The sequence below is a fragment of the Cobetia sp. UCD-24C genome (assembly GCF_001306765.1).
Lineage (GTDB): Bacteria > Pseudomonadota > Gammaproteobacteria > Pseudomonadales > Halomonadaceae > Cobetia > Cobetia amphilecti.
The window spans coordinates 1-57,671 of record NZ_LJTD01000004.1; the positions used below are offsets into that span (position 1 = coordinate 1).

Annotated in this window: 45 protein-coding genes and 1 pseudogene (1 of these 46 running past the window's edge); 22 read left to right on the forward strand and 24 right to left on the reverse strand. The window is 57.2% G+C overall.

Features of this window, described 5'->3' with window-relative positions; genetic code table 11:
* The 3 genes and pseudogenes from AOG28_RS06560 to AOG28_RS06570 all read left to right on the forward strand — a co-directional run.
* A pseudogene (locus tag AOG28_RS06560) lies at positions 1–583 on the forward strand (ArnT family glycosyltransferase); the annotation flags it as partial.
* Between the two features lie 113 nt (positions 584–696).
* Positions 697–2,481, forward strand: coding sequence for an ArnT family glycosyltransferase (locus AOG28_RS06565; protein WP_054555767.1), 1,785 nt, complete (start codon positions 697–699; stop codon positions 2,479–2,481).
* A gap of 2 nt (positions 2,482–2,483) precedes the next feature.
* Positions 2,484–3,650 carry an NAD-dependent epimerase/dehydratase family protein gene (locus tag AOG28_RS06570; RefSeq protein ID WP_082388557.1) on the forward strand — a complete coding sequence of 389 codons (1,167 nt, stop codon included), beginning with the start codon at positions 2,484–2,486 and terminating at the stop codon, positions 3,648–3,650.
* Positions 3,651–3,765: 115 nt separating this feature from the next.
* Here AOG28_RS06570 and AOG28_RS06575 read toward each other — a convergent pair whose 3' ends face one another.
* Both AOG28_RS06575 and AOG28_RS06580 read right to left on the reverse strand, forming a co-directional pair.
* Positions 3,766–4,929, reverse strand: a complete 1,164-nt coding sequence (locus tag AOG28_RS06575; RefSeq protein ID WP_054555768.1) for an oxidoreductase — start codon at positions 4,927–4,929, stop codon at positions 3,766–3,768.
* Between the two features lie 398 nt (positions 4,930–5,327).
* Positions 5,328–5,825 carry a hypothetical protein gene (locus AOG28_RS06580; RefSeq protein WP_054555769.1) on the reverse strand — a complete coding sequence of 166 codons (498 nt, stop codon included), beginning with the start codon at positions 5,823–5,825 and terminating at the stop codon, positions 5,328–5,330.
* Positions 5,826–6,246: 421 nt separating this feature from the next.
* Between AOG28_RS06580 and AOG28_RS06585 the strand changes: the two genes are divergently transcribed.
* On the forward strand, positions 6,247–6,678 hold the full coding sequence (locus AOG28_RS06585; RefSeq protein WP_043335071.1) for an OsmC family protein: 432 nt from the start codon (positions 6,247–6,249) through the stop codon (positions 6,676–6,678).
* A 178-nt stretch (positions 6,679–6,856) separates the two neighbouring features.
* On the opposite strand, the gene AOG28_RS06590 is transcribed toward AOG28_RS06585, so the two are convergent.
* From AOG28_RS06590 to AOG28_RS06600, 3 genes are read right to left on the reverse strand one after another with little or no spacing between them, the layout of a single operon-like run.
* Complete coding sequence (locus AOG28_RS06590) at positions 6,857–7,933, reverse strand: YihY/virulence factor BrkB family protein (protein WP_082388421.1); 1,077 nt, start codon at positions 7,931–7,933, stop codon at positions 6,857–6,859.
* A gap of 47 nt (positions 7,934–7,980) precedes the next feature.
* A complete protein-coding gene (gene rarD / locus AOG28_RS06595) occupies positions 7,981–8,931 on the reverse strand; it encodes an EamA family transporter RarD (protein WP_054555770.1) in 951 nt (316 codons plus the stop codon).
* Entirely contained in the window at positions 8,928–9,305 is a 378-nt protein-coding gene (locus tag AOG28_RS06600) for a DUF1904 family protein (RefSeq protein WP_054555771.1), read from the reverse strand. Before AOG28_RS06600 ends, rarD begins: the two co-directional genes overlap by 4 nt.
* A gap of 330 nt (positions 9,306–9,635) precedes the next feature.
* On the opposite strand from AOG28_RS06600, the gene AOG28_RS06605 reads away from it, so the two are divergent.
* The 6 genes from AOG28_RS06605 (at position 9,636) to AOG28_RS06630 (ending at position 16,838) form a co-directional block, all read left to right on the forward strand.
* Positions 9,636–10,550 carry a nitrilase family protein gene (locus tag AOG28_RS06605; RefSeq protein WP_052384749.1) on the forward strand — a complete coding sequence of 305 codons (915 nt, stop codon included), beginning with the start codon at positions 9,636–9,638 and terminating at the stop codon, positions 10,548–10,550.
* On the forward strand, positions 10,550–11,251 hold the full coding sequence (locus AOG28_RS06610) for a pseudouridine synthase (protein ID WP_054555772.1): 702 nt from the start codon (positions 10,550–10,552) through the stop codon (positions 11,249–11,251). The genes AOG28_RS06605 and AOG28_RS06610 overlap by 1 nt, the downstream gene beginning before the upstream one ends.
* Positions 11,252–11,544: 293 nt before the next feature.
* The gene (locus AOG28_RS06615; RefSeq protein WP_235506968.1) at positions 11,545–12,552 is read left to right on the forward strand and encodes an ABC transporter substrate-binding protein; all 1,008 of its coding nucleotides are present in this window, start codon (positions 11,545–11,547) and stop codon (positions 12,550–12,552) included.
* A 315-nt stretch (positions 12,553–12,867) separates the two neighbouring features.
* Positions 12,868–14,190, forward strand: coding sequence for a dicarboxylate/amino acid:cation symporter (locus AOG28_RS06620; RefSeq protein WP_082388423.1), 1,323 nt, complete (start codon positions 12,868–12,870; stop codon positions 14,188–14,190).
* Positions 14,191–14,281: 91 nt separating this feature from the next.
* Entirely contained in the window at positions 14,282–15,787 is a 1,506-nt protein-coding gene (locus AOG28_RS06625; protein ID WP_054555773.1) for an aspartate/glutamate racemase family protein, read from the forward strand.
* Positions 15,788–15,923: 136 nt separating this feature from the next.
* Positions 15,924–16,838, forward strand: coding sequence for a LysR substrate-binding domain-containing protein (locus AOG28_RS06630; protein ID WP_054555774.1), 915 nt, complete (start codon positions 15,924–15,926; stop codon positions 16,836–16,838).
* 271 nt (positions 16,839–17,109) lie between these two features.
* On the opposite strand, the gene AOG28_RS06635 is transcribed toward AOG28_RS06630, so the two are convergent.
* Positions 17,110–17,463 carry a hypothetical protein gene (locus tag AOG28_RS06635; RefSeq protein ID WP_235506969.1) on the reverse strand — a complete coding sequence of 118 codons (354 nt, stop codon included), beginning with the start codon at positions 17,461–17,463 and terminating at the stop codon, positions 17,110–17,112.
* A gap of 686 nt (positions 17,464–18,149) precedes the next feature.
* Between AOG28_RS06635 and AOG28_RS06640 the strand changes: the two genes are divergently transcribed.
* The 3 genes from AOG28_RS06640 to AOG28_RS17665 all read left to right on the forward strand — a co-directional run bounded on the left by AOG28_RS06640 (position 18,150) and on the right by AOG28_RS17665 (position 21,919).
* On the forward strand, positions 18,150–18,929 hold the full coding sequence (locus tag AOG28_RS06640) for a site-specific integrase (RefSeq protein WP_235506970.1): 780 nt from the start codon (positions 18,150–18,152) through the stop codon (positions 18,927–18,929).
* A 271-nt stretch (positions 18,930–19,200) separates the two neighbouring features.
* Entirely contained in the window at positions 19,201–20,088 is an 888-nt protein-coding gene (locus AOG28_RS06645) for a hypothetical protein (protein ID WP_054555775.1), read from the forward strand.
* A 745-nt stretch (positions 20,089–20,833) separates the two neighbouring features.
* Positions 20,834–21,919 (forward strand): protein kinase domain-containing protein, encoded by a 1,086-nt coding sequence (locus AOG28_RS17665; protein WP_082388424.1) that lies wholly within the window; start codon positions 20,834–20,836, stop codon positions 21,917–21,919.
* 283 nt (positions 21,920–22,202) lie between these two features.
* On the opposite strand, the gene AOG28_RS06650 is transcribed toward AOG28_RS17665, so the two are convergent.
* From AOG28_RS06650 to hsdR, 6 genes are all read right to left on the reverse strand, one after another.
* A protein-coding gene (locus AOG28_RS06650) for an IS3 family transposase (protein WP_235507001.1) occupies positions 22,203–23,719 on the reverse strand; the annotation gives its coding sequence in 2 pieces (ribosomal slippage) (positions 22,203–23,282 and positions 23,285–23,719; 1,515 coding nt in all).
* Positions 23,720–23,954: 235 nt separating this feature from the next.
* Positions 23,955–25,064: an endonuclease NucS gene (locus tag AOG28_RS06660; protein WP_054555777.1), complete on the reverse strand. Its 1,110-nt coding sequence runs from the start codon at positions 25,062–25,064 to the stop codon at positions 23,955–23,957.
* A 137-nt stretch (positions 25,065–25,201) separates the two neighbouring features.
* A complete protein-coding gene (locus AOG28_RS06665; RefSeq protein ID WP_054555778.1) occupies positions 25,202–26,176 on the reverse strand; it encodes an Abi family protein in 975 nt (324 codons plus the stop codon).
* Positions 26,176–27,972 carry a restriction endonuclease subunit S gene (locus AOG28_RS06670; RefSeq protein ID WP_054555779.1) on the reverse strand — a complete coding sequence of 599 codons (1,797 nt, stop codon included), beginning with the start codon at positions 27,970–27,972 and terminating at the stop codon, positions 26,176–26,178. Before AOG28_RS06670 ends, AOG28_RS06665 begins: the two co-directional genes overlap by 1 nt.
* Positions 27,969–29,474, reverse strand: coding sequence for a type I restriction-modification system subunit M (locus AOG28_RS06675; protein ID WP_054555780.1), 1,506 nt, complete (start codon positions 29,472–29,474; stop codon positions 27,969–27,971). Before AOG28_RS06675 ends, AOG28_RS06670 begins: the two co-directional genes overlap by 4 nt.
* A gap of 79 nt (positions 29,475–29,553) precedes the next feature.
* Positions 29,554–31,992, reverse strand: coding sequence for an EcoAI/FtnUII family type I restriction enzme subunit R (gene hsdR / locus AOG28_RS06680; RefSeq protein WP_054555781.1), 2,439 nt, complete (start codon positions 31,990–31,992; stop codon positions 29,554–29,556).
* A 54-nt stretch (positions 31,993–32,046) separates the two neighbouring features.
* Here hsdR and AOG28_RS06685 point away from each other — a divergent pair, with 54 nt between their 5' ends.
* Complete coding sequence (locus tag AOG28_RS06685; protein ID WP_054555782.1) at positions 32,047–32,430, forward strand: hypothetical protein; 384 nt, start codon at positions 32,047–32,049, stop codon at positions 32,428–32,430.
* 205 nt (positions 32,431–32,635) lie between these two features.
* Here the strand turns inward: AOG28_RS06685 and AOG28_RS18135 are convergent, their stop codons facing one another.
* Positions 32,636–34,588, reverse strand: coding sequence for a hypothetical protein (locus tag AOG28_RS18135; RefSeq protein ID WP_152965351.1), 1,953 nt, complete (start codon positions 34,586–34,588; stop codon positions 32,636–32,638).
* Between the two features lie 127 nt (positions 34,589–34,715).
* A complete protein-coding gene (locus AOG28_RS18140) occupies positions 34,716–35,873 on the reverse strand; it encodes a hypothetical protein (RefSeq protein ID WP_152965352.1) in 1,158 nt (385 codons plus the stop codon).
* 615 nt (positions 35,874–36,488) lie between these two features.
* Here AOG28_RS18140 and AOG28_RS06690 point away from each other — a divergent pair.
* A complete protein-coding gene (locus tag AOG28_RS06690) occupies positions 36,489–38,036 on the forward strand; it encodes a nuclease-related domain-containing protein (RefSeq protein ID WP_054555783.1) in 1,548 nt (515 codons plus the stop codon).
* 386 nt (positions 38,037–38,422) lie between these two features.
* Here AOG28_RS06690 and AOG28_RS06695 read toward each other — a convergent pair whose 3' ends face one another.
* The 4 genes from AOG28_RS06695 to AOG28_RS06710 form a co-directional block, all read right to left on the reverse strand.
* A complete protein-coding gene (locus AOG28_RS06695; protein WP_054555784.1) occupies positions 38,423–38,959 on the reverse strand; it encodes a flavin reductase family protein in 537 nt (178 codons plus the stop codon).
* A 288-nt stretch (positions 38,960–39,247) separates the two neighbouring features.
* On the reverse strand, positions 39,248–40,282 hold the full coding sequence (locus AOG28_RS06700; RefSeq protein ID WP_054555785.1) for a methionine synthase: 1,035 nt from the start codon (positions 40,280–40,282) through the stop codon (positions 39,248–39,250).
* Positions 40,283–40,379: 97 nt separating this feature from the next.
* Positions 40,380–41,369 (reverse strand): DUF1852 domain-containing protein, encoded by a 990-nt coding sequence (locus tag AOG28_RS06705; protein ID WP_054555786.1) that lies wholly within the window; start codon positions 41,367–41,369, stop codon positions 40,380–40,382.
* Positions 41,370–41,909: 540 nt separating this feature from the next.
* Entirely contained in the window at positions 41,910–43,961 is a 2,052-nt protein-coding gene (locus tag AOG28_RS06710; RefSeq protein WP_054556093.1) for a sigma-54-dependent Fis family transcriptional regulator, read from the reverse strand.
* Between the two features lie 427 nt (positions 43,962–44,388).
* Between AOG28_RS06710 and AOG28_RS06715 the strand changes: the two genes are divergently transcribed.
* Positions 44,389–46,185, forward strand: a complete 1,797-nt coding sequence (locus tag AOG28_RS06715; protein WP_054555787.1) for an NAD(P)/FAD-dependent oxidoreductase — start codon at positions 44,389–44,391, stop codon at positions 46,183–46,185.
* A gap of 84 nt (positions 46,186–46,269) precedes the next feature.
* The gene (locus tag AOG28_RS06720) at positions 46,270–47,046 is read left to right on the forward strand and encodes an SDR family NAD(P)-dependent oxidoreductase (RefSeq protein ID WP_054555788.1); all 777 of its coding nucleotides are present in this window, start codon (positions 46,270–46,272) and stop codon (positions 47,044–47,046) included.
* Between the two features lie 266 nt (positions 47,047–47,312).
* Here the strand turns inward: AOG28_RS06720 and AOG28_RS06725 are convergent, their stop codons facing one another.
* The gene (locus tag AOG28_RS06725) at positions 47,313–48,353 is read right to left on the reverse strand and encodes an SDR family oxidoreductase (protein ID WP_054555789.1); all 1,041 of its coding nucleotides are present in this window, start codon (positions 48,351–48,353) and stop codon (positions 47,313–47,315) included.
* Between the two features lie 128 nt (positions 48,354–48,481).
* Between AOG28_RS06725 and AOG28_RS06730 the strand changes: the two genes are divergently transcribed.
* Positions 48,482–49,414, forward strand: coding sequence for a LysR family transcriptional regulator (locus AOG28_RS06730; protein ID WP_054555790.1), 933 nt, complete (start codon positions 48,482–48,484; stop codon positions 49,412–49,414).
* A 293-nt stretch (positions 49,415–49,707) separates the two neighbouring features.
* Here AOG28_RS06730 and AOG28_RS06735 read toward each other — a convergent pair whose 3' ends face one another.
* Positions 49,708–50,166, reverse strand: coding sequence for an META domain-containing protein (locus tag AOG28_RS06735; protein ID WP_054555791.1), 459 nt, complete (start codon positions 50,164–50,166; stop codon positions 49,708–49,710).
* A gap of 224 nt (positions 50,167–50,390) precedes the next feature.
* Here AOG28_RS06735 and AOG28_RS06740 point away from each other — a divergent pair, with 224 nt between their 5' ends.
* The 3 genes from AOG28_RS06740 to AOG28_RS06750 all read left to right on the forward strand — a co-directional run bounded on the left by AOG28_RS06740 (position 50,391) and on the right by AOG28_RS06750 (position 53,278).
* Positions 50,391–51,386, forward strand: a complete 996-nt coding sequence (locus AOG28_RS06740) for an ion transporter (RefSeq protein WP_054555792.1) — start codon at positions 50,391–50,393, stop codon at positions 51,384–51,386.
* A 144-nt stretch (positions 51,387–51,530) separates the two neighbouring features.
* Complete coding sequence (gene egtB / locus AOG28_RS06745) at positions 51,531–52,850, forward strand: ergothioneine biosynthesis protein EgtB (protein WP_054555793.1); 1,320 nt, start codon at positions 51,531–51,533, stop codon at positions 52,848–52,850.
* A gap of 77 nt (positions 52,851–52,927) precedes the next feature.
* Positions 52,928–53,278: a DUF427 domain-containing protein gene (locus AOG28_RS06750; protein WP_054555794.1), complete on the forward strand. Its 351-nt coding sequence runs from the start codon at positions 52,928–52,930 to the stop codon at positions 53,276–53,278.
* Between the two features lie 158 nt (positions 53,279–53,436).
* Here AOG28_RS06750 and gltS read toward each other — a convergent pair whose 3' ends face one another.
* From gltS to AOG28_RS18915, 3 genes are all read right to left on the reverse strand, one after another.
* Positions 53,437–54,642 (reverse strand): sodium/glutamate symporter, encoded by a 1,206-nt coding sequence (gltS, locus tag AOG28_RS06755; protein WP_054555795.1) that lies wholly within the window; start codon positions 54,640–54,642, stop codon positions 53,437–53,439.
* A gap of 81 nt (positions 54,643–54,723) precedes the next feature.
* On the reverse strand, positions 54,724–55,677 hold the full coding sequence (hutG, locus tag AOG28_RS06760) for a formimidoylglutamase (protein WP_235506971.1): 954 nt from the start codon (positions 55,675–55,677) through the stop codon (positions 54,724–54,726).
* Entirely contained in the window at positions 55,674–56,396 is a 723-nt protein-coding gene (locus AOG28_RS18915; RefSeq protein ID WP_082388425.1) for an IclR family transcriptional regulator, read from the reverse strand. The genes hutG and AOG28_RS18915 overlap by 4 nt, the downstream gene beginning before the upstream one ends.
* Positions 56,397–56,834: 438 nt before the next feature.
* Between AOG28_RS18915 and AOG28_RS06765 the strand changes: the two genes are divergently transcribed.
* Positions 56,835–57,602 (forward strand): nuclease-related domain-containing protein, encoded by a 768-nt coding sequence (locus AOG28_RS06765; protein ID WP_235506972.1) that lies wholly within the window; start codon positions 56,835–56,837, stop codon positions 57,600–57,602.
* 59 nt (positions 57,603–57,661) lie between these two features.
* On the opposite strand, the gene AOG28_RS06770 is transcribed toward AOG28_RS06765, so the two are convergent.
* Positions 57,662–57,671, reverse strand: partial view of a type II toxin-antitoxin system HipA family toxin gene (locus AOG28_RS06770; protein ID WP_054555798.1) — the 3' end only. It continues 1,283 nt past the right edge of the window; 10 of the gene's 1,293 nt are visible here — the last part of the coding sequence; its start codon lies beyond the right edge, outside the window; its stop codon occupies positions 57,662–57,664.

Below are 57,671 nucleotides of genomic sequence, written 5' to 3' on the forward strand. Positions count from 1 at the left end.
GGTGCCGTGGGGGTGGTGGGGGCTGCTGGGTGTCAGTGGTATCGCGCTCTGTACCTGGCTGAAACCACGGAACGGCTTGTTGGCCTTGGGGATTTGGCTCGTGGTGTTCTGGAGTCTGTGGGGCACCTGGGGGGCACGATTGATGGACCCGGTTCGCAATCCTGCCGTACTGATGGCGCAGGTTGCCGAGAAGAGCGATTACCAGGCATTGGCCATTCCCGATTTTCGTGAGCAATACATCCTGCAGGCGCGTCAGCCATTGTGGCACTTCGGTTACAAGACGCCGGAGGAAGACCAATTCTCGCGCCTCTATGCATGGCTGAAGGAGGCCCCGCAGAACCGCTGGGCCTTGTTGACACCCCGCAAGCTCAAGCGGCATGCCTGTCTGGATGGCGCACAGGCCATCACATTGAATGAGCCGGATGAGCAATGGGTACTGCTACCTGGCAGCGCGGCCGTGAAATGTCAGGGCAATCCCGATGCTGCGCCGATGTATCTGGCACCGACCGCGGTCTCGAATGAAGCGGCACAGCTGATCGGACTTCCCCAGCGACATACTCTGATGCCGGAGGTTCAGCCATGAAGTATCAGAAGCAACTTTCATGTGCGATATCCCTGGTGGGAAGGGGCTCCCATTCGTTGATCAACCTGAATGCCAGCGAGCGAATATGTTGGACGCTATGGGGAGTGTTGCTGATGTCAGCAGCGCTGGCACGACCCTACCTGCCCATCGATGAAACTCGCTATGTCTCGGTGGCATGGGAGATGTGGCATGCCGGCAGCGGGTTCGTCTCGACCATGAACGGGGCGGCCTACGCTGACAAGCCGGTACTGTTGTTCTGGTTGATTCACGCCGGATGGGTGGTCTTCGGAGTCAATGATGTCTGGCCAAGATTGGTGATGCCGCTGGTCAGTCTGCTGGGTATCTGGCAGATAGGGCGTGTCGCCCGCACCCTGTGGCCGGCCACTGGCCTGGCCGATGCCGAACGGCAGAGACATGAGCTTTGGGTACGCATGGTGCGTTGGATGCTCGCCGGTTGTCTGATGTGGGTGCTCTATAGCCAGGCCTTGATGTTCGATGTGCTGTTGACGACGTGTCTACTGGGCGCGTTGCGTCCCTGGTGTACACCACAGGGAGCGCAGCCGTTCAGCCTGAGCGTCGTGCTCGAGAGTGGTGTGTGGCTGGGGTTGGCCTTGCTGGCCAAAGGGCCGGTCGCACTCTTGTGGTTTCTGTTGGTGGTCGGCTCGCGCCCCTGGTGGACGCAAGCACAAGCCCGCGAGGTGTGGGTCTGTGAGTGGCGCGGTTGGGTGTTGAGCCTGCTGCTGAGCATCGCGGTGTTGTGCATCTGGTTGCTTCCCGCCGTCATCACTGGCCTTCCCGACTATGTCGAGGATCTGCTTTGGGGCCAGACGGCAAACCGCGTCGTCTCCGCGCAGGATCATGCTCGACCGCCATGGTGGTATCTACCGTGGCTGGCGGTGTTGATCTTCCCGCTCAGCCTGCGCCCGCGATTGCTGATCGAGGGATTTCTGGCCTCGGTTGCTCGGCGGCCAACGTCAGAGCAACCCTTGCTGAAGCTGGGACGCTTCTGGGCACTGGGCGGGCTGCTGGTCTTTTCACTTATCTCCGGCAAGCAAGTGCATTATCTGATGCCGTTACTGGTACCGGTGAGTCTGCTGCTGGCCTGGGCTGCTCTGCGCCAGCCTCCGGCTCGCTCATCGCTGAAACTGCTGGCAATGATCAGCGGTGGCCTGGGACTGACAAGCCTGGCGTTGGCGGTCATCGTCATGCCCGCAGGCTGGCTGACTGATGCCTCATTTCTGCCGACCAACGCAGCGCTGGTGGCTTCGGGCAACGCAAGCCTTGCGTGTCTCATGGCGGGAGCTAGCTTGCTGGCCTTGATGGTATGGCTATGGCCTTCCGTGGATGAGGCGAGACGCTCCATCACGGCTCAAACACCTGCCGCTGAGTCACTGGGCAATAGCGCGCTGAATGCTCAGCGGCGACTGGCGCTGGGCAGCGTGTTGCTGGTGACCTGCTTGCTGGCCCTGACATTGCGTCCGTTATGGCCGCGCCTGGATCAGGCTGCCCTGGCTCAATGGGTTCAGCACCATCAACAGGAGGGCCAGGAGGTGGCCGTCGTTGGCTGGGACTATCAGGCAACCTGGCAATTTCTGGGGCGACTGACCCAACCGCTGAAGCAGTTGAAGCGCGATTCGAGTCAGCTGAATTCCTGGCAGACAGCGCATTCCGATGGCTGGCTGATAATCGAGGCTGACAAATGTCTGCGTCTACCCGGCACGCGAGGCCCTCTGGCCGGCATGCGTGATTGGTGTCAGGCGGCAGTAGACGATGGAGCCAATGCCACGCCGGTCTTTCATCAGGGACGCCACCGATTATTGGCGGTACCCGCAGCGGCATTGGGCGGCCCCTCATCAGCACCAACGGCGTTGGTCATGACCGCTCAGGAGAAACGATGAGCATGAAGATACTGGTAACTGGGGCTGCAGGTTTCATTGGTGCTGCTCTGTGTGAGCGACTCTTGAAGGAAGGCCTGCAGGTCGTCGGTCTCGACAATCTCAACCCCTACTATCCGTTGGCGCTGAAGCAGCACCGCCTGACACGTCTCGAAGCACTTGCCGGGCAGTGCGTTACTGCCCCCGGGAATGCACGCCGGCTGGGCAGCTTTCGCTTCGTCAAGCTGGATCTTGTCGAACGTGAGGCGCTTCGCACATTGATGCAGGAAGAGGAGTTTGATGTCGTCGTCAATCTGGCAGCCCAGGCTGGGGTGCGCCACTCCATCACTCAGCCTTTTGATTATGTCGACAGCAACCTGGTCGGCTTCGTCAATCTTCTTGAGGCTTGTCGTGACACGGCCCCGAGCCATTTGCTCTATGCTTCCAGCAGTTCCGTTTACGGGGATGATACCCGTCAGCCTCTGCAGGAATCCCAGGCGGGTGTACGCCCGCTCTCGCTGTACGCTGCCACGAAGCGCTCAAATGAATTGATGGCTTACAGCTACGCGCATCTCTATGGTTTGCCGGTGACAGGGCTACGCTTCTTTACCGTTTATGGCGCCCGCGGGCGCCCGGACATGGCGCCACTTCGTTTCGCACGCAAGCTGCTGGCCGACGAGGTGATCGATGTCTACAACCATGGACAGATGGCGCGTGATTTCACCCATGTCAGTGATATCGTGGAGGGCATCTACCGGCTTATGCACCTGCCGCCGACGCAGGAAGTGAATGCCGCTCCCTCGCGTGTCCTGAACCTCGGGCGTGGCGAGCCCATCGCATTGGGGAACTTCATCAATGGCCTCGAGGCAGCGTTGGGTGTCCCGGCTCGCAAGCGTCTGCTGCCGATGCAGCCAGGGGATGTCGAGCGTACCTGGGCAGATACCTCGACACTCGAGACGCTGACCGGCTTTCGCCCCAGTGTCAGTCTTGCCACAGGGCTTGAGGAGTTGGCTGAGTGGGCGCAGCAGTATCCGTCACTGCTGAGAGAAACCGATGACGAGCAATCGCCCCGGGTGGGATGTCCTGACGAAGCAGGCGTCGCTGCAGGTAGACATTCTGGACGCATGACAAAGGCCGGCATGTCCGCCATGACGGCCTTGGCCTTCAGTAGTGGAACTCTCTTGAAGGCCTGAGTGGGATCAGCGGCTGTATATCTGAGGTCAGGTCGAGAAGAGGCCAGCCTCCAACGCAAGGAGCCCCGCCAGTGTGAACTGGCGGGGCTCCTTGCGTCTTGCCTGTCAGTCGCTATCAGCAGCGACCCTCGCAGTTGGCAGGCTTGTCATTGGCGATGCGCCAGTCTTCCTCGTTGGCCAGCGTGGCCAGCGGCGACAGCATCGAGAAGTCGAACTCGGTGAGGCAGGTGCCGCGTTGTACGCGCTTGGGCCAGTCATGGTTGGCCAGCGCCGAGCGACCGATGGCGACCAGGTCCGCGTGCTGCAGGGCGGCCTGCGCCTTCGCGACGCTGGCGACATTGCCATTGGTGATCAGGCTCACCTCGGCGGCCTTCTCGCTGCGCACCTGTGCCGCCAGTGCGGTCAGGCTGAGACTGCGCTCACGCTCGTCGTCTGCCTCGGGGAAGGCGGGGGCATCGACATCGCTGCCGGTCAGATGCAGGAAATCCAGCCCGGCCTCCATCAGCTTGGCGAAGCGCTCGCGGGCCTCGTCAGGGCCGCCCTGCCAGGTGAGCTCCGGCTCGGTCACGGTGCCCTGGGACAGGCGCATACCGATGGCGAAGTCGGCGCCGACCGCCTCACGCACGCTGCGGACGACCGCCAGCGGGAAGGCCAGACGCGCGATGGCGTCGCCGCCCCAGGCATCGTCACGCTGATTGAAGCGCTCACTGATGAACTGGTGGATCAGGTAGCCGTTGGCACCATGCAGCTCGATACCATCGAAGCCGGCTTCCTTGGCGCGACGGGCGCTGGTGGCAAAGCCGGCGATCGCGTCATGGATCTCCGCTTCGCTGATCTCGCGGGCCAGCGGGAAGGGGCCGGAGCCACCGTAGAAGCTGAGCATCTCGCCACTGGCGCGGCTCTCGGAGGGGGCGACGACCTCATCCTTGAAGCGGTTGTGCTGGGTCTGGGCGCCGGCATGCATCAGCTGGGCGATGATACTGCCACCTTGTTGATGCACGGCGTCGACCACCGGACGCCAGCTGTTCTGCTGCGCCTGATTGGCCAGCCCCGGCTGGTTGTCGTAGCCCTGGCTGAAGGCTTCATCGGTGTAGATGCCTTCGGTGATCAGCAGCGAGAAGTTGCCCCGCGCGAAATCGCGATAGTAATCGACCATGTCGAAGTGCACCTGGCCGTCATCCTGCGCGCTGGTACGCGTCATCGGGGCGAGCACCAGGCGATTGCTGAGCTCAAGCCCTGCGAAGGCATGGGGGGTGAACAGTGCGGTGGTGTCTGTCATCTAGTACGTCTCCCGCGGAAAGCATTCCGCTGTGGTATCCGGTCGTAGGCCCTGAGCGTCTGCGTGCACAAAGAGGTGAAGATCGACGCAGTGCGGTGGCCTGAATGAATGATCGACGGATCATCTGCATGTCCTATATCGTGCCTGCCGCACCTGGGTGTCACAAGCCGGAACGCTGGAAGGAGAGTGTTGTCGTTTTGACAACCTGTGCATGTAATTGACTGAATTTGCGAGATTTTTTCTCAAATAATTCAGGGTTGCTGCATGAAGTGGCAACGCAGTGCTGCTTTCCATGCACATAAGCATATGCGCGCAACGACGCAGGCCCCGCAACCGTGGGTTGCGGGGCCTGCGTCGTTACGCCAATCGTGCCTATGGCGAGTGCTCAGTGCTGGCGATCACTTGCCGTCGCACTGGGCGTTCTGTTTGCTGCTGCCGGAAGGCGGGCAGCCGAACCAGTTCTCGGTCGGCTTGGCCTGGCCAGTGTTGGCGTGTCGGCCGCCCTGGCTGCCGATCTCGCCGCCATCGAGGCTTTTCTGTACCTGGCGCGTGGCGTTGTCCTTATCTTGCTGACTTGCTTCGGGCTGTTCGTTCTGTTGATAGTGCGCGCCGTTGTCAGGTGCGCCGTCCGCGGTGCGCTTGGAGTGGCTGGGCGTTGGCTGGCCCTGCGAGGAATGCTGGGAAGAGGCCGCGCCGCTGGTCCCTGTCTCGGTGTTCATCTCGTCGAAGGCCTGGGCCGGGGAGAGGCCCAGCAGGCCCAGCATCACTGCGACGGCGCCGATGCCACGGCGCAGGCGGGTGCTCGCGGCAGGGCGCTTGCCTGAGAGCAGGCCAGAGCGCTGGCCATGGAGAGAGGCGTTGTCGTCAGTGATGTCTGTTGAGGTCTTGTAGAACATGATGAGGGGACTCCTTGCGGGTCTGGCTGCCGGTGTCGGCAGCCGCGCGGGTGAGGGATTCACCGGCGACGTATGAGGTGTCGGCGAATGCTGCGCCAGCTTGCGAGCGCACGATGCCAGACATGAGAGGATGACGTGAGTGACTGCAACTCGGCGTTGCGCGCCAGGTAATCGATAGAACAGTTATCGGGGCGCACGGCGCGAATTCAACTCTTGTTCAATAATTGGCCATGGCGACGGGCGCACTCGCCGGGGTGGGTGGCGTGTCTTGCTCACACAATTGATAGGCAGCCGACACGCGATCGATCAGACACTTCTGATGGCAAAAGGGCAGGCGCCCCTTGAAGTCGCGACGCGCCGTGACAATGTGGGAGGGACAGGGCAACGGCCCTGAGTGTTCACCCAGGTCAAGGAGACAGGCATGACGATCAAGAAAACCGGTTCCGCGCATTGGGAAGGTAGCGTCAAGCAGGGTAAAGGCACTGTCAGCAGTGAAAGTGGTGCGCTCAAGGATCAGCCTTACGGCTTCAATACGCGCTTTGAAGATGGCGCCGGCACCAATCCCGAAGAGCTGATCGGGGCGGCTCACGCCAGCTGCTTCTCGATGGCACTCTCGATGATGCTGGGCGAGGCGGGGCATGAGCCCAAGGCCATCGACACTACCGCCACCGTCCATCTGGACAAGGACGACAGCGGCTTCAGCGTGACCAAGGTCGCCCTGGTGACCAAGGCCGATGTGCCGGGTATCAGCGAGGCAGACTTCCAGTCCACCGCCGAGAAGGCCAAGGGTGGCTGCCCGATCTCCAAGCTGTTCACCGCCGAGATCTCGCTGGAAGCCTCGCTGGTCAACTGAGGCGCCGCTTGTCGACCCAGTCGTGCGGGCGAATAGCCGTCAGGCGTCGACCACGACCACGACGACAACGACAGCGACTCGCGTGACCTCAAGTCTCAACTCTGCGACGCGAGCATAAAAAACCGCCCTTCGGGGCGGTTTTTTCGTTGTGTTCGTGGTGGATTACCGAGGGCGTTTACTAGCGCTTGTCTGAGCCGCTTTCAGAACCGTTTGCTGAGCCGTGTTCTGCAACCTTGTCTGAACCCTTGCCTGAACCCCTGTCTGGGCTCATTGCCAGCTTATCCTCCTCGCTGACCTCGCCGGCATGCTGCATGGCATTGCGGCGCGATTGCAGCCGCGTCAGCGGCTTGCGATCCGGCGTGCGGTACCAGCGAATGTTCTCGCGTGAGCACTGTTCCAGCTCGGCGATCACCTGGGCGCCGAGCAGCAGGATCACGGCGCCGATCTCCAGCCCCAGCAGCAGCACGATCAGCGTCGCCAGCGAGCCGTAGACGGCACCGACGAAGGACAGGTGGGTGAAGTACCAGCTCAAGGCGAGGCGTGTCAGCTCCCACAGGGTGGCCGCGACCAGACCACCGACCAGCGCGCGGCGGGTCGAGACGCGGGTCTGGGGCAGTATCTTGTAGATGGCGCTGAACAGCCCGAACATGCCGACGATGCTGATCAGATAGATTACCTCGCTGCCGGCATCGCCCAGGGTCAGCTCGATGCCGGTCAGCAGCGTCAGGGCGTCATTCATCGCCGAGGCCAGCGCCACCAGCAAGGTCAGCGCCAGCAGGCCCGCGCCCAGCACCATCACGAAGGCGTAGGGCAGCAGGGCGGAAATCCACGCGCTGCGCTTACGAATCACCGGATGCTGATGGAAGATCAGCGCGATGGCGTCTTCCAGCATGCGAAAGGCCAGTCCGGCGAAGAACAGCAAGCCGCCCATGCCGATCCAGCTGATCACCTCGCGATTGGCCAGCAGCTTGCGCACCGCGTCCAGCAGGATATCTTCCTGGCCCGGCCCCAGATGCTGGACCTGAATGGCGATGATGCTCATCAGGCGCGTTTCATCCACCAGGTGCGTCAGCAGCACGCAGAGCAAGGCGAACAGCGGCACGCTGGACAGCAGGATGTTGTAGCCGACGCCACCGGCCAGCAGCACGCCACGGTTGGCGATGAACTGCCCGATGACGCGCAGGGCGAAGGCCAGCAGGCGCGGCAGAAAGCGCAACAGGCGGCTGCTCACGGAGTCTGCAGCAGGGTCTGGCATGGCTGGGCATCCTCGCTTTGGTTCGTTAAGTCAGTACAAGGGTGATATCAGCCGCGCTGCCGGGCGCGATGCTGGAAGAACGTCGAGGCGGTATAGAGCGCCAGACCACTCCAGATCAGCACGAAGGTGATCAGCATCGTCGGATGCAGGGTTTCCTTGAAGATCAGCAGCGCGATCAGAAACTGCATGGTCGGGTTGATGTACATCAGAAAGCCGACCGTGGCGAGACGCAGGCGTCGCGCCGCACCGGCAAAGGCGAGCAGCGGCAGTGCGGTGAGCACGCCGCTGGACATCATCAGCACGCTGGCGGGTAGCCCCAGCGGGCCGACATCGCTGGCCGTGAAGTGCGATTCGCCGGAGAACCACTGACCGCCGATCAGCAGCAGCGCGAGTGGCGCGAGCATCATCGTCTCGACCAGCAGGCCCGACAGGCCATCCAGCGCGATGCGCTTTCTGAGCAGCCCGTAGGTGCCGAAGGTGACAGCCAGCGAGAGCGTGATCCACGGCAGTTTCGTCAGGCCGATCAGCTGCAGGCTCAGGCCGAGAACGGCCAGCCCCAGCGCGAACAGCTGCACGCGCGTCAGGCGTTCCTTCAGGAACAGCATGCCCAGCCCGACATTGACCAGCGGCGTCATGAAGTAACCCAAGCTTGCCTGCAGTACCTCATGCACCTCCACCGCGTGGATGTAGATGCCCCAGTTGAGCGCGATCAGGATCGAGCAGGCCAGCACCGGCACAAGCTTGCGGGGTTCGGCGAAGGCGGCGCGCACCGGCGACCAGCGCCGGATGACGCTGATCAGCAGCACCATGAACACGCAGCTCCACAGAATGCGGTGCAGTAGCACTTCCCAGGCGGGTATGCCCTCGAACAGCGCGAAGTAGAGCGGAAAACAGCCCCACATCACATAGGCGCCCAGCCCGAAGCCGACACCCTTGGCGCTCTCGCGGCGCGCCTGCGCCAGACTCTCGACTGAGGGGCCTGCCTGCTCCCGCCTCATGCGGAGTCGCTCGAACCATCCTGCGCCAGCGGCTTGTCTGCGATCTGCGCCAGCGGTTTACCTGCGATGTAATAGCCCGACGGCTCAAGGGCGATGAAGAAGCTTTCGGCCTCCGGATAGCCGGCCTCATTCATGGCATGCGCGATGGATTGGGCGCACAGATCGCGCACCTTCTGGCCACGTTCGAACCACAGCACCTCGACGAAGGGGAAGGCATCGACGAGCTGACCATCGAACACATACTGGGTGGTGATGCATTCCAGCGTGAATTCGTCGCGCGCGGTGGCGGTCGCTTCGCTCAGCTGATCGATCAGTGCGCGCGAGACAGGGGCAAGACGGGCAGGCGTGACACCGTGGAAGCGAAGCTGAGGCATGAAGCTCTCCTGTGAGTCGGGATAGGGAGGGGGCGAGCAAGCTCGCGGTGAACAGACGTCGCCGCAACCTGGCGTGGCGACTTTGCGTTCATCGCCAATATATCACTGGCTTCTGATGCTCACACCCGCCGCCAGGGATTCGTGCGCGTGCTGAGCAGTGCGGTGGTGACAGATCATGCTTTGCCTCTCACATCTGATCGCCACAGACGGTAGAATGAGCGCTTTGAAGGCGTGGCACGACCAGCGGCAGGGTGGGCAAGGCTCACGCCGCCGCGAATCCGCCAGTTGCCACTCAAGCGTCCATTCAGTCAGCAGGGAGGCACGACGACCATGACGACACAGCCACAGGCGACTTCCTCGCAAGCGAATGCTGGTGATGCCTCGCGAGGGGCGACACTGCGTGTCAGCCTGGTGCAGGCGGACCTGCGCTGGGAAGACCCGGCGGAGAACTGCCGTCTGCTCGGCGAGCAGCTGGATGCCGCTGGCCTGGTCATGGGCGCCGATGGCCGCAATGCCGAAACGGACCTGATCGTGCTGCCCGAGATGTTCGCCACCGGCTTCACCATGAATTCGCGTGAGATGGCGCAGCCGATGGAGTCCAGCGAGAGCGTCGACTGGCTCAAGGCACAGGCCATCACCCGTGGTTGTGTGATGACCGGCAGCATCGCGGTGCTGGATGACGGCGAGTGTTACAACCGCATGCTGTGGGCCACGCCCGACGGCGAGGTGACGCACTACGACAAGCGCCATCTGTTCCGCATGGCCGGTGAGCATGAGCGTTATGGCATGGGCTATGAGCGGGTGTTGGTCGAGCTCAACGGCTTTCGGATTCAGCTTTCGGTCTGCTATGACCTGCGCTTCCCGACCTGGCTGCGTCAGCGCCCTGTCATCGGTGGCGTGAGTGCTGCCGAGACCGCCGCCGACAGCGCCTTTGAATATGACTTGCTGCTGTGCGTGGCCAACTGGCCGGGCGTACGGCGTCATCCGTGGCGCACGCTGCTGCAGGCGCGCGCCATCGAGAATCTGGCCTACGTGGTGGGCGTCAACCGTGTGGGTGACGACGCCAACGGGCTGCACTATACCGGCGACTCCATGGTCTGCGACTTCAAGGGCGAGCCCATCCTCGATCCTGCGCCAGACCAGCCCTTCATCGAGACCGTGACGCTTGAACGCGGCGCGCTCGACGAGTTTCGAACCAAGTTTCCGGCGTGGATGGACGCCGATCATTTCACTCTGGAGGCCTGATGCGCCTGGACAAATTCCTTACCGAAACCACGGATCTCAGCCGTAGCGATGCCAAGAAGGTCGTGCACCGCGGCGATGTCACCGTGGATGGTGAGGTAGTCAAGAACACCGCGAGCGCCGTCAAGGATGGCATGCGCGTCGAATGGAATGGCGAGCACCTGGAGCTGATGGGGCTGCGCTATCTGATGCTGTACAAGCCGGCCAATGTGGAATGCACCAGCAAGCCGGGCCTCTATGAGCGCGCGCATGACCTGATCGATCTGCCCAATGTCGAGCGCCTGAGCATCGTCGGGCGTCTCGATGTCGACACCACCGGTCTGGTGCTGATGACAGACGACGGCCAGTGGAACCACCGCGTCACCTCGCCCAAGAAGGCCTGTGCCAAGCGCTATCGCGTCACTCTGGCGCGCCCGCTGGAAGGCGATGAGCTGGCGCGCGCCGTGGAGGACTTCGATCACGGCCTGATGCTGGATGGCGAAGAGAAGCCGACGCGTCCGGCGCGTCTCGAGATGGAAACCGCCACCGTGGGTCTGCTGTGGATCACCGAAGGCCGTTACCACCAGGTGAAGCGCATGTTCGCGGCCATCGGCAATCACGTCGAAGCCCTGCATCGCGAAGCCATCGGGGCTGTCGAGCTGGACCCGGAGCTGGAGCCGGGCGAATGTCGCTTCCTGCGTCCGGAAGAGATCGCCAGCTTCTGATCATTCGCTTCTGGTCGCTAGCTTCTGATTCATCGACGCATGCGTCATGAAAAAGCCCCCGTCATTTTCACGAATGGCGGGGGCTTTTTCATGCGCGTCGTTGGCCGCCGAGCCTTGTATCGATCCAACGATCGCGCTTAAGGTAGGCAATTGTCTGCTCGTATTGTGAATTCTTTGCGGGAAGCGCGTTTTGCAGAAGTGGTATTTATGTAGAGGCCGTCTTCAATCAAACGCTTGTTTCCAGTATTTTCATGACAATGGCGTATTCATAACAACAACGAGGAAAATCCACTATGTCGTCCCCCTTCTTCAAGTCGTCTCCCTTCACCAGGTCCCACCTGCTGAAACCTCTGCCGCTGCGCATGGCGCTGGCGGGCAGTGGCCTGTTGCTGGCAACGCTGTCGGCGCCGGCGACTGCTGCGGAAGATGCCAGTGTGGTGTTCTCCGCGCCGCCGTGGCCGGGCGTGACCATGAAGACCGAGATTGCCTCGGAAGTCTTTGAAGCGCTGGGTTACTCCCCCAGCACGCGTCAGCTGGGCGCGCAGATCACCTATGAAGGCATGTCGCTGGGCGAGGTGGATGCCTTCCTCGCCGCCTGGCTGCCGGCGCAGAGCAACATGTACGACGCCGCGATGGAGAAGGGCACCCTGGTCGACATGGGCAACAATGTCGAAGGCGCGCGCCTCGGGTTCGCGGTGCCGGGCTACGTTGCTGAGGCCGGAGTGACCTCCAACGAAGACCTCGACAAGCCGGAATTCGCCGACAAGTTCGAGAAGACCATCTATTCCATCGAGATTGGCTCCGGTTCCAGCGAGATCGTCAACAAGGGGGTCGACGGTGATATCTATGGTCTCGGCGACTGGGACCTCAAGGAGTCATCGACGCCGGGCATGCTGGCGACCGTGGCCAATTCCTCCAAGAGCAAGGAGTGGATTCTGTTCGTCGGCTGGACACCGCATTGGATGAACATCGAATACGACATGGTCTTCCTCGACGACCCGGAGGACATGTGGGGCCCGGGCGGCGGCGCCAGTGATGTGAAGACCTTGGCCAACAAGGCGTGGTCGGAAGCGCACCCCAATGCGACCCGTCTGCTCGATCAGCTGGCCTTCAGCTCGGATGATCAGAGCGCGCTGATCTACGGCTATGGCAAGGAAGAAAAGCCGCAGGAAGAGGTCGCCGGTGAGTGGATGAAGGCCAACCCGGCCAAGGTCAAGGCCTGGCTGGAAGGCGTGACCACCCGTGATGGCGAACCTGCCTGGCCGGCTGTCAAGGAGGCCCTGGGTCTGCCGGAGGCATGATCGACAGCTTGAAAAGGTGCCGCTGATCTTTGTGGATGCAGCACCTTGAATATTGTGGTCAGTGTACGAAGCCCGCTCATTGAGCGGGCTTCGTGCGTTCTACAGCAGTGAACGTGTCAAAAGCGTGCGCAGTGTCAGGGCAGAAAATGACCTCTGGCGTGCTGCCCATCAGGGGGAGAATTCGTCGTCATGCAAATCTTGCATGGAAAATCCAAATAAAGAATTGGTCGCGGGATAGGGGCCTGTATCACCATCAGTCTGCACTCTGCGCTGCTTCCACGCGCAGCCAACAATAATGACAAGAAGGAAACACTCATGGCTGATTCAGGCTCTTCCTCCGCCTCGTTGCCTCGCTCTCCCGGGCCCATTGCGCGCTTTCTGTCTCCCTGGACACGTCTGGCGCTGTGGAAGCAGATCTTCATCGCGCTGGTTCTGGGCCTGGGGCTGGGTATCGTGCTCAACCAGACCGGGCGCGCCGATATCGCCGCCGATATCAAACCGCTGGGTGACCTGTTCATCCGCGGCATCAAGATGCTGATCGTGCCGCTGGTCTTCATCTCACTGGTCACTGGTGTGGCCTCGCTCAACAACCTCTCCAAGATCGGCCGCCTGAGCGTCAAGACGCTGGTGCTCTATCTGGGCATGACGGCGGTTGCCATCACCATCGGCCTGGGTCTGGCCACTATCTTCCAGCCGGGCGTCGGGATCGACCTGGGCAGCGCGGCCAATGTCGAGGTGCGTGAAGCGCCGACTGCCGTCGATACGCTGCTCGGGCTGGTGCCGACCAATGCCGTCGAGGCCTTCGCCGAAGGCAATGTGCTGCAGATCATCGTCTTCGCGATCCTGTTTGGCCTCTCCATCACGCTGGTGGGTGAGAAAGCCCGTCCGGTACGCGTGTTCTTCGAGTCCGCGGCGGAAATCATCTATCGCATGACCAGCATCATCATCGCCTTCACGCCCTACGGTGTCTTCGCCCTGATGACCTGGGTGGCCGGCACCTATGGCCTGGCAATGCTCGCGCCGCTGGCCAAGGTGATCGGCATCGTCTATCTCGGCTGCTGCGTGCATGCCATCGTGGTCTATGGCGGCATGCTGCGCTTTCTGGCGCGCTTGAACCCGCTGCGCTATTTCCAGGGCAGTGTCGAGCCGATCATGCTCGCCTTCACCAGCACCTCCAGTTCCGGCACCTTGCCGGTGACCATGATGGCCGCCGAGCAGAACCTGGGCGTCAAGCGGGGCGTCTCGAGCTTCGTGCTGCCGCTGGGCGCGACCATCAACATGGATGGCACCGCGCTGTATCAAGGCGTCTGCGCGCTGTTCATCGCCCAGGCCTATGGCGTTGATCTGGGCATGACCGAATACGTCACCATCATCATGACCGCGACGCTGGGCTCCATCGGCACCGCCGGTGTGCCGGGTGCCGGCTTGATCATGCTCTCGCTGGTGCTGACCTCCGTCGGCCTGCCGCTGGAAGGCGTTGCCATCATCGCGGGTATCGATCGTGTGCTCGACATGGCGCGTACCGGCCTGAACGTGGCGGGTGACTGCGCCGTCAGCTGCCTGGTCGCCAAGAGCGAAGGCGAGCTGGACGAGGAAGTCTTCAATACGCCCCACGTCATGTGCTCAGAGCTCAGTTGAGCGCTCTTGTCTGAACACCCACCGCGTCATCATCATCGGCTTGTCGGCATCCGCGTGATAAGCGTGTCAAAGACATCAGGAGAACATCGTCATGGAACGCCCCAACGCACCTTCACATAAAGCCAGCCCCTCTGTCGTTCGCTACGGCGTCGTGGGTGGCCTGGGGGCGATCGGCAGCGCGGATGTCCTGCTCAAGACGGTGCGCGCGGCGCAGTACTGCAAGCCGCCGGGCGGGGTGGATATCGCCTTCGAGCAACGACACTTCGATGATGGGCCGGGAATCGCCGCGGAGGCCTACGACCCGCTGCGGCGCAAGTTCTACGTCTACAACGTGCTCAAGGACATGCAGGGCAAGGTCGAGAACGCGATGGTGCCATGCTTTCTCTCCCACACCTTCCTGGCCGAGATCACTCCGGAAATCAGCTTCAACGTCGTCGATATCTTCGATGCGCTGCTGGCGCGCATTCGCCGTGACTATCCCGAGGTGCGCAAGATCGGCGTGCTGACCTCAAGCTACGTGCGCGCCTCCGGTATCTTCGAGCAGCGCTTCGGTGAGCCGGAGGCCACGCAAGACGGCAGCCTCGCGACAGCTGGCGGCCTCGAGGTCATCTACCCCGATGCCACGCTGCAGCGTGATGCCCTGATGCAGGCCATCTATGGGCCGAGCGGCATCAAGAGCGGCCATCATGGTGGCGAGTGTCTGCAACTGTTGCTCGAGGCCTGTGATGACCTGGTCAGTCAGGGGGCGGAGATCATCGTGCCGGGCCTGAGCGAGATTCCGGTACTGATGGAGTCGCTGCAGCCGCTGGTGCCGGTGCCCTTGCTCGACTCCAACCTCATCTACGCCGAATATGCACTGGGCGTGGACCGCGAGCGCGAGAATCACAACTTCAAGCTTGGCGTGCTCGGTGGGGTAGGGCCGGCGGCCACGGTGGACTTCATGCGCAAGGTGGTCAGCCTGACGCGTGCCGAGCGCGATCAGGACCACCTCAAGATGGTGGTGGAGCAGAATCCGCAGATTCCCGATCGCACTGCCAATCTGATCGGCAAGGGCGAAGATCCGAGCATTCCGATGCTCGCGACCTGTCAGCGGCTGGAGGCCGATGGCGCCAATGCCATCGCGATCCCCTGCAATACCGCGCATGCCTTCGTGGCGCGTATCCAGCCCTATATCGGCATCCCGATCATCAACATGCTGACGGCGGTGGTTGACCATATCGCGGCGATACAGACGCCGGTGACGCGGGTCGGGTTGCTCGCGACCAGCGGCACCGTGACCAGTCGGGTCTACCACGACATCATCGAGGCCTCGGGGCGGGAAACGCTGGTGCCCGATGCGCGCTGTCAGACCCAGGTGATGGAGGCGATCTACGGGCATCACGGCGTGAAGGCGGGGCATACGACAGGGGAGTGCAGCGAGCATCTGCAGGCTGCCATTTCCCACCTGCTGGCGCGGGGCGCAGAAGTGATCATCCTGGGCTGTACCGAGCTTCCGCTGATCGAGCTCGATGCGGCACTGCGTGAGCGGGTGGCGCTGCTCGACCCCGCGGAAATTCTCGCGCAGCACTGTGTGGCACTGGCGCAAGCCGATGCCTGATGCGCTGCACCCATCCGATCAGCCAGTGAAGAGAGCTTGAAGAAAAGACACGCAGCGACGCGATATACTGCGCCCACGCAGGCGCGCTGTGTGCCTTTGCCTCATTCATGCCTCTCTTCAGGTGCTCGCCGTGGAAATGAACTGGCTGGAAGACTTCCTCACCCTGGCGGTGACGCGTAACTTCTCGCGCGCCGCCACCCTGCGCAACGTGACGCAACCTGCCTTCAGCCGTCGTATTCGCAATCTGGAATACTGGGTCGGCGCCACCCTGATCGACCGCAGCCTGTTCCCCGTCGGCCTGACCCCCGCAGGCGAATCCTTCCAGCGCACCGCCCAGGATGCGCTCTCGGTATTGCGCGTCGGGCGCGATGAGGCGCTTGGCTTCGTGCCCAAGATAGAAGAAGTCGTCTCGATTTCCGCCTCACACACGCTGGCGGTCAGCTTCTTCGTCGACTGGCATGAACAGCTGCAAAACCGACTGGGCAACTTGAAGGCACGCATCGTGCCCGACCACGTCGCCGGCTGTGTCGATGCCCTGATCAGCGGCAACTGTGATCTGATGCTGGCCTACAACAGCCCGCTACTCCCGACGCTCACCGACATCGTGCGTTATCCCTCCATCGTGCTCGGCTCCGAGCGACTGGTGCCCGTCAGCGCCGTCGATGACACAGGCCAGGCGCTTTACTCCCTCGATAGCGACACGCCGCAACCTTATCTCTGCTACTCCAGTGACAGCTATCTCGGGCGCCTGACCGCACTGATCATTGGCCGCCAGAACCTCGCCGCGCGTCTCAACTTCCGCTACGAATGCTCGATGTCTGACGTGCTCAAGCGTGGTGCACTCGCCGGTAGCGGCATCGCCTGGGTACCGGAGCGCGCCGTACGTGACGAGCTGGCCGCCGGACGTCTCGTCATCATCAGCGACAATAGCCACACCGCGCCGCTGGACATCTGCCTCTTCCGCCACGCCGAGCATGATCAGCGCGTGGCCGAACGCATCTGGCAAGCCTGTCTGACTGCCGAAGACGAGGCCCTCGAGTCAGGCCAGTAGTCTGCTCGCGGCGTGCCAGAGAAGGGATGGGTAAAGAAAGGGCCGGAGAAGAAAGAGTACAGATAGGAATGAGCACGCAACGGAAAGAGCACGCAAAGCAAAGAGCAGGGCAATGACCTGAAATCATCGCGAGAGCACAACGCAAGACGGGAGCCACCTGGGCTCCCGTCTTGCGTTGTAGCAACTAAGCGCATCTCAGCGCATCCGACCGTATCTGATCGCATCTCAGCTCACAGCCTATCGGCCGCATCTGCAAGTCATGCATTGCCTCTCACGACAGTCGACGCGAGTTGGCCGTCGTACGCTTGTGCAACGGCTTGATGAAGAGGGTGCCCGTCGTCCACCACGGCGCCACCTTGCCGCCCGTCATCGCGTTCATCCACGTCTTCTGCATCACGAACCACATCTCCCAGCTGGCCGCGATCTTCTCCGACACCATCTTCTGGTTCTCGGTGATCATCTTCGGGTCCAGCGGTGACTGGGTTCCCCACAACTGAGTACGCGACATGATGGTCGACATGGCCGTCGACCACATCTCTACCGACGTCGTGCCCAGTTTCCAGACATCGAACATCGCAGCCGGCGTCGTCGGGACCAACTCTGACCAGGCAGGTTGTTTAGCCATTGTGCTCTCCAAGTAAGGAACCTGAGTACATTGATACGCCTGTTTTTGCTGCAGTGCAATATGAGTTTTGGCTGTGAGATGAGATAGGGCGATTCGGAGCCTCCATTATCACCACTTTCTATATGAATCAGTAAGTTAGTGATAGTGCTGGGCCAGAAAAACCGGAATTTTCCGGGCCTGGACGGAAATTTCCCGTGGGGCTGGGGAAAGTGGATTTTTGGAATTTGGCGGCAATGTCTTACGCAGGCGTATGAATTTTATGAGGCTGGGTATCAGTTCAGTCAGACAGGGCACGTAGGTGTTGGCGAACGTCGCGGAAATTTCCGGCGTGGGGTTAGATGCGATAGAGAGGAGGGCGCAGCGAGGCGCGCTGGATATCGAGTCTAGTGTCTCGTTAAAGCGACGCAGGGTGTCGTGCTTAACTAACGATTCCTTCTCGTGTTTGCCTCGACTCGGCTATTATTAGGTTTTTTGAAATCTCCTATATTCAGATATGCATTTCTCGCCAAGGCAGGACGCCATGGTGGAAGACCATGAGATGGAGCTCGCCCCAGCGGTAAGCGCCGTGCGGTAGCCGTGCTAAAAGTAGAAGGTCAGTTGATACGCTACCTCGCCGACGTTACCTCTACCAGAAGCCCAGTACCCAAAAGAGCGAACGCCACAAGGCCAACACGCTCATCGAACACTTGGGAAAATACTCGCTCGCGGCGCTTACGCCGGAGTTGATCGCCAACTTCCGTGACACCCTTTTGAACTGCATTGGCCATCGTGGCCAGTCCATCAGCGGCAATACCGTGCGCTTGGAGCTCGCCTTGCTCGGCCATCTCTACACCGTGGCCATCCAGGAATGGGGCCTCGGCCTGACCTGCAACCCCATCCAGAACATCCCCAAGCCCAGCCCGGGGGAGGGGCGCGACCGGCGTCTAAGCTCTGATGAGGATAAGCGGCTATTCGCCGGGCTGCGGCAACACAGCAACCCCATACTGGCCTGGATCGCCAGAATCGCCCTAGAGACGGGCATGTGCTCGTCGGAGATCCTGACCCTCACTCGCTCTCAGGTCGACGTGAAGCGCCGCGTGGTACGCCTCACGGACACCAAGAACAACGAAGCCCGCCTAGTGCCACTAACCCTGGCCGCCACCGAGGTGTTCAAACTGGCGCTGAACAACCCGGTGCGCCCGCTTGACTGTGACCTAGTGTTCTTTGGCGAGCCTGGAAAGGATGGCAAGCGGGGCTCCTACGCCTACACCAAGCTCTGGAACCAGGCCAAGAAGCAGGCCAGGCTCGATGACTTTCGCTTTCATGATCTACGCCATGAGGCCCTCAGCCGGTTGGTGGAGGCGGGGCTATCCGATCAGGAGGTCGCCGCGATCAGCGGGCACAAGTCGATGCAGATGCTGAGACGGTATACGCATTTGAGAGCCGAGGATTTGGTCGTGAAGCTGGATAGAGTAAGGGAGGTCTAATACATTAATAGCTTGAGAAAACTAGGCAGAACGATCAGGCGGATTCCGACCCTGAGCGGCTATGTCGGCGAAAGCGGCACGTTGGTTCAACCGAGTTATAAAGCCGGCACAATAATATATGTTATGCTTCCTGTTTATACTTAATTTATTATAATTTCAATGGGAGAGATCGTGAATGATAGGCGGTATAACCTGAGTGAACGCGCTGCCGGGTCATTGACGTTATGTCGAGGGGCGTATAATCACTGTTAGCTGAAAAAAGGAATCAGTAGTGGAAACCTACTCTGTGGATATTAAAAAAGACGATGAAGGCTATTTGGGTAGAGAGTGTCCCGAGTGCGAAAAGTACTTCAAGATAAAGCCGGGCACAGGTATCCCTGATTTCTCCGATTGCTATTGCCCCTATTGTCAACACTTGGGGCCGCAAGACCATTTTTGGACAAAACAGCAGATTGAGTATGCTCGATCGGTTGTTCTTAATAAGGTTTCTGGCGATCTTCTCAAAATGATGAAGAAGATGGAGACGAAACCAAAAAAGAATCAGCTAATCTCTATTGGCATAACCGTAAAGGGAAGGCCAACTCCCATTACCTACTATTCTGAAAAAGAACTTGAAGAAAAAATCGAATGTAAAAACTGTACCTTGCAGTATGCTACCTATGGTGCGTTCGGGTACTGTCCTGATTGTGCAGAGCACAACTCACAACAGATAGCCGAGGCAAATTTTGATCTGGTAATAAAAATACTTGATCTGGCTAAAGAAGCGCCATCAGATATAAAAAGCAAGCTGATTGAAAATGGGCTGGAGGACTGCATTTCAGCGTTTGATGGATTTTCACGAGAACGTTGTCGTGACCGATATCCTAAGCTGTCTTTTCAGAATATTTACGTGGCCAAGAAAAAACTCGATGAATCCGGAATTAATATTGCTGAAGGTCTCGATAGCACCGAGTGGGATTTCGTCGTAAAGCAGTTTCAAAAACGCCATCTTCTAGCGCATAAAATGGGTGTGGTTGATGAAGAATACATAAAGAAAACGGGCAGTCACCCAGAACAGTTGGGGAAGAAAGTTCTAATTACTGAAAATGATGTTATCTCATTGATAGGCCACCTTAAAGTAATTGTCTCGAATCTTTCGAAACATGTGCAGCGCAGCTAACAAAGCGTTGCACCGGACAAGCCGGTGAACGCGGCGTTAGTTGCTTGGAGTATAAATGGAAATATCAAAGAACAAACAGAAGAAAATTAGAGCGTTAGTGGAAAAGTGTAAATCCAAGCAAGAAGAATATCTCCCAGCACATCACGGTTCTGGAAGTTGGGCTACAACTTACTCTACCGAATTTATCAACAGCGCTTGCGAATTGTACATTTTATTCCAAGATCTTGAGCTTGGTGACTCTTTATATTTGCTTTCCATCAAATTTCGATCTGCGGGTATCAGTTCGTGTCGAGGGGCTGAGTTTCACATAGATCGAGTTGAGTATTTATATAAAACTCATCTTCGCCACCGAATTGAAGAAATGCGTGCAAAGTAAAAAAAGAAACCAGTTTACAATAAAATTCCTTGTCCATACTGCGCAAAAATGGTGGTTGATCTTACCCAGCATGTAAGTCAGTCGCATCCTGAGTCATGGAACCAATTTTTCGTTCAGAATAGCATAGACTTAAAAGGTAAAACTAGATGTTTCTCGTGTGGCTCATTCCTGAAAACAATTAAGGGACATAAAGAAAAATGCTTACGAACACTTGAGGTTTGCAACTAAACACAGCATTTAAGACGGTTTCCCAACGCTTGGCATTTTCGATTATCTTTGAATTTAATTTTTACGGCACAATGGTTTAGATTTAGTGGTAGCGTTACTCACCACCCAACGCGGCGTTAAATGCACAGGAAGATAAGCTTCATGGATCAAATAGATTTTCATGCCCTCGATGATACTCAGAAGAAATTTATGTTAGAGGTTGCTTTGGGTAACAAAGGAACATGTGTTTCAGTTTCTGGAGGTATGTGCGGAGAGATTTATGTCTTTGATCAAGGTGAAAATGTATTACCTAGGTATATATGTGCGAAAATACCGAAACCTCTTAAAAACTCTTCCGTTCAGGAAACGAATAAAAGATTTGTCAATGAGCTAAAGAATCAGCTTTCATATAACCACCAGATGTTTGTTCATTGGGTATTTGATTTCACTGAGGTTCATGGAAGCCCTGTGGCACTATTTCGTTATTGGGGAAGTGACCTTGATAAGATGATACGAAAGCCTGAACTTTCTAGCGTGATCGAAAAACTTTCAATAATGGTTTATGCTTGTAGTGGCTTGAGCCACTGCTATAAGAGCGGTCTAGTAGCACATCAAGATTTGAAACCTGCTAATATTTTTCTGAGGGATGTAAAAAACGAATTTCGTGATTTACCTGATCTAGATATCTATAACTTGGCTCTAATCGCTGATTTCGGTCTAGCTAATGCTTTTAAAGACTCATCTTTCTTCGGTGGCTCTCGGCCTTATATGGCTCCAGAACAGTGGAGTGAATCTGAGCTTTCACCTAAAACAGATGTATTTGCGCTGGGGGTCATTCTCTATGAGCTAATGAGTGGAGGTTTCCATCCGGTTGGCATAAAGCTCAACGATTATTGGCCTCGACCAGTTGAGGATTATAGTAAAAAGTGGACTAAAGCTGAGGTTTGGAAAAAATGGGCAAAGACCGCAAGTATAAATTTTGAAGGAGTATCTCCTGTAGAGCCTGAGATCCAATCTCTTGTTCTTGATATGATCTCAATTGACCCCTCTGATAGGCCATCTATTGAGGAGGTCAAGATAGCACTACTTGATATTGTTAAGCGTGAATCACAAGAAAGCTTTGTTCAGCTGGAATTTCTTGTCAATTACTTTGAAAAAAAGGCATCGACAGAACCATTAAAAAATAGATGGCCATATTTGTGGGAAAGATGGGGTCAGTTTCAAACAAAATTTGAAAGGTGTATTTAATAAGTTGCTGCATGCGGATAAATCACTCGCTACACTCGCAGTTTTCCGGTAAGCAAAGCGTTAATCAGAGATGACAAAAAAACAGCTTCTGATCGGTACCATGATTTTAAGTTATGGGCGTTATGTAGCCTGTAGTATGTTGTAGTAGCATACAACATACTACATTTGTTGAAAGGTGATTATCCCTTCAGCAATGAATAGGGAAAGTATAGCGGCTAAAGTTTCTTCTGCCTTTCTGGCTGAATCTTTCAACATAATTGGCACATGAAGTGGTTCTGGCTTTTTAAAACCCTATTGCCTGCGGTATCGGATCCCGCTCCGGATTCAAATGCACCATCTCCGGCAGATCGAGTTTTCGGATGTCACCTGACCATCGCTCCGGGTGACGCTGCTTCGCGGCCTCGAAGACCTCTCGGCGCTGCGTCAGAATGCCTTTGGCCTCGCCGTCATGACGCTGGCTCGGCGTGACGTAGCGAAGGGCGCTGTGCCGGTGCTCATGGTTGTACCACTCGGTAAATTGCTGAACCCAGTCCTGAGCCTCGGCCAGGGTGGCGAACCCGGCGACGGGGAAGCCCGGCCGGTACTTCAGCATCTTGAAGGCCGACTCGGCGAAGGTATTGTCGTTGCTGACTCGCGGTCGGCTGTACGAGGGAGTGATGCCCAGGTCATAGAGCTTTTCCAGGAAGGTCGCTGCCTTCATCGGGCTGCCGTTATCTGAATGCAGAATCAAGGGTTTATGACGATCTGTCAGGCGCTCTCGCCAGCAGGCTTTCTGGATCAACTCAGCGGCCAGCTCGGCAGTCTCTGTTTCATAGATCTCGTGCCCGACGATCTTGCGGCTGAAGACGTCCATGATCAGGTACAGATACCACCAAGTGCCGCGCGCGGGACCGGGCAGCCACGAAATGTCCCAGCACCAAAGCTGGTTCGGCGCCGTCGCCTGGTGAGTGGTCGGTGGGCGCTTACGCTGAGGGGCCTGCTGTCGGCCGCGGTGATGTTGCTGATCATATTCATGAAGCACTCGGTATATCGTCGACTCAGAGGCCAGATAGCGGCCCTTGTCAGCCTGATCGGCCACGATGAAGGCCGGAGGGCGGCTTCGGTACTCTGGAGCGTTGCACAACGCTACGATCGCTTTTCGCTCCTCGGGAGATAGCTTGTTGGCCGGTTCCGGGCGATCGGCGTCGGGGCGGCGGTCCGCCGTCACTTCGCCTTCTGCGACCCAGCGGTAGTCGGTCCGCACGTTGATACCCATCACCTGACAGGCCTTGGCCAGCCGAGCCCCGTCACGCTGGGCATCTTGCACCAGGGTCACGATGCGCTGGCGATCCGGGAGGCTGGTCAGTCGTCCTCGTCGTGGGTCGTGCCCCAGATCGCCTCGGCTTTTTTTGACAGGGTCAACAGGGCCGCCGTCTCGGCGAGGGCCTTGTTCTTGCGGTGCAGCTCGCGCTCCAACTTACGGAGCCGCTTTTGCTCCGCCTTGCGAGCCTGGCGTTGTTGCTTGGCCTGCGCTGCCACGTCGTCGTTGGCGTTCATGCAGGCATCCCGCCAGGCTTCCACCTGCTCGGGGTAGAGCCCACGCTCGCGGCAATAGGCGCTGAGTTCGGCCTCGTTCATCGGGGCCGTCTCCAGGACGATCTGGAACTTCTCTTGGCTGGTCCACTGGTCGGGCTGGGTGGAACGTGATGGCAAAACTTGTCCTCGCTCTCTGGCCTGTTTCCGCCAATTGTAGAGGGTTGTTGCAGTGATGCCTTCCTGTTTGGCCAATTCCGGGATGGTCATGCTCATAGGCGGCGCCATCTTCTTGAGGATGGCTTCCTTACGCTCTGTGGAATAACGCACGTTGATCACCTCTCAATCCGTTTAGGTGACAACTACGCTGGCAGATAGGGATGGTGAGAAAAGATGATCATGAAGGGTCTGGTTGTGGCCATGCTTGAAAGCGAGCCAGACCCTAATCAACTTATCTTCAAGTTTTAAAGTTACTCGATAGGGCGGACAAACTTCTCATCGTAGTCGCTCCAGGGCGGACTTATTAGTCGATTTTCCATGCTTGCTTCAAACGTCCCACGGTATGCTCCCATTTTGGCGTTGTAGGCTTACACACCGTGTTCTGATTGCCGAACAGGCCGACTTCGCTGAATGCCTGCGAGGCAGGAAATGAGGCGATCCAGCGGACTGGCACGAGATATTCCGCTGCCTCCTCGTCGTCTACATCGGTAGCCCGGTGGATCTGCGGATACTCGGTGGCCGTAGTGAGATCCTGGAGTCGCTGACATGCCTGATCGGTTTGCACCGTGAAATGGTCGCCTCGGCAACGCTCTCCGGTCACCTCGGCCACGCCTACATAGCCAGTCTTGGGGATGTTGACCCATACCCGGTCCCCCTCAGAGAGCATGGCGAGGGTCTTCGAATACCAGGCCGCACCACCGCCTGCAATGAAGCCGTAGCGTCGTGCCAGCTCCCAAGGGCGGTTATCGCCAAAGGAGGCGTAGAATTCGCCGTTCCAAGGCTCTTTACGTGCCTTGCGGGCGGCCGGCTGGGGTGGTTCGTCCGGGTCGATCATCCAGGCGCGGCTCAGGTAATGGTTGCCTTGGTCCTCGAAGGCGGCGAAGAACATGGCGTTAATCGAGAGCTGGGCATGCTCGTTGAGGTAATTGATGATCCGCTCGCTGCTGGCGTCGAGCTGGGTGGCCACGACGACCAGCTGGTGATTCTCGTTGAGGGTGACACTGTCCAGCGTGATGCCGAACTTGGCCTCGAAGGCGTCCTCGAGAGACGCGTGAGGGCGCTGATAGCGTTCGGCGAAGGCCTGGTAAATCTCAATCAGCTGGTAGTCGGCCAGGGTGACGACCCAGGAGGCATAGTCGATGGCCTGAGCCACCACGTCGCGGGGCGTCTTGTCGCGCTTGAGCTCGATGACGATGACCGTGCCGTTGGCGTCGATGGCCAGCAGGTCGATCAGCTTGTCGAAGCCGGTGCGTACCTGCCGACCGATTAGCAGCCAATCCCGGTTGAGGATCGAGACATCCTGCATGATCTGATCTTCCAGCTGCCCCTCGTCGGCGAGCCCAGTAGGCCGCAGCTTCTGCGGCAGCTCGCCCGTAGTACCTGCCAGCTTCCAGATTCCTTGCTCGATGGCCATCCAGGTGCCTCCTTGCGTTTGGTAGAGAAAAGCGTTGCCTCGCCCAGGGTGGTGCTCTATCATAGGTATCAACACGGCCCCCGCCTCTTGGCTCTCACGAGCTTACGCGGGGGTTCTTATTTGTGTTCTCAACCGCCTCACTCGGTCCACCAGCGCTCCCAGCCCGGTGGAGCCCCCATGTCCTCCAGCGATAGCCTCCGCCTGGAATTCGGCACCGGAAAACGTTCTAGATGTGCCTGTAGGCGTCGATGCCACTCGGTATTGGGGCAGACCACCAGGGTCATGTGCCGCACGATACTCAATAGCAGGAAGGGGCGGGCGAGGCGCTTTGCGTCTCTGAACTCATCGCGCCACGGTACCTCACCCTGCTTGGGCAGCATGGGCTGGTCGATGACGTTGCGATTCCAGAGTCGGCTGTGATGAGCGCAGACGTTACGCAGGTAGTTCAGCGACCTAAGCCAGGTCTGAAAGACCTCCCAGTCTTGCACGCCGTATTTATGCGCTATGTGGCTCTGGTCCGGCACCTTCATCATGGCAAACAGATGTGAGAGGGTGCCGAAGTCCCAAGTCTCGATAGCGACCCAGATCGGCAGTCGCGGCCCGTGCTTCTGCCGATAGTGCTTGACGAAGTCTTCTTTAGAGCGATCTTCTAGCCGTTTGGCATGCCCCTGCCAGCTTACAAAAGCTTCTATACGCTTCTTTCCGACAGGCTTTCGAGCAAAAGACTTGTGGAAAGTGCCTCGGTGAAGATGCGCGAAGGCGTCCCGCTCCCCCAGCCGATAGGCGATATCCACGCGCAGAGAGATCTCGATGCGCTCCAGGGCATCGGTCAGGCGAAGTCGAAGCTCCTTGTCGAAGAGATATAGCCGCACCGCGTCGACGAACTGGGTTTCAGGAACGAAGCTATCCGTTGCGTGGGTGATTGGCCGGTCATGTTGGTCATGACCTACCGCCTCGAAGACCCTGAAGGGGTACCAGTAGGCGCTTAGACGGTAGTAGCCGACGCGTTCCAGGTATTCCAAAGCGGCGCTTTCATCGCCGACCTCCATTCCGCGCTCCATGAGCAGGGCTAACTGCTCTTGAAACGACTTCCAAGGGCGATCGTAGGTCATCAGCTCAACGCCTGTTCCACTACCGTCTCGGCGAGCTGGGACCGGGTCTTGCCGCACTCGCTCAGGTGCGTTTTTAGCTGGTCGCAGAGGGCCATTAGCTCCTCGACTTTATCGACGATGCGGTGCTGTTCGTCGAGTGGGGGAAGGGGGAATACAATACGTTTAAGTTCCGTCGAGTTAATATTCTTCACACCGCTAGTAGTACGTATTGGTTGCTCGATTTGTTTTCGTACAGCAAGGCTGTCCATGGTGAGCTTTAAATATTTTGTATGGATATATCTTGTGAAGATTCTGGCTCTTACTAAGTAGCCTGCGTATGCATATCCATGCATTTCTTTGTCTATAATTGCGCAGCGGCCCACGATAGAGGAGCTTCCGTTGGAGCGGATAAATAGGAGGTCGCCAGGAGACAAAATAAAGTCATTTTGTTCCTGTTGAGACATTTCGGCAAATTTTAGGTCTTTTGTTGAAACTTGTCCTTCAGCAACGTTTGGTATTCGAAGAACGGCTGTGTTTTTGGGGTCGTAATAACATTTTTTTGATGTTCCGTACTTTAAGTCTTTGACTACGTCTGAGAAATGCACCCATTCCCACTCTTTGGGAATCCCAAAGGTTCTTTCCTCATCTTTAACAGGTGGAAGATTTTTAACCTTTTTGATTTTTCCTTCGGTGACTAGTCTATCGGTTTCCTCGGCGATCCTTTCCAGCAACACACGAGCTGGTTCGTCATTGGGATCCTGCTCTACCAGCCGCCCCATCACCGCCAGTTGAAGAATGGTCTGCTTGAGCTTGTCGATGCTGGCTTCGGTGGTGAAGAGGGTATCGAAATGCTCGGCCACGCGGGCCCAGTGCTCGGCCAGCTCGGCCGCATCTGTGGAGTGCGTGAGGGCATCGAGAAGGGTGTCGACCAGTACCTTATGAGCTTCCAGCTGGTCGCCGACCTGCTGCTCCAGGCGGTCGCAGATGGCCATTAGCTCGTCGACTTTTTTGACGATGCGATGCTGCTCACTCAAGGGAGGTAATGGAACTGCAAGCAGCTTTACTGAACCTGAGTTTAATTCAACTTGTTTAGTGCTTCCTGATACCAAGGAGTTTTCATGGTCAGGCTCTATTCTTTGCTGAACGCTGGGAGATGAAATGTAATTCAGGATATGACTTGGCTCGGCAACCAGTGGGCGAACGATTGTCACATGTGAATCGACAACAGTTGAGTGCTGCGACTCTTTAACTACAATGGCTCGGCCAACAGTACCTGTGCCTGTAGAGTTCCAGAGAATGTCGTTTTTTCGGATGTATCGCTCATCCTGATAGCCTTTCAGGCTGTTGTCATCGACGAAGCGCGCGGTGCTTAGATCCAATCCTGACCATTGGACGCATTTCTGAGAAATAACCCGTACCTTGCCTGATTCTGCGTATTTCGGGCCCTTTCCACGCTGGATATATTCACTGACGGCCTCCATGCGAGCCCAAGCCCACCCTTCTGGCAGCCCAAATGGTTTCTCTTCGTCCGCCACTTCCTTCAGATTCTTCGGCTTCTTGATCTTCCCTTCCTTGACCAGCCGGGTCTTTTCTTCGGCGATACGATCCAATAGCACGCTGGCGGGCTCTTCGCTCGGGTCCTGCTCCACCAACTTGCCGCGCACGGCGAGCTCCAGGATCAGCTCGCGCAGCTTCTTGATGCCAGTGAGCTCGATTTTCCCGTTCTTACCCGATGCACTACGCCCCGAGCCGCTCTTGTGCGTCACGGCACCGGTCCAGAGGTCGAGGTGGTCGGTGATCAACTGCTGAGCGCTCATGCCGGCTCCTCCGCTTGCTGCGGTTTGGTCTGGTCTTGCGGCTCATGACTGAGCGCATCGCCGAGCACGGTCTTCAGCTGATCACGCAGCTCCTGGATCTCGGCCTGCTGGCGAGCGTATTGCGCGAGCAGCTCGTCCGGGTCGTGGCTGACCTGCTCTTCCTGCCAGGGATTCTTGATGTCCAGGTTGTAGTTGCGTGCCTTGATCTCATCGATGCCGACCTTCCAGGCCTGCTCGGTTTCCTTGCGGCTGGCGAAGCCGTCGGCCTCATCGCCCCACCAGTCGATCTCGGTGGCGAACTCCTCGGCGCGCATGGGCTTGGTCTTGCTGTAGTTCTTGTAGCCCTCGGGGTAGGGGTGCTCGTAGTACCACACCTGTTCGGTGGGCTGCCCCTTGGTGAAGAACAGGAGGTTGGTCTTGATGCCGGTGTAGGGGTTGAACACGCCGTTGGGTAGGCGAACGATGGTGTGCAGGTTGCACTCGCTGAGCAGTTTTTCCTTGAGGCGCGTCTTCATGCCCTCGCCGAACAGGAAGCCGTCGGGCAGCACCACGGTGGCGCGGCCATCCTGCTTCAGCAGGCGAATGAACAGCGCCATGAACAGGTCGGCGGTCTCACGGGTGCGGAATTCCGCCGGGAAATTGTTCTCGATGCCGTCTTCCTCGGTGCCGCCGAACGGCGGGTTGGCGACGATCACATCGACCCGCTCCTTCGGGCCCCAGTCCCGGTAGGGACGGTTCAGGGTGTTGTCGTGGCGAATCTGGCTGGGGACCTCGATGCCATGCAGGATCATGTTGGTGGTAGCCAGCAGGTGTGGCAGCGGTTTCTTTTCCCAGCCGTAGATGCTGTGTTGCAGCGTCTGCTCGTCGGCGGGCGTCTGCACATAATGTTTACGCTTGTGCTCGATAGTGCAGGTGAGAAAGCCGCCGGTGCCGCAGGCCGGGTCCATCACGCTCTCGGCAAGCTTGGGATCGATGCGGTTGACCATGAACTCGGTCACGGCGCGCGGCGTGTAGAACTCACCGGCATTACCGGCGCTCTGCAGGTCCTTGAGGATCTGCTCGTACATGTCTCCGAAGGCGTGACGCTGCTGAGATGCGTTGAAGTCGATGCCTTCCTGAATGCGGTTGATCACCTGGCGCAGCAGATGGCCGGACTTCATGTAGTTGTAGGCATCCTCGAACACGCTGCGGATGACTGTGGCGCGGGCGTCGCCGCCGGCATCCAGCTGTTGCAGTCCGGGAAAGAGGGTGTTGTCGATGAAGCTCTTCAGGCCCTCGCCAGTCAGCCCCTCCGGGTCGGCGGCCCAGCTGCTCCAGCGCAATTGCTCGGGGATGGGGCTGACGTAGTCGTCGTAGTCCAGCTCCCATTCCTGTTCGCGGTCATCGTAGATCTTCAGAAACAGCATCCAGACCAGCTGGCCGATGCGCTGGGCGTCGCCGTCGACGCCGACGTCCTTGCGCATGATGTCCTGGATGCTCTTGATGGTAGTGCTGATGCTCATGGGGATCTCGTCTCGATAGCCGAAAGCGCGCCGGTGTGGCTGCCGGCGCGCAGAATGCGACGTATTGTACCTAGCTGTGTCAGCCGGCTGTAGCGGCGTCGTAGTAGAGCGTTTCCTCGAGGGCTCTCACGGCCTCGCGATAGCCGGCCTTGCCGCCGAAGGCCTTGGCGAGCTCCACGGGGGTACCGAGCCGGTCCAGCGGTGCCAGCTTCAATACCTTGGTGTCCTCGATGGTGGCCACGCCGTTGTCGGCGTACTTGTCGAGCAGGGCGTCCAGCACGGCGCGAGCCTGGCCTTCGTAGCGTGTGAAGTAGTCCGACTGGCGGGCCTTGGCCGCGCGCTGGCGACGGGTGAGCGCGGGCTGGCCGTAGACGATGTGCACGATGGCATCGAAGGGGTCCGGCGTATCGCCGATGGTCTTCTCGACCTCGCTGGTGAGGTCTTCCCAGAACACGCCTTGTTCGGCCAGCTCATCCAACACGGCCTGCTTGCGGTCGCTGGCCTCCCAGCGGCGCAGGAAGTCCTTCAGGGTGGCGTAGTGGGCGCGTACCGTCTTGCGGGTGTAGTCGGTCAGCTCTTCGGTGATCAGCTTGCCGTCCGGCCCCAGGTACTGCACGCGCCGGCCGATGACCGCCACGGTGACGTCATCGACGACGTATCGCTTGGGCGGCTCGCCGATGCCGCCGTCTTCGTCATCCACCCAGCCCCCTTCGGGGGGCAAGGCGGGATCGTTCGGCGACTCGTCGTCGGAGGATGCGCCGTCTTCGTCAGCGGCCGCGTTTCCATCGCCGCTGTCCTCGACTTCATCGTCGTCGTCCGGTAGTAGCGGGTCGCCTTCGCCAGGTACGTAGACCTTTTCTGGTTCGCCGTCGAAGGCGGGGTCGGCGAAAAGCTCCGTGGCCTTGCGGAAGTCCAGAATCGTGAACCAGAACTTATTGTGCTCTGCGTCAATCCGCGTGCCGCGTCCGATGATCTGCTTGAACTCGGTCATAGACTGGATGCGCTGGTCGAGCACGATCAGCTTGCAGGTCTTGGCGTCGACGCCGGTGGTCATCAGCTTGCTGGTGACGGCGATGACGGGATAGGGCTCTTCGGGGTCGATGAAGTGGTCGAGCTCGGCCTTTCCCTCGAGCTCGTCGCCGGTGATGCGCATCACATATTTGCGGTTCTTGGCCACGTGCTGGGGGTTGAGATTGACCAACGCCTGGCGCATCCGCTCGGCGTGGTCGATGTTCTCGCAAAAGACGATGGTCTTCTGCATTGGGTCGGTCTGGGTCAGGTAATCGGTGACGGTGCGCGCGACCAGCTCGGTGCGTTGCGTTAGTATCAGGTGACGGTCGAAGTCGCGCTGGTTGTATATGCGGTCCTCGATCACCTCGCCGTGGATGTCGGTCTGACCGTCGCTGGGGCGCCATCCTTGCAGGTCGCGGTCCAGGTCGACCCGAATCACCTTGTAGGGCGCCAGGTAGCCGTCGTCGATGCCCTGCTTGAGCGAGTAGGTGTAGATGGGCTCGCCGAAGTAGTGGATGTTGGAAACCTCGGTGGTCTCCTTGGGCGTCGCGGTCAGCCCGATATGGGTGGCCCCGCTGAAGTAGTCCAGGATGGCGCGCCAGGCAGAGTCTTCGGCGGCGCTGCCACGGTGGCATTCGTCGATGACGACCAGGTCGAAGAAGTCCGGACTGAACTGCTTGTAGATGTTCTTTTCTTCTTCGCTGCCGGTGACGGCCTGATACAGCGAGAGGTAGATCTCGTGCGACTTCTCGATCTGGCGCTTGGAGATCTTGGTCATGGCCGCGCCGAAGGGCTTGAAGTCGCCACTCTTGGTCTGGTCGACGAGTACGTTACGGTCGGCCAGAAACAGGATGCGCTGCTTGCGGCCGGCCTTCCACAGTCTCCAGATAAGCTGGAAAGCGGTATAGGTCTTGCCGGTGCCGGTGGCCATTACCAGCAGCAGGCGATCCTGCCCTTTGGCGATGGCCTCGACCGTGCGATTGACCGCGACCATCTGGTAGTAGCGGGGCGTGCGGCCACTGCCGTCGTCATAGAAAGGCTGCTCGACGACCGGGCGTGTCTCTTCACTCAGGCCTTTCCAGCGGCGGTAGCCGTGCCAGAGCGCATCGGGCCCGGGGAGCTTATCGAGCGCCAGTGTGGTCTCGGCCTGATCGAAGACCAGGCGGTGGGGGTCGCTGAACAGGAAGCCGCTGCCGTTGGAGCTAATGGCGAAGGGGACATCGAGCTTCTCCGCGTAGGCCTGGGCCTGCTGCATGCCATGGCCCAGGCTGTGGCTGGCGTCCTTGGCCTCGATGACGGCGATGGGCTGGTTCTTCTGGAAAGACAGCACGTAATCCGCCCGACGCGGGTGAGCCCGGTGGTGCATGCGGCCGCGTACCGTGATTCGGCCATCGCTAACCGGGTACTCCTCGCGAACCTGGGTGTGAATATCCCACCCCGCCTGCTGGATGGCGGGGGTGATGAACTTGGTGCAGATGTCCCGTTCGCTGAAAGCTTGCCTTGTCATAGCTGCTTCCCTGCTGCGTTTATAGATTACTTATCACTTTTTACGCTAGCTTACGTGAAGCTGAGCCGATACGCATGGGGGAAGCGAGGAGGGCCCGGCAAGCCCCACGGCCCAGAGAAGCAGCGTCTGGCCGAAATCATCGGCCGACTCCACGATGTCTACGGCATCGAGGCCAGCGACGACAACAAGCTGCTCTTCACCAACCGCATCGCCGACCGCATTGAACGCGACGAAGCGGTGACGGCCCAGGTGCGCAACCATAGCGAAGACTTGGTGATGCAAGGCCTCTTCCCGAAGAAGGTCTCCGACGCCGTACTCGACTCCGTGAGCGACCAAGAGAAACTCTGCATGCCGCTGCTGAGGAGACGTGGAAACGGGGAGGCATTTGCGCTGCTGATGCTTGGGTTTCTGGCGAGGAGGAGTGGACGAGATGAGTAGCCAAGGACTTGATTTTTCCATCTATTGAAGTGACCTCCTCCATAGCTGCACAGGCTATAGTGCAGCCATCAGGAGGACAGAATGAGCCGGTAGCATCGACTATTCAAAACAATAACTATGTCTCAATGCCCTAAGTAATCAGCGCTTAGGGCTATTTTGATTATTATATATTTAGTAGCTCTTTTCATGAAGTTTAAAAAAAGAATTAATCTTCAGCATCACTGAGTATGTATCGATGTCCTTTTTCAATACCAATACTTGGTTCAATCCTATATCTAAGTGAAAGGGTTCCAGTTAATGGGTCGTCCTCACTTTCCTCGAATGCAATGTTTACATAAATGCCTTCGTCGAACTCCGCTATTTCTAAAGATTCCATGTTTTCTTTTGGGGTGAGAAAACATTCAGGTGACCTTGAGAACGGGAGCCTGTAAGTCTCAATGCCATCAATGTGACAAATGTATGATTCTGGCATTCCACTCTCAATATTTATTTCATAGGGGAGTCTTTCGGATTTCGGAGTGTAATCCCACTTTGACGAATCAATTTTCTTAAAAACACTCCATGGCCCTATGAAAAGGATAGGGGTTTTTCCAGATTTTATTATTGATCTTCCCTCATTAACGGCATGTTCTATTACTTCGTTAGCTGATTTTGCTTCATGGTTTTTCCAGCTTGTTCCCATGATTAATTCTCGAAAGGTATCTAGCTGAGCTCTTTGCCTCATTACGTTGTTAAGCCACTCTTTCTCATTTATTGCTCTGTTCACCTCAAGGCCTCTCCCAACATTGGATTTATTAAAATTAGTTATATTGAAAGTCTTTAAGGTTACTTCTGAAGCTGAAGTGTGAAAAACTTTGTCGAACATGCTTAATGGAATAGGTCCTTTCTCTTTTGAAAAATTATTCTCGGAAGCGTAGGAGCTATAGCTACGAAGGATATCTTCATCTACATCAGACTCTATGATTGATCTGGTGGCACCTTCTTTTAAATCATTGATTAGGACGTCTACTGATTTTTCGAAATTTGACTTTCTTGATTTCATTTCCTTATGGTCTATATCAAATAGGTCTATAATTTTTTCTTCTATTTCTTCGGTTGTGCTTTTCAAGCTGCTTAAGCTGTTTATCAAGTTTTCTTTTTCTACTATGGAGCAGGAGTTGAGGAACGATTGCCAATCCCTACTGATTGAAAATTCCCTAGTGGAGAGCCCGATTCCATATGTTGTAAAAAAAACTGACAGATATTGGTCGCGCGTATTCCCATCGAAAGAATACACTCTGCCAGAAACCCAAGCAGGTTCTTGAATTCTTGCAAGATTTTCTATGTGCTTTTCCAGTCTTTCTTTATAATCATTTTGGGTGTTCCATGAACCATTTTGTCTAAGGTAAATCCCGATTAGTTCGCTGGCATTGTTTATTGAGTTAGTTGTATTGCTTATGTGCCCTGACGGCTTGATTCTTTTTGCTTCAGTTATGTAGCTCAAGAATTCTTTGAGAATATGGTTATCTATATATCCAGTTAGTGAGATGATGTAAGCCGCGGTTAGGCAGCGTATGTCAGTCCAATAATTCAGCAAAGAGATTGTTGCGGCTTCTATCTCGTTAAAGTTGTTTTTTCCGGCTATAAGTTCTTTAAGTTCTTCCGGTATGTCTTGCATTAGGTCGGGTGTGATAATTGCGCTATGCCACATGTAGTAGTTGGCTAGTTTGTGTATTTCTATGAATTTGTCCTCCCAGTATATTAGAGCATCAATGGCCCATTTTGCAGCCTCTATGTTTTTATGCTTTATAGAGGTTATTGCCATATGGCTGGTTCTTTCCAAATGGGTTATTTTATACCAATATTCACTGTCTGATATCGTTGCGTCATCTTTGCCAATTCGGTTTTTCCAGCTTTCCCAGCTTCCAGTAAAGTGTTTTATTGATCTGTCTTCATTGTTATCTTTGTGTGAGGAATTGCTGTCATTTCCACTAATCCACTCCATAAGTTTTACCCATATGAAATAGTGGCCTTCAATGTATTCTTGACCAATGTTTTTCGGCCTTGCAGAATTTTCAAAAGTGAATAGTCCAAGATAAAAATAACACCAGCTCTCATAATAGCTGTTGTCTTGTTGTATGCGGCTTGTAACCAATGATGAAACATTAGTTCCTTCCACTATAAAGGTGAAGAGAAAGTCCTTCCCGAAAAGCCTTGCTTCTGGTAGGAGTAACCAGTTGTCTGGTTTACCTTGTTCGTTGGTAAACTGGCATGATTTTTCTATTTCCTTTTGGAACTTTATTAGTTCATCTCTTGACTGCTGGAATTGGGCTATTGTTTTCTTTTAATGAATCTTCTAGTTGGCCAAATAAGGCTGAGACTATTTCCTCTACGCTGATTGATTTGCTGGGTTTTATTTTAGATGTTCGTATGGAAGATTTTATTAAGGCCTTGGAAAGTGGGTTTGCTTTAGAGAGGCTGGTCTCAGCGATTTTAATATCTGGATGTCCTTTGTCATTGATTTTGATAGAAAAACAGAGAGTGTGCTCATTGTTTTTATCTTCTGATATTCTTGTCTGAATGTTTAAGATTGATATGCTGAACCTTATAGGCATAAGTAAAATATTGCTGACAACCTGGTTGTCTGAAATTTTATTTATTTTCGTTGGTAGCTCTTCTAAAGTGTATGGCTTTACCTTAAGGGTGTTTTTTTTAGTGCTTTCACAAAGCTCTTTTAGTAGTGCGGAGTTTCCGTGGTGCTCCTCAAGCCTGTTTCTTATATCATTCTTCATCACTTCGTTTATGGAGTATTTGAGAACCATGTTCATTCGTTCTTCAGTGTGTAAAAATTGAATAGTCTTCCATAGAAACCATCCTGATAAAAATAAATTAAATAAAAACCAGCCGGTTAGTGCGTAAGATGCTGCCGAGATAGTATGGAGCTCTAGCCAAGGTGAAATGGCATTTGTTATAGTTGAGCTGAGTATTAAGGTTAAAGAGCTGAAACCGACGAGCATAAACCCTGAGCAATCTTTATAGATAGCCCACATTGCTTTGTTGGAAGACTTACCTTGTAGCAATATGCCAATAAAAGCTATTACCAGTGGAAAGATAAGGCCAACCAAAGTTGCCTGAGTTCCTAATAGTGTCCCCTGGATTTCAATGACTTTATCTAGGCTGTTTATAGGTTTTGGAAGAATCTCCTTCAGCTCATGATAGTTTTTAGAAATTAAAGATGTCGCTATGGCATACATTGTAGCTATTATGGCAGTAGCTTTAATGGTATTTTTGGCTCCCCATGTCACCAGCCTTTCTAGTGATGACCATTTGTTGTTTTTAAAATTTCTGTTTTTAAGTAACGTTTCTCTAATGTCCTTCTCGGCCCGATATTTAACGGAGTCTAGTGTTGCTTTAATTCTCCAAAGCATATTTTGTTCCCTGAGCTTGAGAGGAGAGAGTTTCACTTAAGGTTATATCTCTATATTGTATCGTGTCTATGCGTTTCACGTACTCGCACAGGTGCGAGGCCGTCGCGCCCAACGGCGATTGAGCAGCCGCGCTCTATACCGAGGATCTGCTCAGCTACGTGTGGGAGTGCTGGCAAGAGCGCTGGTAGAGGTACTGCAAGGCCAACTCGCAGGCGCCTGAGACTGTGGTTGTGCAGCAGGTCGTCCGCGAGCAGGAGCTAATCTGCTACCGGCTCACCAAGCGCGAGGAGAAGCGCCTGCGACTGGAAGAGGTCGAGGGCGATTCGGCCCCACCCCGGTCAGCGAGGTGGGCTCCGGCAAGCCCCACGATCCAGAGAAGCAGCGCCTGGCTGATCGAGCCAAGCTCCGACAATCGAGCATCAGGCCCCATACCTCTCTACCGTGCAGCCAAAGTCAATGGCAGCGTCCCACAACTGGCCGTGTGACAAATTCACTGCCGCACATTGTGACTGAAGGCCAGTATCATTGGTGGAAATGATAAAATTTATCCTTTTGAATCAATGCTATATATCCTGATTCAAAAAAGGAAGAGCATGAACATGTAAGTATGTTATTAATAGCGCTGTGTGACATAAGGCATGGGGAGGGAGCATGGATCCGATCACTGACTATCTTGAAACCAATGGGCCCTCGCTCACCAGCGAGGTCGCCCAATATCTGATCGACACCTACAGCCTCACTCCATCAGCAGCGCGTAAACGTGTCTCGCGGGCGGGTGGCGAGGTGCGGCGGCTGGCGGGGATCGTCTTCCCGCACAAGGCGCGTTTCCTCTATCTCCAACAACAATTCGGTTCTCCATGGTATTGGGAGAGCTTGGCTCAAGCATTAATCGAGTCCAACTCAGCATATGGCTATGCCATTGCTGCCCTTAGGCAGCGTGGCGGTATTGTGCCAGCCAAACAGTTCCCCACCATCTGCGGTGCGCCGCTTCGCCAGCAACGCCAACTCTCGCCTGACACGATCTTCGAGCGGCTATCCGATGCCAAGCTGCTGACCAAGGTCACACTCTCGGGTGTCGGGGAGTGCATTGCTTTGATCCAGGAGGAGGGGCACTACGAAACCCAAGCCGACCTCCTGCGTGCGGAGCTCCTCACCGAAGATATCCTACTCACTGCCGTCAAGGATTGGCTGCGCAGGCTCGGCATTGCGAGCTTCGGTCAGGTGGCGCTGCGTGGCGGCGAAAAAACACCTCAGGTTGGGACCTTCGCTTGGGACCTGTCCGCTCCCTGCTATCTCGGCCACATGGTTCGCAAAGGCCCAGATGGTAAGGCAAAGCCCGGTTTTGTCGCCTGTGACGTCTTCCTGGGCAAGGACATGACCGGGGCTGGTGTTGCACCTTTTATCCGTAAATGTTTGACCTTGCGCGGCCTTCCTAAGATTGGGCCATGCATGCAAATTCTCGTCGCCAACCGTTTCGATCATGATGCCTTCCTATTACTCAAGCGCCACGGGATTATTCCCGCAACGCCAAAGACACTGTTCGGCGAGGAGGTGGCCGAAGCGCTAACCCAGCTCACTTCGGTGCTGATCAATGCTGCGCACGCGATCATCGATCCCGGCCAGTTCGATGACCTGTTTAGGAAGCTCAGCAAAATCGAAGGCGCTGCTAACCAGCTTCGCGGCACTCTGTTCGAGTATATTGCCGCAGAGGTCGCCCGTCAGAAACTCGCGACTGAAGTCAGTATGAACCGCATCTTCAAGGTGCCTGGCAGTGAGGCCGAAGCGGATATCGTTGCTGTGACACCGCACCATGGTATTACTCTTGTTGAGTGCAAGGGTTATAGCCCTAGGGCAACTATCCCGGACAAGCTGTTCAAACGCTGGCTTGAGCACAATGTTCCGACCTGCTATGCCGCGATCAAACAGCATCCGGACTGGAAGGGGCTGCCAATTTCCTTCGAGTTTTGGACAACCGCGCCGCTAACCGATGAGTCAATGGCGTTGTTCACTAAAGCCAAGTCGAGTATCCGGCCGAGCCGCTATACGATTGACTTGAAACTAGGGCCAGATCTACTCGGGACTATAAAGAAGACCCGTAATCCGAGCCTGATTACCGCATTCGAGAAGCATTTCGTCAAAATCGAACGTGAGCCAGAGGTTTTTCCGGAGAACATCGATCTCGATATGTTTCCCTCTTGACGCCTTCCTCTGTCGCTGAATATCTCTTCACGTTACGGCATGGCTGGTATCGGTGGACGACGCGACCCCAGCTACCGGCCGCGCCCGGCTGGCGATGGTGGCATGCACCTGATGATGCCGGACGCCTAGCTGCTATCGCCTACGCATCTTGCCTCAAAGGAGCAGAGCGATGCGTGACAAGAGCAACTCAGCGGTACACCACCGGTACACACACCAGCTTCCTATGCTATCATCAACTTTCGCTAAGCTACTGATTCCAAAGAACTGTACCTTTCGCTCGATTACGGTTGCTTTTCCTTGTGTGTCAGTAACTTATTTTTTTAAAAGCGAACTCATAATCCCCTGGTCTGATCCTGAAGGTTTCAGCCGACCAGTATCCTCCAGTCTTATTTTTCACCCCCAGCCAAGCCCCCGTACTTCCCCTTGAAATACAACAATGGCCGCGTCGTCCCTGCAACATCCAAGTTCAGTCCCTTCACTTCCCCGATCACGATCAGGTGATCACCTGCAGGGTGCTCTGCGTGAATCTTGCAGTCGAGCCAGTGCAGGCTGTCATTGATCACCGGGTTGCCGAGGGGGGAGAGCTGCCAGTCGATACCTTGCCATTTGTCTGCGCCACGCATGGCGAACTGGTTGGAGACATGGCTTTGCTCGCTGGAGAGAATGTTGACGGCGAAACGCTCTGCCTGGCGAATCTTCGGGTAGCTGAAAGAGCTTGCCTTGACGCTGAAGGAGACCAGCGGCGGATTCATTGAGACGCTATAGAACGACTGGCAGGTGAAGCCGATCGGTTCGTCGTTGACTTGGGTAGTGATGATGGTGATGCCGGAGGCGAAGTGACCGAGGGCTTCACGGAAACTGGCGGGGTCGATGGTGGTATTAGTGTTGGTGTCAGCTTTGGTGGCGGTATCGGAGAGTGACATGGCAAGTCCTGGAAGATTGGGGAGATGGTAATTGTCAGCCGTGGGGGAGGGGCTGCAACGATGGCGCTGGACTGGGTGCTGAGTGACAAGAGTGAGAGTGATGAAAAAATGGCCGTCGTGAATCCTTCACGATGGCCATTTTTGTTTGCGGCGGTGTCAGCCACTACTGCTTTCACTCTCGAGCACTATCGTCAAGCTAACTCGGTTCGGAACTAGCCTGGCACTGTCTGTCAGTGCTGTGCCTTGGCCCGCGCTGTACCTTGGCCAGTTCAGTGTTTCGCCCAGCGATCAGCGCTGCGCTTCGAGTTCCTTGCGCACGATGGCGGCACCAGCGCTGAGAGCCTGCAGCTTGCCGCGGGCGACTTCACGCGACAGCGGTGCCATGCCGCAGTTGGTGCAGGGGTAGAGCTTGTCGGCATCCACGAATTGCAGCGCCTTGCGCAGGGTCTCGGCGACCTCTTCCGGCGTCTCGATGGTGTTGTTGGCGACATCGATGGCACCAACCATTACCTTCTTGCCACGGATCAGCTCGATCAGCTCCATCGGCACGTGGGAGTTGTGGCATTCCAGCGAGACGATATCGATGTTGGATTGCTGAAGCTTCGGAAAGGCCTCTTCGTACTGACGCCACTCGGAGCCCAGGGTGTTCTTCCAGTCAGTGTTGGCCTTGATGCCGTAGCCGTAACAGATGTGGATGGCGGTCTCGCACTTGAGGCCTTCGATTGCGCGCTCCAGCGTGGCGATGCCCCATTCATTCACTTCATCGAAGAACACGTTGAAGGCCGGTTCATCGAACTGGATGATGTCGACGCCTGCCGCTTCGAGTTCCTTGGCTTCCTCGTTGAGGATCTTGGCGAATTCCCATGCCAGCTTCTCGCGGCTCTTGTAATGGCCATCGAATAGGGTATCGACCATGGTCATCGGGCCAGGCAGTGCCCACTTGATCGGCTGATCGGTCTGCGAGCGCAGGAACTTGGCATCTTCGACGAACACCGGCTTCTGGCGAGAGACCGGACCGACCACGGATGGCACGCTGGCCTCGTAGCGATCCCGGATCTTGACGGTTTCGCGCTTCTCGAAATCCACGCCATTCAGGTGCTCGATGAAGGTGGTGACGAAATGCTGACGCGATTGCTCGCCATCGCTGACGATATCGATCCCGGCGTGCTGCTGCTCCTGCAGGGAGACGCGCAGGGCATCTTGCTTGCCCGCGATCAGTGCCTCACCTTCGAGCTTCCAGGGAGACCAGAGGACCTCCGGTTCGGCGAGCCAGGACGGTTTCGGCAGACTGCCAGCGGTAGAGGTCGGGAGTAATCTCGTCATGATGAATAACCTTGTCCTTGGAATGGTTCAGATAGCGAATGTCGTTCGTCGATCAGCGCGCGCTGTTTGCGGATCAGTGAGCTGACCAATGATGAATTTATTGGTTGGCGGACCAGTTGGCGGACCACTGCTCGAGCAGGTTCTGGTAAGGCTTGATGAAGCTTTCTTCCACGAACTTGCCCTGCTCGATGGCGAGCTGGCTGCGCTCTTCGCGGTCGTACACGATGCGCGTCAGTGAGTGGTCCTGCTGCTTCAGGCTCGCCTGATAGGATTTGCCGGCCACGGAATTGGCGTTGTAGACCTCAGGACGATAGATCTTCTGGAAGGTGTCCATGGTGCTGATGGTGCTGATCAGTTCCAGATTGCTGTAATCGTTGAACAGGTCGCCGGTGTGGTAGAAGGCCAGCGGCGCAACACTGCCCGGCGGCATGAAGTAACGCACCTTCAGGCCCATCTTGCTGAAGTACGCATCGGTCAGGGAGTCATCGTCCTGGCGATATTCCACCCCGAGGATCGGGTGCACGTTCTCGGTCTGCTGGTAGGTCTTGGTGGTCGAGACGCTGATGCAGATGATCGGCGGCTTCTTGAAGCATTCCTTGTAGGCAGCAGAACCCACGAAGGCCTGGAACAGGTTGCCGTGCAGCTCGCCGAACTGCTCCGGCACACTGAAGGAGTCCTTGCCCTTGTTGTGCTCCAGCAGACGCACGCTGAAATCATAATCGCGCACGTAGGACGAGAAGTTGTTGCCGGTCACGCCCTCAATGCGCTGATTCGTCTGGTGGTCGACGATGGTGGTCTGCAGGATCTCGATGATCGGCAGGGTGTTGTCGGAACGCGCGGCATCAAGATTCAGCTCGACGGAGATGATGTCCAGCTCGACGGAGTAACGATCGCCCTTGGGATTGTCCCAGTTGGCTAGTGCATTGAACCGGTTGTTGATCATGTTCAGCGTGCTGCGCAGGTTCTGCTGACGGCTCTCACCACGCGCCAGGTTGGCGAAGTTGGTGGTCAGGCGTGTGTTTTCCGCCGGAACGTAGTTCTCGTCGAAGCGCAGACTGTTGATGCTGAAACCGAATTCGTTGCTCATGGCGTTCACCCTGATCCTGAGAGAGAAAATTCACTGTGTCGTCGACATCTTCCCGTGATCTTTCAGGCGTCTCGTGAGCGGGGTGCTCTCTGTGAGAATGCATCCATGCCGGGAGAGGCACGCTGCTCGCCATCACGTTCCGTGTGAAGGCTCTGGCGGCGGTGAAGTGCAGCGCCATGGGAAGTCTTCATCAACGATCTGATGCAGGTGAGTATCCATTTCCCAGCTCCATGAGACAAACTGGATTTTTTAATGTTCAAGTTGAGCGAAATTCATGATGAGGGCGGGCGTCATTCCTGATGCTGTGAAAGCAGGCGAAACGAGCGGGGAGTGGCGTGCTCAACAAGGGCGCAATGTGAGCCGTAGGGAAGCTGAAGCGAGTAGAGGATCAAGGAGGAAGGAGGAAGGAGAGGACAGCATACGGGCTGGCCCGAACATCTACTCGGGTCGGCTTGCGTGGCAACCCCCTACAACTTCAGAGCACGACATGCTCATGCACTCTTCATGCTCTTCACACTCGGCCATGAAGATGCAGATGGTTCATGAGGCGAGCGGCTGATGATTAGGGGCCACCAGGCCGTGGCGGCGCATGCGGCGGTAGATAGTGGGTCGCGAGACGCCGAGTTGGCGGGCGACCTGGCTGATGTTCCAGTCCGTGTGGCGCAACAGTTCGAGCAGTTTGTTGGCGTCCGCATCAGCCCCTGCATCAGCCCCAGCAGACGCGGGCGCTGGAGAGGACGGGTTCGAGGAAGCGCTGGATGCGAAGGGGGAGGCAGCGGCAAGCGGACTGGCAGACCCGCGGGCGCTGCCGGTGTGGGTCTGGCAGACCTCCGGCAGGTCATGCAGGGTGATTTCATCGCCTTCCGCGGTGGCCATCGCGAAGGCAATCGCATTGCGCAGTTGGCGTATGTTGCCCGGCCAGTGATGACTCAGCAGCGCACTGATGGCATCGGCGCGCAGGTGGAGTGACTGGTCGCGTTCGGCTTGCAGCTCCGCATGCAGCTTGCGAATGAGGTAGTGGCGGTCGGCGCGCTCACGCAGTGCGGGCAGCAGGAGTTCGGCGCCGTTGAGTCGGTAGTAGAGGTCTTCGCGGAATTGCCCGCTGGCGATCAGCTCCGTGACATCACGATGGGTGGCAGTGATGACGCGAATATCCACCTTGATGGGCGTCTCGGCCCCCAGAGGTGACACCTCCCGCTCTGCGAGTACGCGCAACAGGCGTGATTGGAGCGGCAACGGCATATCGCCGATCTCATCCAGAAACAGCGTGCCACCGTCGGCTTGTTGGATCAGGCCGCGCATGCCCTTAGGTCTTCCTCCCGTGAAGGCGCCCGGCAGATAGCCGAAGAGCTCACTTTCAATCAGCGATTCCGGAATGGCGGCACAGTTCACCGCCACGAAGGGCGCCTTGGCTCGTGGCCCGCTGTCATGCAGCGCCCGCGCCAACACTTCCTTGCCGGTCCCCGTCTCGCCACGAATCAGGATGCTTACGTTCTCATGGCGCATGCGGCGCGCCAGCTTGAGCAGCCGGTGCATGGAAGGGTCATCTCCCGCGAGTTGGTCCAGCTCGGGCACCGGGTCATCCTGCTGGCTGACAGTGGGGAGGGCCTTCACCGGATAGCCGCGCGGCTCGATCAGGGTCACGAAGACGGTGGCATCGTCCGCCCGCAGGCGGAATGCACGAATCTGATCCCGGTTGGCGTGCGGAATACTCAGCAGCTCATTGAGCTCTCCATCGAACAGTTGCGTGACGGCGGGCAGGGTGGAGACCGTCCACGGAGGCCAGCGCTCCAGATGTGCATCGATCAGGCGTCGGCCTTCGTGGTTGGCGGCGACCACCTTGCCATCTTCCTGAATGGCAAACAGGCCACGACCATTCAGGTGCACGAATTCCCGCGCGGTGTCGAAGCGCAGGATCAGGCAATCCCGATAGCGATGCAGGAAGTAGGCGTCCTCGATCATGCGGGCATGCAGGGTGACCAGGGAGAGCGCAAAGGTCTGGCTCTCCTGCGGGCGGGGCGACTTCAGCGCCGAGATGTCGAGGGAGGCGATTACACGGCCCTGGGGATCGGTGATGGGGGCCGCCGTACAGGTCAGGTCGATGTGGGTAGCATCGAAGTGCTCACGCTGGTGGCAGGTGACGGCTGCGCCATCGTGCAGACAGGTGCCCGCCGCCGAGGTGCCGGCATAGCGCTCGTTCCAATCCGACCCAAGATAGAGGCCCGCACGCCGCAGCTCACTCAATTGATCACGTTGGCCCCGGAAATCCACCGCGATACCGCGTTGATCGGTGAGGATCAGCGCATAGCCATGTTGTGCGATCTGACTATAGAGCCGCTCCACCCCGGCACGTGCCACATGCAGCAGCTCATCCGCCGATTCTTGGTGATCGCGCAGTGCCTGCTGAGTAAGAACACGGACCGGGCGAGGGCGGCTAGGGTCCAGCTGATATTCCTCCAGACAGCGCTGCCAGGAACGACGGATGACATCGCGCTGCGTCTCAGGGAAGACGTCGCGGCCTTCGCCCAGTTGCATCAGGGTCTGGATATGCTGCCGCTTGTCGGGCTGCATTGTTTCAAGTTGGCGGATCATGGCTGCCTCGGCGCTGGCCGTCTCGGGACGGCTCTTTTGATAGTGGCTATGGCTCTTGTGCAAGTGGCGATGGCTCTTGTGAAAGTGGCGGTGGCAATCGCGGTTGTTACAACAGCGGCCATAGCGAAAGCGGCGTGTGCTCCTTCAAGCGTATGCGGTGTGACGGGAGCGTCAATCATCCTGTCCTGCATCCTTGGTCGGGGCGTTACAGGTGTAACGCCCCGTGTCAGGCGTACGGCGTACAGTTGTCACAAGGAAGGTGGGGAGCCCAGCGAGGCGAGGAGGGTGGTGATTCGGTAGTGGCGAATTTTTGTCATTCACGACAAGTGCTTACGAGCTTTGTCTGTCGTGCATGACGAAGCTGGCATGCTTGATGCCTTGGATGGAAGGCGTGACTACAACATTCAACAACACGCGGAGAGACGCCATGACCGCACGCACGCCAACTCAGATCGCTCAGCAATGGCTCGATGATTTCGAGTCCTCCCTGACTCAGCGCGATATCGCCCGGGTTCTCTCGTTGTTTGGCGAGGAATGCTACTGGCGCGATTTGATCGCCTTCACCTGGAATCTCAAGACGTCAGAGGGCAAGGACGAGATCCAGTCGATGCTCGCGGCGACCCTCGAGCATGTCGCTCCCTCTCACTGGCAACTGGATGGTGAGGCCAGTGAGGCAGGCGGCATCGTCGAGGCCTGGTTCACCTTCGAGACCGCCGATGCACGCGGCAAGGGCTTGTTGCGCCTGAAGGAAGGGCGCTGCTGGACACTGTTGACCGCCATGCGCGAACTCAAGGAATTCCCCGAACCGCTGGGTATGCAACGCCCCAAGGGCGCCGAGCATGGTGCCAACAAGCAACGTGAGACCTGGCTTGAGTCGCGTCAGCGCGAAGAGGCTGAGCTGGGCTTCGAGCGCCAGCCGTATTGCGTGATCATCGGTGGCGGGCAGGGCGGTATCGGGCTGGCCGCAAGGCTCAGACAAATGGATGTGCCGACCATCGTGATCGATAAGAATCCGCGAGCGGGCGATGCCTGGCGCAATCGCTACAAGTCCCTGTGTCTGCATGATCCGGTGTGGTACGACCACATGCCTTACCTACCCTTCCCGGCAAACTGGCCGGTGTTCGCGCCCAAGGACAAGGTCGCGGACTGGCTGGAGATGTATACCAAGATCATGGAGCTCAATTACTGGAACTTCACGACCTGTGAGAGTGCGCAATTCGATGAGGCGAGCGGCGAGTGGGTGGTCGAGGTGGTGCGCGACGGCAAGCACGTGACCTTGCGGCCCAAGCAGTTGGTGCTGGCCACGGGCATGTCAGGCATGCCCAACGTGCCGCACTTCCCGGGGGCCGAGTCCTTCGAAGGCGAGCAGCAACATTCCAGTCAGCACCCGGGGCCGGACGCCTATCGTGGCAAGAAGGTGGTCGTGGTGGGGGCCAACAATTCCGCTCACGATATCTGCGCCGCGCTGTGGGAGCACGATGCAGACGTGACCATGCTGCAGCGCTCCTCCACGCATGTGGTGAAGTCCAACTCGTTGATGGAAGAGGCGCTGGGGCCGCTCTATTCCGAGCAGGCAGTGCAAAACGGCATCGATCACCACAAGGCGGACCTGATCTTTGCCTCGATTCCCTACCGGATACTGCCTGACTTCCAGCGCCCGATCTTCGAGGCGATCCGCAAGCGTGACGCGGACTACTACCGTCGGCTGGAGGCGGCGGGCTTCCTGCTCGATTTCGGCGATGACGACTCGGGCCTGTTCCTGAAGTACCTGCGCCGCGGTTCCGGCTATTACATCGATGTGGGCGCCTGTGATCTGGTCGCCAATGGTGACATCAAGCTACGCAGTGGCGTCGGTATCGAGCGCATCAATCCGCGCTCGGTCACTCTGACCGACGGCTCGGAATTGCCCGCCGATCTGATTGTCTATGCCACCGGCTACGGCTCGATGAATGGCTGGGCGGCACGAATCATCTCGCAGGACGTCGCCGACAAGGTCGGCAAATGCTGGGGCATGGGCTCCGATACGCTCAAGGACCCCGGTCCCTGGGAGGGAGAGCTGCGCAACATGTGGAAGCCGACCCAGCAGCAGGCGTTGTGGTTCCACGGCGGTAACCTGCACCAGTCCCGTCACTACTCCCAGTATCTGGCGCTGCAGCTCAAGGCGCGGCTCGAGGGTATTCCGACGCCGGTCTACGGCCTTCAGGAAGTCCACCACCTGAGCTGAGGCCAGTGGCGCTGGGCACTGTGCCAGCGTCATGTCAGCAGCGCAGCATTTGCAGATTTCAGTGAGAGATTCAGGAGACGACTCATGCAGCTGAACGACAAGATTGCCTTGGTGACAGGCGGTGGGCGCGGTATCGGTCAGGGGATCGCGCTGGCATTGGCCAAGGCGGGCGCGGATGTGGTGGTGGCGGATCTGAATCTCGCCATCGCCCGCGAGACGGCAGAAAAAGTGGAGGCACTGGGCAGGCGTTGTCTGGCGCTGCGGGTTGATGTCTCGGATGCGGCGTCCGTGCGGCGCTTGATCGAAGAGGCCGAAGCCGGACTTGGCCCACTTGATATCGCCGTCAACAATGCCGGCATCATCGGCATCCATCCCATCGATGCGCTGACGGTGGAGGAGTGGGACCGCGTCATGAACGTCAATGCCCGCGGGACCTTCCTGTGCACTCAGGCCGAGGTCGCCGTGATGCGCTCACACGGCTTCGGGCGGATCATCAACGTGGCCTCGATGGCCGGCAAGGTCGGCTTTCCTGATCTGTCGCACTACTGTGCCTCGAAGTTCGCGGTCATCGGCTTTACCAATGCCGTCGCCAAGGAGGTCGCAGCGGAAGGCATCACCGTCAATGCGATCTGCCCGGGCGTGGTGGGTACCGGCATGTGGCGGGGCGAGAGCGGACTCTCCGCGCGCTGGAGCGAAGAAGGGGAAAGCGAGCCCGCTGCATGGGAGCGCCTGCAGAAGAGCCTGTTACCCCAGGGAGTCGCCCAGACACCGGAGGACATGGGGCAGCTGGTGGTCTACCTCGCCCAGGCCGAGCATGTGACAGGGCAGGCCATCGCCGTCGATGGTGGCTTCACGCTATGAGCTAGCGCTGATCATGCTTCAATACATGATGACAGCACGACAAACAGGCCACCTTCCGCTAATGGAAGGTGGCCTGTTTGTCGTGACGGCTCCTGACTCCTGTCACTTGAAGGCTTTATGACCCTCGTTCGTGGGGTGGTCTACTCGGTAACCGCGTAGGATCATGCGGTTATCTGTCAGCGTGTTAGCGCTCCTGCAGTACGTCATGGCTGAAGCACTTGGGGCGAATCGAGCATGCGCGTACCAGAGGGTCGAGTGATTAAGCGTCAAGGGATCAGGCGGTGTTCCCTCATAGCCTCAAGGTGCTGAATAAGGCTCTGGGGGGAGCGGCGACACATTTCTGCAAAGCCCGCTTGGCGAGCCTTCGTCAAATCAAAGACAGCGTCCTCTTCGACATGGAAGATGAAATCTCCGAATCCACCTTGCGCAATCTTGTCGATATCTGTCTCAGCAAGTCCTTGGCGCTCTGCAAGCGTCTTCCAAGTGCCTGACACGGCAGCGAGACGTGTCTCCAACGAAATAGGTTGGGGCTCGCCAGTCTCGAGCCCAAACCAGTTGGCGATCTCTGGCCAGACGTGGCGCCACCGAATCTGATCACCATTGGTGACGTTATAGGGCCCTTGCTGGTTCTCTGCGATGGCCCATAGGGCGGCTTTGCCCACCAGATCGGCATCGCAGATGTTCAGCAAGATATCGTAGGCACGCGCTGTGCCGGGGAATTGCATGGCAACACCGAGCTCCCGGCAAAGTGTGCCATAGAGACCGATAAGGTTGCCGAGGTTCATGGCTGAACCCAGGGAATGGCCTATCACGATGTCGGGACGCAATGCGGTCCAACGAATCCCTTTGCCTTCGAGTTCGCGAGCTAGATCTTCATGCTCGAAATACAGATTGGGGGGGAAATGCCGGCTGTCCTCTTCTCGAGCCGGTGTTTTGTAGACCCCGAGGTGAGCACCGTAGACTTTCCCGCCCTGTACGAAGACCAGATGCTCGATTGACGCTTGGGATTCTTCAAGCACCTGGAAGAGGTGCCGCATCATGTCGCCATTCTGTTGTGCTTCAGTGACAGGATCCGGATTCGGTTTCAAGGCGGCGTAAAATACGTGCGTCACGCTGTTCAGTACGTCACTTGCATCTCGCAAAGAGGCAATATCCAGGAGATCGGCGCTGACGTGATGCCCGCTTCCCGGTCCCTCTGAGGAGCGAGAGAGTGTCGTGACTCGCCATCCTGCCTCTTCAAAGGCCAATGTTGCTGCACGGCCAATGACGCCACTGGCGCCAGCGACTAATAGGTGATGTTGGCTCATGAGACTCTCCTGTCCTGTGGCGCATGATCATGGGAGGGGTCGCCCATGCCGTCGGCCTGACAGTGGCATTGTTTGTTTTGCTAATAAATGCTCGACTGATGAATTCATCCTTCACTAGATGGTGAATAATGGATCGCTTGGCGTTAATGAAACTTTTTGTGGATATCTGTGAGCGTGGGTCAATGGCGGCGGTGGCCCGTCAGCGAGGCCAGTCCCCGTCACTGGTCACCCAAGCCTTACAGAAGCTTGAGCAGCAGGTCGGGGCCAAGCTTATCGTCAGAACAACGCGTGCCATGCATTTGACGGCGGAAGGCGAACAATTTCGAGACGACAGCGAAAGGATCCTGGCCGAGTATGACAAGGCTCTTGAGCGGATCTCGGGCACAGGGTCGCTGAGTGGCACCATCAGGCTGACGGCGACCAATGATTTTGGCCGCACGCACCTGCCACGGCTGATCGATCAGTTCCTGATACAGCACCCGGAAGTAAAATTTGAACTCGTGCTATCCGATGGAGTGTTGGACCTGGTCGATGAACGATTTGATCTGGCCATTCGTCATGGACCGATGGCGGACTCAAGCTTGACGTCACGACGTCTCGTCAGCACCCATCGTGTTGTGTGTGCGGCACCTGCTTATTGGCAGGACGCAGGGCGCCCCCAACATCCATCAGAGCTGTCATCCCATCAGTGCATGGTGCTCGCTCGCCCAGGAGCGCCTCAGAACCATTGGGAGTTCCAGGAGGCAGGGCAGGTATTTTCCGTGACGGTGGCGGGCAACCGAATGGCCAGCGATGGTGGCGCGTTGCGCGAGTGGGCGATCGCAGGGGCTGGAGTGATATTTAAATCGATGGTGGATGTGGCAGAGGATATTGAGGCCGGACGACTGGAAGTTGTGCTGAATGACTATCGGATTCCTGAAGTGAATCTGTACGCCGTGTTTCCGGAAGGCAGATATGCAAGTCGACGGATCAGTACCTTCATCGAATTTCTTCACGACAAGCTTGGCAGTGAGAGAGAGGCCTCACACTGCCAGAGTCGTGCATCCAGCTCTCGCGCTTAAGGGCTGCCGGGGAGTGGCAAGGGCAAAGAACGACCCACATCATGTCCATGGCAGGCTGGGCCTCGGATGGCCAATCCGGTATAGACCTTTACCAGAAACAATTCGCCGTCTGATAAAGGCGTAGCCGAGGTGAGTCCCTTCATGCTCCCGGCAGTCCGAAGATGCGAGATGGGGAATACCCTGCGGCGTGGATGTCGCAAAAAGACCGGAGCGGGACGAGTGATTCAGGCGCGATGAAGCAGTGCAAGCATTTCTTCTCTTCCCGACACCTTGTCACTGGAGCTTGTGAGTCCTCAATAGAGATGGACTGCCTGGAAACGGGCACGCGACGCCCCTTGTGCATCCATCAGCGTCAATGTCTTGCCTTCTATCTGCCAGCTCGACACGTCATTGAGTGTCGCGAGGAAATCGCGTTCGAGCGTTGCGACTTCACCGGGGCATGCCATCCGCGTGGTGGCCAGACGGCCGAAGCCGAGTTCTTGCTCGTCATGGTGATATTCCCCCATCAGGCGATTGCAGCCGGTGGAGCCGGCTACTCGCGAGTCTTGTGTATGCAAGACGATATGGGCTTCACGCTTGCCATCCACCACGGGTGTCGGCTGTTCATCGAGTGCCACCAGTTTCCAATAGGTGTTCTCCAGCGACTCGTCGACGCCTTGATAATCCTCAGTGGATTGAGCGCCTGTGCAGCCGCCCAGGATGAGTGCTGCACTCATCACGGCGGCCCATGTCATCACTTGCGCTTGTTTCATGCGGGTGTCTCCCTCACTAATAGGTTGTCCATGTAAATCGTCTACGTTGATTTTGGGGCTGTGCTTTCAAAGGCCGTGCTTTGCGGGCTGTGCTCCGTGAGCATTGAAGGCTCTCGCAGAAAGTGGCGTCGCCTCTTGGTCACTGAAGCGTGGTCATCTGAAGCGTTGTAGGCTGAATCAGGAAGACGCGTTACGCATTCTGAAACAATCGCCAAGGAGTTGTCATGCCAGCCACCCGCACGCCCTCGTCCGCCAGGGAGCGGATACATCTGTGGTGGGATCTGTTCATCATCGTGCTCGTCATCGCCAATCTGGCATTGCTGCTGTTCGATAGCCTCTTCCTGATCCCCCCGCTGAACACGGCCTTCGAGGCCGTAACACCCGGGTTGCATGCGGCCTATGAGCAGAACATCCACGCCAACTTCCTCTCCATCGACCTGGCGTTCGTCGCCGTCTTCCTGCTCGATGTGCTAGCGGGGTGGGCAGTGGCCATCGCGGAGCGGCGCTACCACCGCTGGTTCTTCTATCCCTTCGTGCACTGGTATGACGTGCTGGGGTGTATCCCGCTGAGCGGCTTCCGCCTGTTGCGTGTGCTGCGTGTGATCTCGCTGCTGTTCCGTCTGCAACGTCTCGGTTTGATCGATGTTCGCTGCTGGTACCTCTACGGAGTGGCGGCCAAGTATCTCGACATCCTGTTGGAGGAGCTGACGGACCGTATCTCCCTGCGCATGCTCGATAATGTGCAGCAGCAGTTGCGCGACAGCGATGACCTCTCGTCCTCTGTGATCGAGCGTGTGGTGGAGCCTCGCAAGCAGGCCTTGATCCAAGAGATCAGCCTACGACTCGAGACCATGGCAGGGGATATCTATACCCAGAACCGCGACGATACCCTGCGCTATGTGCGGGGGCTGGTCAGTCGCACCCTGGCGGAGAGCCCGGAGCTCCAGCGTGTCTCGCGCCTGCCCATGGGCACCCAGCTGACGAAAGGGCTGGAAAGCTCGCTGTCGGATCTGGCCTGTCACCTTGTCGATGAAGCCTTGGTGGGCCTGCGCTCCAAGGAGTTCTCGGCGCTGGTGGGGCATCTGGCAGAGAGTGGTTTCGATGCTTGGGCGCGCACTGACCCGAGGACTGAGCAGATCACCGAGCAGGTGCTGATCGACATGCTTGAACTGCTCAAGGAGCGCATCGCCGTGAAGAGCTGGCAGAAGAAATACGAGTGAAGGCAGGTGTGCCTGCAGGGGCATGTCGCGACTGGCCAGCGTGCAGGGCAACTCTCTGCACGGGGCAGCCCCTTGAAAGTCGGTCACGACCTCCCGACATCAGTATCTCGGCAATGGATCTGTAACACCTAAAAGGACGTCTCGATGTCATATGCACCGCAACCCTTGAGCGACACTCACGACCTCGAGCAGGCGAAGACGTGGCTACGTACCTACCAGCGAGTGCGAGCTGCCACCGAGGCGATCTGTGCGCCGCTGCACAAGGAAGACTACATGGTGCAGAGCATGGCGGATGTCAGCCCGCCCAAGTGGCACATCGCCCATGTCAGCTGGTTTTTCGAGGCCTTCATCCTGAAGCCGTTTCAGCCCGGCTATCAGACGCTCGATCCCGCCTACGATCACCTCTTCAATTCCTACTACGAGACTCATGGCGTGCCGTTCCCGCGCGCCGAGCGTGGCGCAATCTCGCGCCCGACCGTCGACGATGTCTATCGTTATCGGGCGCACGTCGATCAGGCCATGCAGGCCTTGCTCGAGAATCCACCCCAGGAACATTTGCCGGAGATTCTGCGTCGCCTGGAGTTGGGCCTACCGCATGAGCAGCAGCATCAGGAGCTTCTGTTGATGGACATCAAGCACATCCTGGTGCAGAACCCGCTGTGTCCGGCTTATCGGGAGGATCTGGCGCCAGGCTTGGCACCGACGCCTGCGCGGGAGGTGCCGCCGCTGGGCTGGCTGGCCTATCCCGCCGGGATTCGCGAGATCGGCCATGATGCATCCGAGGGTGGCTTCGCCTACGACAACGAGATGGGCCGCCACCGTCAGTTTGTCGAAGCGTTCCAGATGGCGGATCGTCCAGTGACTAACGGCGAGTTTCTCGCCTTCATGCAGGACGGCGGATACGCCACTCCCGAGCACTGGCTGGCGGATGGCTGGGCGACGGTCAAGGCCGAAGGTTGGCGGGCACCGCTTTACTGGGTCGAGCGTGACGGCGTCTGGCATCACTACACCCTCGGCGGCCTGGTGCCGGTTGATCTGAGCGCGCCGGTCTGCCACGTCAGCTTCTTCGAGGCCGACGCCTACGCCCAGTGGGCGGGCGCGCGTCTGCCGACTGAAGCCGAGTGGGAGACAGTCGCTCAGGATGTCCCCCTGACGGGTAACTTCGTCGATCAGGATCATCTGCAACCAGTCGCCGCCGCGAAAGCCGACGGCATGCCGGGTCAGATGTTCGGCGATGTCTGGGAGTGGACGGGCAGCGCCTATCGTCCGTATCCGGGCTTTCGCAAACTGCCGGGCAGCCTGGGAGAGTACAACGGCAAGTTCATGTCCGGTCAGATGGTGCTGCGCGGAGGCTGCTGTGCCACGCCGGCAGACCACATCCGCGCGACCTATCGCAACTTCTTCCCCCCCGAGGCGCGCTGGGCGTTCTCCGGCTTCCGTCTCGCCAGGGACGGTGGGGCATGATGGGCTGACCCCTTTAGAACGCGCCTCCAAACACCTTCATCTGCCGCTTCTATCTTCCAACCCGTAAAGGAGTCTTCATGGCCGACCACCCCGAACCGCGTATCACGCTGCACCCGCTATCCTCGCGGGTACGAATCCTGATCGGTGAGACAGTGATCGCTGACACGGGCAACGCGCTGGAATTGCGCGAGAAGGGCTATCCGCCGAGGCTCTACTTGCCGCGCGCCGATGTGACGATGGCGGAGCTCTCGGTTTCTCGCACCGTCACCCATTGTCCCTTCAAGGGCGACAGCACCTATTATTCCTTGCCCGATCTTCCTGATATCGCCTGGAGTTACGACCAGCCCATCGAGGAGATGCAGGCGATCGCAGGGCGATTGGCGTTCGATGCTGACAAGGTCATGCTTGAGGTGGGGTGTCCATCGTGAACGAATAGTTGTTGGTGGATTTGCTATCAATGGAGGATTCATAGAATAATTGAAACACTATCTACTTTACTCCAGAAATATAAAACGCTCGATGCAATACATCGAGCGTTTTGAGTCAGAAAGTATCGATCTATTTCAGTGCTAAACAATCATGGAACTCAGGCAAAGGCATTGAGGCACCAAGTGATAGCAGGAATGGCGACGATATCGATTAGTACAGCACCGCACAGCGGCACGATGATAAAGGCCTTTTGAGAGATCACACGGTAGTGCTCACAAACTGCGCTCATGTTGGCCACGGCATTTGGCGTTGCACCCAGGCCGTGGCCAATGAAGCCTGCTGTGAGTACAGCAGCATCATAGTTATGCCCAAGCAAGCGAAACAATACCACGACACCAAGTATTACTATGGCCAGAGTCTGCACCATAAGGATCATCAAGAGCGGGCCGCCTATTTCCTGAAGTTGCCATATCTTGAGATTCATCATGGCCATTGTGAGGAAGACCCCTAGCGCCACGTCTCCGAGGCTCGAGAGTGCGTTATCAGGCATGTTGACCCAATGGAATCGATCATTGAGGTTGCGTAGTAGAATAGCTACGAACATGGCGCCTACGTAACTCGGTAGGATAATGCCGAGATGAGTCACGAGACTCTGCTTGAACCATACACCTAGCACCATGATTGGTACTATGATCGCAAGAACTCGCAGCAGCACTGGGCCGTCGATGACTGACTTTGAGGGGCGTTCTTCAATAGAGAGTTTCTCAAGATCATGGACATCCTCAGCTTCAATTGGAATCTGGCGGCGATCAATGATCCAGCGAGCGATGGGCGCGCCTATCACGCCCCCGATAATCATGCCGAACGTGGCCGATGCAATGGCAGCTGTTGTGGCGCCTTGAGCGCCAAGGGCTTCTGCCTCTGGGCCGAAGGCGGCGGCTGCACCGAAGCCGCCCTCGAGGGATGTGGCGCCGGCCATTAGGCCAATTAGAGGATCGAGGCCTAAGAGGCTAGCCATACCAATGCCTACGCCATTCTGTACTACAGCCAGTAGCCAACAGGCTACTAGATAGATGCCGAGTGCCTTTCCTCCCTTTTTGAGGAGCGCTAGGCTTCCTCCGAGCCCCACCGTAGTGAAGAAAGCGATCATAAGCGGGCTTTGCATTGTAGTGTCGAGTTCGAAGGTGACCAAGCCAAAATCGCGTAGCAGCCAGGCCAATAATGCGAAACCAAAACCACCGATTACTGGTGTAGGCACACAAAGGTGTTCTAGCCACTTCAGTTGACGTTTGAGACCAGCCCCAATCACAAGCAAAAGGAGGGCTAATGCCGTTGTGGTCACGGCATCGAGGGAGAAATGCATAACAGATGCTCCATTCTTCCTGCCACCATGTGGCGGCTCGAGGAGGGCGCTATAGGCCGTTTTGAATTAGGGGAGAGAGGCTCAGCGAGCAAGCCGCTCGATAAAGCGAGCAGCGATGCGAGCTGTCCGTAATTCGATGTCTAAGCTAGGGTTGAGCTCAGCCACATCGACCAGTGGCAATGGGATTCGCTCGGCAAGGTAGTCGATGACATCCTCAATGAAAGCAACTTCGATGCCCCGAGCGGCAGGTGCACTGACCCCCGGGGCGATCCAGCTAGGTAGTGTGTCCAAGCAGATCGTTAAATAGACCATGTCCACTTGTGCCAACAGCCTATCTAGTGCTCCCTTGACTTCAGGGCTAGAAGTTGAACGGCAAGCATCGTCCAGCACCCATTCGACTCCAAGCGCTGTAGCGCGATCGAACAGAGCTCGGGTATTGCTGATTTTGCTTACGCCTAGACAGGTATAATGAAACTCAACACCCTCACGCTCGCAGAGTTCGGCACACTGCCGGAATGGAGTTCCGGAACTGGCTAGCTTGGCCTGACGCAGATCGAGATGTGCGTCTAAGTTTAGAATGCCGATACGTGGCATTCGCGGCTGTCGGCGTGCATGCTTGAAGAGTCCAGAGAAACTGGCAAAAGCGATTTCATGTCCACCACCTAGGCCGATGACACGATGCCCTTGATCGAGCATAGCCGCTACACGCTCTGCGAACTCCTCTTGGGCCTCTTCTAATGCGTCGCCATGGCAGACTACGTCACCAGCATCATAAAGTGGTGCTTCCAAGTGGTAAGCTAGGTTAGCGAGTTGTCGACGTAGTGCGCTTGGGCCTTCACTAGCGCCGACTCGTCCCTTATTACGCTCCACTCCAACATCCGAACAGAAACCGATAAGCACTCGACCAGGCTGGCTGACATAGCCATCAGTAGGTTTTATTACTTGGTGCCACCGGGTTGAATTTCCGCTTTCTTCGCTGTCGACTCGCCCCTGCCAAAGTGCCAAGCTCTTCTCATTATTATCTTGTTTTATCACTCTAAGAGTTCTCCTAATCGTTGTGCACTGTTACGTGTCTGTTCAGCTATCCAGGTTGTGCGGTTTCGGGTTCGCAACTCCGGTGCCATGATGCTAACCACTGCTTTGAGTCGTCCTCGGCTGTTAAACACCGGAGCGCTTGCTCCCCAGATGCCCTTATCTATCTCTCCCAAGCTAACAGCGACTCCTTGGGCGCGAATTTCATCAAGACCCATCATTGCTTCTTTACGCTCTGCCTCGGAATATAGAGTCATAGCCATCGTACGTTCTTCATCTGTCATGAAAGCGAGAAGAGCGCGAGCGCTGGCTCCCCTAATGAGCGGCTGTACTTGTCCACGGTGGTAGCAGCATCGTAATGGCTGTGGGCTATCTATCATCTCTACACAAAGGGCGTGGTCGCGCACCGCCATAAGGAGTGCAGAGCTTTCTTGTGTGATGTCGGTCAATTCTGTTAGTACTGGCCGTGCCCATCGAAGAAGGTCGTTGCGATTTATGAAGCCCTGTTGCAGACGAACCGCCTGTGGCCCAGGGGCATAGGATCCCCCCTCGCGCTCACTGATCATGCCCCATGCCAGTAGTTGTCGTAGATGTCGATAGGCAGTGGAAGTGGGTTGGTTGGTCGATTCGGCCAGTGCTCTCACTGTCATCGGTGTGCCCTGATGGGCCAAACAGCAAAGTAGTGCAAGCATTCGATCAGAAGGGCCCATGACTATCCTCATATTTTGGTAAATTATATTTAGTATCTGTCTGTACAGAAAAAAGGATTATCAATTTATGATAATTTCCTTGCCTATACTTTAGGAGTAGTTAGGGTGTGTCCCGGGTAAGATCTGCGGTAATGAGTTAAGGCGATATACGATTCATGGCAGAGGGGGGCGTCTCAGGATCTCTTGCAAGAGTCGGCAAATGAATTCGTTTTATCGCTGTTCAATGCTCAATAAATTCATGAGAAACAGTGGCTTGATCGCTGATCAGTCATTAGAATCCTGCGCTTGCTGCACCGCGCCCAGCCATCGGGCGCGGTCAGCGTTCATCCGCATTGGCCTGCTGCAAGCGCGCCGCAGCCTTATCTTTCCCTTATCAAGACTCAGTACTCCGGTTGGACGAATCACCTCGCTTGATTCCTTTCCGTACAGGCTGCACCAGGAGTCATGACAGTGGTTGTCCCTTCGAACATCGCGCCGGTGATGAGTGTACTGCTATGCCTCGTGCTGGCCTCCTGCGTCAGTCGTTATCTCAAGTCTCCCCGCATGAAAGGTTGCATCGGCGAGTGGCGGGTGCGCTGGATGGCGCGTCGACTCGGCAAGCAGGGCTATCGGGTCTTGCACAATGTCACCCTCAAGACCGAGAGCGGCACCACCCAGATCGATCATGTGCTGCTGTCGCGTTACGGCTGCTTCGTGTTGGAAACCAAGAACATGAAGGGCTGGATCTTCGGCAGTGAGCATGAGGCGAACTGGACCCAGCAGTTTCCTCGCCAGTCGTTCAGCTTCCAGAACCCGCTACGTCAGAACTACAAGCATCTCAAGGCACTGGAGACGACGCTTGGCGTGACTCCCGAGCATCTGCATTCGGTGATCGTCTTCGTCGGCAGTGCCAGGCTCAAGGGTGAGATGCCAGCCAACGTGACGCGCGGGACTGACTTCGTTTCCTTCGTACAGTCGTTCAAGGCCCCCATCTTCAGCGAGGCGCAGGTCGAGGCCATGCATGAGGCGCTGCAGACGGGGCGACTGGCGCCGACTCGGGCGACGCAGCGTGCTCATGTGCAGTATCTCAAGCAGCGCAATGATCCACAGGCGAGACGTGAATGCCCGAAATGTGGCAGCCGTATGGTGTTGCGCACTGTTAAATCCGGTGTGCGTGAGGGCCAGCAGTTCTGGGGATGCTCGGCCTATCCGGAGTGTCGTGCGACACAGGCGGTGTGATGACTGTCTTCACGGCCCCGAACGAGGCAACATCCAAACTTGAATTTCGCTGACAGGCACTACCATCGC

Bases quoted from the DNA above. Each gene is read 5' to 3' on its own strand.
- AOG28_RS06735 (WP_054555791.1), bottom strand. From the start codon at position 50,166: ATGAAACAAGCGCAAGTGATGACATGGGCCGCCGTGATGAGTGCAGCA.
- AOG28_RS06670 (WP_054555779.1), bottom strand. From the start codon at position 27,972: ATGAGCGCTCAGCAGTTGATCACCGACCACCTCGACCTCTGGACCGGT.
- AOG28_RS06690 (WP_054555783.1), top strand. From the start codon at position 36,489: ATGGATCCGATCACTGACTATCTTGAAACCAATGGGCCCTCGCTCACC.
- AOG28_RS06605 (WP_052384749.1), top strand. From the start codon at position 9,636: ATGACGACACAGCCACAGGCGACTTCCTCGCAAGCGAATGCTGGTGAT.
- AOG28_RS06575 (WP_054555768.1), bottom strand. From the start codon at position 4,929: ATGACAGACACCACCGCACTGTTCACCCCCCATGCCTTCGCAGGGCTT.
- AOG28_RS06580 (WP_054555769.1), bottom strand. From the start codon at position 5,825: ATGTTCTACAAGACCTCAACAGACATCACTGACGACAACGCCTCTCTC.
- AOG28_RS06620 (WP_082388423.1), top strand. From the start codon at position 12,868: ATGGCTGATTCAGGCTCTTCCTCCGCCTCGTTGCCTCGCTCTCCCGGG.
- AOG28_RS06695 (WP_054555784.1), bottom strand. From the start codon at position 38,959: ATGTCACTCTCCGATACCGCCACCAAAGCTGACACCAACACTAATACC.
- AOG28_RS06750 (WP_054555794.1), top strand. From the start codon at position 52,928: ATGGCCGACCACCCCGAACCGCGTATCACGCTGCACCCGCTATCCTCG.
- AOG28_RS06615 (WP_235506968.1), top strand. From the start codon at position 11,545: ATGTCGTCCCCCTTCTTCAAGTCGTCTCCCTTCACCAGGTCCCACCTG.
- AOG28_RS06590 (WP_082388421.1), bottom strand. From the start codon at position 7,933: ATGCCAGACCCTGCTGCAGACTCCGTGAGCAGCCGCCTGTTGCGCTTT.
- AOG28_RS18915 (WP_082388425.1), bottom strand. From the start codon at position 56,396: ATGAGGATAGTCATGGGCCCTTCTGATCGAATGCTTGCACTACTTTGC.
- AOG28_RS06715 (WP_054555787.1), top strand. From the start codon at position 44,389: ATGACCGCACGCACGCCAACTCAGATCGCTCAGCAATGGCTCGATGAT.
- AOG28_RS06630 (WP_054555774.1), top strand. From the start codon at position 15,924: ATGAACTGGCTGGAAGACTTCCTCACCCTGGCGGTGACGCGTAACTTC.
- AOG28_RS06565 (WP_054555767.1), top strand. From the start codon at position 697: ATGTCAGCAGCGCTGGCACGACCCTACCTGCCCATCGATGAAACTCGC.
- AOG28_RS06570 (WP_082388557.1), top strand. From the start codon at position 2,484: ATGAAGATACTGGTAACTGGGGCTGCAGGTTTCATTGGTGCTGCTCTG.
- hsdR (WP_054555781.1), bottom strand. From the start codon at position 31,992: ATGACAAGGCAAGCTTTCAGCGAACGGGACATCTGCACCAAGTTCATC.
- AOG28_RS06675 (WP_054555780.1), bottom strand. From the start codon at position 29,474: ATGAGCATCAGCACTACCATCAAGAGCATCCAGGACATCATGCGCAAG.
- AOG28_RS06625 (WP_054555773.1), top strand. From the start codon at position 14,282: ATGGAACGCCCCAACGCACCTTCACATAAAGCCAGCCCCTCTGTCGTT.
- AOG28_RS06585 (WP_043335071.1), top strand. From the start codon at position 6,247: ATGACGATCAAGAAAACCGGTTCCGCGCATTGGGAAGGTAGCGTCAAG.
- AOG28_RS06610 (WP_054555772.1), top strand. From the start codon at position 10,550: ATGCGCCTGGACAAATTCCTTACCGAAACCACGGATCTCAGCCGTAGC.
- AOG28_RS06705 (WP_054555786.1), bottom strand. From the start codon at position 41,369: ATGAGCAACGAATTCGGTTTCAGCATCAACAGTCTGCGCTTCGACGAG.
- AOG28_RS06700 (WP_054555785.1), bottom strand. From the start codon at position 40,282: ATGACGAGATTACTCCCGACCTCTACCGCTGGCAGTCTGCCGAAACCG.
- AOG28_RS06660 (WP_054555777.1), bottom strand. From the start codon at position 25,064: ATGGCCATCGAGCAAGGAATCTGGAAGCTGGCAGGTACTACGGGCGAG.
- rarD (WP_054555770.1), bottom strand. From the start codon at position 8,931: ATGAGGCGGGAGCAGGCAGGCCCCTCAGTCGAGAGTCTGGCGCAGGCG.
- AOG28_RS06740 (WP_054555792.1), top strand. From the start codon at position 50,391: ATGCCAGCCACCCGCACGCCCTCGTCCGCCAGGGAGCGGATACATCTG.
- AOG28_RS06720 (WP_054555788.1), top strand. From the start codon at position 46,270: ATGCAGCTGAACGACAAGATTGCCTTGGTGACAGGCGGTGGGCGCGGT.
- egtB (WP_054555793.1), top strand. From the start codon at position 51,531: ATGTCATATGCACCGCAACCCTTGAGCGACACTCACGACCTCGAGCAG.
- AOG28_RS06665 (WP_054555778.1), bottom strand. From the start codon at position 26,176: ATGACCTACGATCGCCCTTGGAAGTCGTTTCAAGAGCAGTTAGCCCTG.
- AOG28_RS17665 (WP_082388424.1), top strand. From the start codon at position 20,834: ATGGATCAAATAGATTTTCATGCCCTCGATGATACTCAGAAGAAATTT.
- AOG28_RS06635 (WP_235506969.1), bottom strand. From the start codon at position 17,463: ATGGCTAAACAACCTGCCTGGTCAGAGTTGGTCCCGACGACGCCGGCT.
- AOG28_RS06730 (WP_054555790.1), top strand. From the start codon at position 48,482: ATGGATCGCTTGGCGTTAATGAAACTTTTTGTGGATATCTGTGAGCGT.
- AOG28_RS06600 (WP_054555771.1), bottom strand. From the start codon at position 9,305: ATGCCTCAGCTTCGCTTCCACGGTGTCACGCCTGCCCGTCTTGCCCCT.
- AOG28_RS06725 (WP_054555789.1), bottom strand. From the start codon at position 48,353: ATGAGCCAACATCACCTATTAGTCGCTGGCGCCAGTGGCGTCATTGGC.
- AOG28_RS06710 (WP_054556093.1), bottom strand. From the start codon at position 43,961: ATGATCCGCCAACTTGAAACAATGCAGCCCGACAAGCGGCAGCATATC.
- gltS (WP_054555795.1), bottom strand. From the start codon at position 54,642: ATGCATTTCTCCCTCGATGCCGTGACCACAACGGCATTAGCCCTCCTT.